The sequence below is a fragment of the Rhodoferax sp. genome, from assembly GCF_028714215.1.
Classification (GTDB): Bacteria; Pseudomonadota; Gammaproteobacteria; order Burkholderiales; family Burkholderiaceae_C; genus Rhodoferax.
Genome location: NZ_JAQTMS010000011.1, coordinates 41,743 through 96,771, shown reverse-complemented (window position 1 = coordinate 96,771; position 55,029 = coordinate 41,743). Strand labels below are relative to the sequence as shown.

General features: G+C 63.6%; 57 protein-coding genes and 1 pseudogene (1 of these 58 only partly in view). 27 read left to right on the top strand and 31 right to left on the bottom strand.

Annotation, left to right across the window (positions count from 1 at the left end; all coding sequences use genetic code 11):
• The 5 genes from PHS32_RS07680 to PHS32_RS07660 all read left to right on the top strand — a co-directional run.
• A protein-coding gene (locus tag PHS32_RS07680) for a M20 aminoacylase family protein (RefSeq protein ID WP_301078335.1) crosses the window boundary here: on the top strand, positions 1-462 show its 3' portion. 741 nt of this gene lie to the left of the window's left edge; 462 of the gene's 1,203 nt are visible here — the last part of the coding sequence; its start codon lies off the left edge, out of view; it ends in the stop codon at positions 460-462.
• Between the two features lie 151 nt (positions 463-613).
• The gene (locus tag PHS32_RS07675) at positions 614-1,183 is read left to right on the top strand and encodes a chromate resistance protein ChrB domain-containing protein (RefSeq protein WP_301078334.1); all 570 of its coding nucleotides are present in this window, start codon (positions 614-616) and stop codon (positions 1,181-1,183) included.
• A gap of 65 nt (positions 1,184-1,248) precedes the next feature.
• A complete protein-coding gene (chrA, locus tag PHS32_RS07670; RefSeq protein WP_301078349.1) occupies positions 1,249-2,595 on the top strand; it encodes a chromate efflux transporter in 1,347 nt (448 codons plus the stop codon).
• 121 nt (positions 2,596-2,716) lie between these two features.
• Positions 2,717-4,159: a DUF1254 domain-containing protein gene (locus tag PHS32_RS07665; RefSeq protein ID WP_301078333.1), complete on the top strand. Its 1,443-nt coding sequence runs from the start codon at positions 2,717-2,719 to the stop codon at positions 4,157-4,159.
• A 46-nt stretch (positions 4,160-4,205) separates the two neighbouring features.
• Positions 4,206-5,645 (top strand): wax ester/triacylglycerol synthase family O-acyltransferase, encoded by a 1,440-nt coding sequence (locus tag PHS32_RS07660; RefSeq protein WP_301078332.1) that lies wholly within the window; start codon positions 4,206-4,208, stop codon positions 5,643-5,645.
• A 36-nt stretch (positions 5,646-5,681) separates the two neighbouring features.
• On the opposite strand, the gene PHS32_RS07655 is transcribed toward PHS32_RS07660, so the two are convergent.
• Complete coding sequence (locus PHS32_RS07655) at positions 5,682-5,894, bottom strand: hypothetical protein (protein ID WP_301078331.1); 213 nt, start codon at positions 5,892-5,894, stop codon at positions 5,682-5,684.
• A gap of 87 nt (positions 5,895-5,981) precedes the next feature.
• On the opposite strand from PHS32_RS07655, the gene PHS32_RS07650 reads away from it, so the two are divergent.
• Both PHS32_RS07650 and PHS32_RS07645 read left to right on the top strand, forming a co-directional pair.
• On the top strand, positions 5,982-6,365 hold the full coding sequence (locus tag PHS32_RS07650; RefSeq protein ID WP_301078330.1) for a hypothetical protein: 384 nt from the start codon (positions 5,982-5,984) through the stop codon (positions 6,363-6,365).
• A gap of 113 nt (positions 6,366-6,478) precedes the next feature.
• Entirely contained in the window at positions 6,479-7,378 is a 900-nt protein-coding gene (locus PHS32_RS07645) for a radical SAM protein (protein WP_301078329.1), read from the top strand.
• Positions 7,379-7,396: 18 nt separating this feature from the next.
• Here PHS32_RS07645 and PHS32_RS07640 read toward each other — a convergent pair whose 3' ends face one another.
• The 8 genes from PHS32_RS07640 to PHS32_RS07605 form a co-directional block, all read right to left on the bottom strand.
• Positions 7,397-7,897, bottom strand: a complete 501-nt coding sequence (locus PHS32_RS07640; RefSeq protein WP_301078328.1) for a cupin domain-containing protein — start codon at positions 7,895-7,897, stop codon at positions 7,397-7,399.
• Positions 7,894-8,778, bottom strand: a complete 885-nt coding sequence (locus tag PHS32_RS07635) for a pirin family protein (protein WP_301078327.1) — start codon at positions 8,776-8,778, stop codon at positions 7,894-7,896. The genes PHS32_RS07640 and PHS32_RS07635 overlap by 4 nt, the downstream gene beginning before the upstream one ends.
• 88 nt (positions 8,779-8,866) lie before the next feature.
• Positions 8,867-9,436: a GNAT family N-acetyltransferase gene (locus PHS32_RS07630; protein ID WP_301078326.1), complete on the bottom strand. Its 570-nt coding sequence runs from the start codon at positions 9,434-9,436 to the stop codon at positions 8,867-8,869.
• 89 nt (positions 9,437-9,525) lie between these two features.
• A complete protein-coding gene (locus PHS32_RS07625) occupies positions 9,526-9,903 on the bottom strand; it encodes a hypothetical protein (protein ID WP_301078325.1) in 378 nt (125 codons plus the stop codon).
• Between the two features lie 20 nt (positions 9,904-9,923).
• Complete coding sequence (locus PHS32_RS07620) at positions 9,924-10,283, bottom strand: hypothetical protein (RefSeq protein WP_301078324.1); 360 nt, start codon at positions 10,281-10,283, stop codon at positions 9,924-9,926.
• 335 nt (positions 10,284-10,618) lie between these two features.
• A complete protein-coding gene (locus PHS32_RS07615; RefSeq protein WP_301078323.1) occupies positions 10,619-11,236 on the bottom strand; it encodes a TetR/AcrR family transcriptional regulator in 618 nt (205 codons plus the stop codon).
• Positions 11,237-11,308: 72 nt separating this feature from the next.
• Positions 11,309-11,929: an indolepyruvate oxidoreductase subunit beta gene (locus PHS32_RS07610; protein ID WP_301078322.1), complete on the bottom strand. Its 621-nt coding sequence runs from the start codon at positions 11,927-11,929 to the stop codon at positions 11,309-11,311.
• Positions 11,930-11,931: 2 nt separating this feature from the next.
• Positions 11,932-13,803 carry a thiamine pyrophosphate-dependent enzyme gene (locus PHS32_RS07605; protein WP_301078321.1) on the bottom strand — a complete coding sequence of 624 codons (1,872 nt, stop codon included), beginning with the start codon at positions 13,801-13,803 and terminating at the stop codon, positions 11,932-11,934.
• A 245-nt stretch (positions 13,804-14,048) separates the two neighbouring features.
• On the opposite strand from PHS32_RS07605, the gene PHS32_RS07600 reads away from it, so the two are divergent.
• The 6 genes from PHS32_RS07600 to PHS32_RS07575 all read left to right on the top strand — a co-directional run bounded on the left by PHS32_RS07600 (position 14,049) and on the right by PHS32_RS07575 (position 19,227).
• On the top strand, positions 14,049-14,591 hold the full coding sequence (locus PHS32_RS07600) for an Lrp/AsnC family transcriptional regulator (protein WP_301078320.1): 543 nt from the start codon (positions 14,049-14,051) through the stop codon (positions 14,589-14,591).
• A 243-nt stretch (positions 14,592-14,834) separates the two neighbouring features.
• Positions 14,835-14,993 (top strand): hypothetical protein, encoded by a 159-nt coding sequence (locus tag PHS32_RS07595; RefSeq protein ID WP_301078319.1) that lies wholly within the window; start codon positions 14,835-14,837, stop codon positions 14,991-14,993.
• Positions 14,994-15,019: 26 nt separating this feature from the next.
• A complete protein-coding gene (locus PHS32_RS07590; RefSeq protein ID WP_301078318.1) occupies positions 15,020-15,679 on the top strand; it encodes a nitroreductase family protein in 660 nt (219 codons plus the stop codon).
• Positions 15,680-15,717: 38 nt separating this feature from the next.
• Positions 15,718-16,269 carry an RNA 2',3'-cyclic phosphodiesterase gene (gene thpR, locus PHS32_RS07585; protein ID WP_301078317.1) on the top strand — a complete coding sequence of 184 codons (552 nt, stop codon included), beginning with the start codon at positions 15,718-15,720 and terminating at the stop codon, positions 16,267-16,269.
• Between the two features lie 171 nt (positions 16,270-16,440).
• Complete coding sequence (locus tag PHS32_RS07580; RefSeq protein ID WP_301078316.1) at positions 16,441-18,222, top strand: adenosylcobalamin-dependent ribonucleoside-diphosphate reductase; 1,782 nt, start codon at positions 16,441-16,443, stop codon at positions 18,220-18,222.
• Positions 18,223-18,306: 84 nt separating this feature from the next.
• Complete coding sequence (locus tag PHS32_RS07575) at positions 18,307-19,227, top strand: dihydrodipicolinate synthase family protein (RefSeq protein WP_301078315.1); 921 nt, start codon at positions 18,307-18,309, stop codon at positions 19,225-19,227.
• Between the two features lie 14 nt (positions 19,228-19,241).
• Here PHS32_RS07575 and PHS32_RS07570 read toward each other — a convergent pair whose 3' ends face one another.
• Entirely contained in the window at positions 19,242-19,709 is a 468-nt protein-coding gene (locus PHS32_RS07570; RefSeq protein ID WP_301078314.1) for an Lrp/AsnC ligand binding domain-containing protein, read from the bottom strand.
• Between the two features lie 154 nt (positions 19,710-19,863).
• Between PHS32_RS07570 and PHS32_RS07565 the strand changes: the two are divergent.
• Together PHS32_RS07565 and PHS32_RS07560 are read left to right on the top strand one after the other, a co-directional pair.
• Positions 19,864-20,154, top strand: a pseudogene (locus PHS32_RS07565) (type II TA system antitoxin MqsA family protein); the annotation flags it as partial.
• Positions 20,155-20,298: 144 nt separating this feature from the next.
• Entirely contained in the window at positions 20,299-20,691 is a 393-nt protein-coding gene (locus PHS32_RS07560; protein WP_301078313.1) for a GFA family protein, read from the top strand.
• Between the two features lie 27 nt (positions 20,692-20,718).
• Here PHS32_RS07560 and PHS32_RS07555 read toward each other — a convergent pair whose 3' ends face one another.
• The 3 genes from PHS32_RS07555 to PHS32_RS07545 form a co-directional block, all read right to left on the bottom strand.
• A complete protein-coding gene (locus PHS32_RS07555; RefSeq protein WP_301078312.1) occupies positions 20,719-22,017 on the bottom strand; it encodes a TRAP transporter large permease in 1,299 nt (432 codons plus the stop codon).
• Positions 22,014-22,484 (bottom strand): TRAP transporter small permease subunit, encoded by a 471-nt coding sequence (locus tag PHS32_RS07550; protein WP_301078311.1) that lies wholly within the window; start codon positions 22,482-22,484, stop codon positions 22,014-22,016. The genes PHS32_RS07555 and PHS32_RS07550 overlap by 4 nt, the downstream gene beginning before the upstream one ends.
• Before the next feature lie 117 nt (positions 22,485-22,601).
• Entirely contained in the window at positions 22,602-23,630 is a 1,029-nt protein-coding gene (locus PHS32_RS07545; protein ID WP_301078310.1) for a sialic acid TRAP transporter substrate-binding protein SiaP, read from the bottom strand.
• Positions 23,631-23,725: 95 nt separating this feature from the next.
• Between PHS32_RS07545 and PHS32_RS07540 the strand changes: the two genes are divergently transcribed.
• Complete coding sequence (locus tag PHS32_RS07540; RefSeq protein WP_301078309.1) at positions 23,726-24,568, top strand: alpha/beta hydrolase; 843 nt, start codon at positions 23,726-23,728, stop codon at positions 24,566-24,568.
• 146 nt (positions 24,569-24,714) lie between these two features.
• Here the strand turns inward: PHS32_RS07540 and PHS32_RS07535 are convergent, their stop codons facing one another.
• The 4 genes from PHS32_RS07535 to PHS32_RS07520 all read right to left on the bottom strand — a co-directional run bounded on the left by PHS32_RS07535 (position 24,715) and on the right by PHS32_RS07520 (position 28,620).
• Entirely contained in the window at positions 24,715-25,542 is an 828-nt protein-coding gene (locus PHS32_RS07535) for an ABC transporter permease (protein ID WP_301078308.1), read from the bottom strand.
• A gap of 15 nt (positions 25,543-25,557) precedes the next feature.
• Complete coding sequence (locus tag PHS32_RS07530; RefSeq protein ID WP_301078307.1) at positions 25,558-26,367, bottom strand: ABC transporter ATP-binding protein; 810 nt, start codon at positions 26,365-26,367, stop codon at positions 25,558-25,560.
• Position 26,368: 1 nt separating this feature from the next.
• Positions 26,369-27,394 (bottom strand): ABC transporter substrate-binding protein, encoded by a 1,026-nt coding sequence (locus tag PHS32_RS07525; protein ID WP_301078306.1) that lies wholly within the window; start codon positions 27,392-27,394, stop codon positions 26,369-26,371.
• 62 nt (positions 27,395-27,456) lie between these two features.
• Complete coding sequence (locus PHS32_RS07520) at positions 27,457-28,620, bottom strand: MFS transporter (RefSeq protein WP_301078305.1); 1,164 nt, start codon at positions 28,618-28,620, stop codon at positions 27,457-27,459.
• Between the two features lie 127 nt (positions 28,621-28,747).
• Between PHS32_RS07520 and PHS32_RS07515 the strand changes: the two genes are divergently transcribed.
• Genes PHS32_RS07515 through ubiD form a run of 5 tightly spaced genes read left to right on the top strand, consistent with a single transcriptional unit; the run spans position 28,748 to position 33,337 of the window.
• Positions 28,748-29,806, top strand: coding sequence for a peptidase U32 family protein (locus PHS32_RS07515; protein ID WP_301078348.1), 1,059 nt, complete (start codon positions 28,748-28,750; stop codon positions 29,804-29,806).
• Positions 29,803-30,708, top strand: coding sequence for a U32 family peptidase (locus PHS32_RS07510; protein ID WP_301078304.1), 906 nt, complete (start codon positions 29,803-29,805; stop codon positions 30,706-30,708). Before PHS32_RS07515 ends, PHS32_RS07510 begins: the two co-directional genes overlap by 4 nt.
• Before the next feature lie 16 nt (positions 30,709-30,724).
• Positions 30,725-31,201, top strand: a complete 477-nt coding sequence (locus PHS32_RS07505) for an SCP2 sterol-binding domain-containing protein (RefSeq protein ID WP_301078303.1) — start codon at positions 30,725-30,727, stop codon at positions 31,199-31,201.
• Between the two features lie 20 nt (positions 31,202-31,221).
• The gene (locus tag PHS32_RS07500; RefSeq protein ID WP_301078302.1) at positions 31,222-31,842 is read left to right on the top strand and encodes a UbiX family flavin prenyltransferase; all 621 of its coding nucleotides are present in this window, start codon (positions 31,222-31,224) and stop codon (positions 31,840-31,842) included.
• A gap of 10 nt (positions 31,843-31,852) precedes the next feature.
• Positions 31,853-33,337 (top strand): 4-hydroxy-3-polyprenylbenzoate decarboxylase, encoded by a 1,485-nt coding sequence (ubiD, locus tag PHS32_RS07495; protein ID WP_301078301.1) that lies wholly within the window; start codon positions 31,853-31,855, stop codon positions 33,335-33,337.
• A 48-nt stretch (positions 33,338-33,385) separates the two neighbouring features.
• On the opposite strand, the gene PHS32_RS07490 is transcribed toward ubiD, so the two are convergent.
• Both PHS32_RS07490 and PHS32_RS07485 read right to left on the bottom strand, forming a co-directional pair.
• Complete coding sequence (locus PHS32_RS07490; protein WP_301078300.1) at positions 33,386-35,044, bottom strand: diguanylate cyclase; 1,659 nt, start codon at positions 35,042-35,044, stop codon at positions 33,386-33,388.
• Positions 35,045-35,336: 292 nt separating this feature from the next.
• Positions 35,337-36,185, bottom strand: coding sequence for a TetR/AcrR family transcriptional regulator (locus PHS32_RS07485; protein ID WP_301078299.1), 849 nt, complete (start codon positions 36,183-36,185; stop codon positions 35,337-35,339).
• Positions 36,186-36,230: 45 nt separating this feature from the next.
• On the opposite strand from PHS32_RS07485, the gene PHS32_RS07480 reads away from it, so the two are divergent.
• Genes PHS32_RS07480 through PHS32_RS07455 form a run of 5 tightly spaced genes read left to right on the top strand, consistent with a single transcriptional unit; the run spans position 36,231 to position 42,677 of the window.
• Entirely contained in the window at positions 36,231-37,292 is a 1,062-nt protein-coding gene (locus tag PHS32_RS07480; RefSeq protein ID WP_301078298.1) for an ABC transporter substrate-binding protein, read from the top strand.
• Positions 37,292-38,377 carry an ABC transporter ATP-binding protein gene (locus PHS32_RS24210; protein ID WP_366143467.1) on the top strand — a complete coding sequence of 362 codons (1,086 nt, stop codon included), beginning with the start codon at positions 37,292-37,294 and terminating at the stop codon, positions 38,375-38,377. Before PHS32_RS07480 ends, PHS32_RS24210 begins: the two co-directional genes overlap by 1 nt.
• A complete protein-coding gene (locus PHS32_RS07465; protein ID WP_301078297.1) occupies positions 38,378-40,132 on the top strand; it encodes an ABC transporter permease subunit in 1,755 nt (584 codons plus the stop codon).
• Positions 40,133-40,148: 16 nt separating this feature from the next.
• Positions 40,149-40,964: an enoyl-CoA hydratase/isomerase family protein gene (locus PHS32_RS07460; protein ID WP_301078296.1), complete on the top strand. Its 816-nt coding sequence runs from the start codon at positions 40,149-40,151 to the stop codon at positions 40,962-40,964.
• Between the two features lie 6 nt (positions 40,965-40,970).
• Positions 40,971-42,677, top strand: a complete 1,707-nt coding sequence (locus tag PHS32_RS07455) for a class I adenylate-forming enzyme family protein (RefSeq protein ID WP_301078295.1) — start codon at positions 40,971-40,973, stop codon at positions 42,675-42,677.
• A 17-nt stretch (positions 42,678-42,694) separates the two neighbouring features.
• On the opposite strand, the gene PHS32_RS07450 is transcribed toward PHS32_RS07455, so the two are convergent.
• From PHS32_RS07450 to pssA, 3 genes are all read right to left on the bottom strand, one after another.
• Positions 42,695-43,330, bottom strand: a complete 636-nt coding sequence (locus PHS32_RS07450) for a YbhB/YbcL family Raf kinase inhibitor-like protein (protein ID WP_301078294.1) — start codon at positions 43,328-43,330, stop codon at positions 42,695-42,697.
• A gap of 23 nt (positions 43,331-43,353) precedes the next feature.
• Positions 43,354-44,607 (bottom strand): class I SAM-dependent methyltransferase, encoded by a 1,254-nt coding sequence (locus tag PHS32_RS07445; protein WP_301078293.1) that lies wholly within the window; start codon positions 44,605-44,607, stop codon positions 43,354-43,356.
• A 179-nt stretch (positions 44,608-44,786) separates the two neighbouring features.
• Complete coding sequence (gene pssA, locus PHS32_RS07440; protein WP_301078292.1) at positions 44,787-45,413, bottom strand: CDP-diacylglycerol--serine O-phosphatidyltransferase; 627 nt, start codon at positions 45,411-45,413, stop codon at positions 44,787-44,789.
• A gap of 263 nt (positions 45,414-45,676) precedes the next feature.
• Here pssA and PHS32_RS07435 point away from each other — a divergent pair, with 263 nt between their 5' ends.
• A complete protein-coding gene (locus PHS32_RS07435) occupies positions 45,677-46,015 on the top strand; it encodes a PspC domain-containing protein (RefSeq protein WP_301078291.1) in 339 nt (112 codons plus the stop codon).
• Positions 46,016-46,041: 26 nt separating this feature from the next.
• On the opposite strand, the gene PHS32_RS07430 is transcribed toward PHS32_RS07435, so the two are convergent.
• The 9 genes from PHS32_RS07430 to PHS32_RS07390 form a co-directional block, all read right to left on the bottom strand.
• Entirely contained in the window at positions 46,042-47,214 is a 1,173-nt protein-coding gene (locus tag PHS32_RS07430) for an aminotransferase class V-fold PLP-dependent enzyme (RefSeq protein ID WP_301078290.1), read from the bottom strand.
• Positions 47,215-47,266: 52 nt separating this feature from the next.
• Entirely contained in the window at positions 47,267-48,139 is an 873-nt protein-coding gene (locus tag PHS32_RS07425; RefSeq protein WP_301078289.1) for an isocitrate lyase/phosphoenolpyruvate mutase family protein, read from the bottom strand.
• A complete protein-coding gene (locus PHS32_RS07420) occupies positions 48,136-49,542 on the bottom strand; it encodes an FAD-dependent oxidoreductase (RefSeq protein WP_301078288.1) in 1,407 nt (468 codons plus the stop codon). The genes PHS32_RS07425 and PHS32_RS07420 overlap by 4 nt, the downstream gene beginning before the upstream one ends.
• 6 nt (positions 49,543-49,548) lie before the next feature.
• Complete coding sequence (locus tag PHS32_RS07415) at positions 49,549-51,021, bottom strand: dihydroorotase family protein (RefSeq protein WP_301078287.1); 1,473 nt, start codon at positions 51,019-51,021, stop codon at positions 49,549-49,551.
• Complete coding sequence (locus tag PHS32_RS07410) at positions 51,018-51,584, bottom strand: 3-isopropylmalate dehydratase (protein ID WP_301078286.1); 567 nt, start codon at positions 51,582-51,584, stop codon at positions 51,018-51,020. The genes PHS32_RS07415 and PHS32_RS07410 overlap by 4 nt, the downstream gene beginning before the upstream one ends.
• On the bottom strand, positions 51,581-52,855 hold the full coding sequence (locus tag PHS32_RS07405) for a 3-isopropylmalate dehydratase large subunit (protein ID WP_301078285.1): 1,275 nt from the start codon (positions 52,853-52,855) through the stop codon (positions 51,581-51,583). Before PHS32_RS07405 ends, PHS32_RS07410 begins: the two co-directional genes overlap by 4 nt.
• Complete coding sequence (locus PHS32_RS07400; RefSeq protein WP_301078284.1) at positions 52,855-53,565, bottom strand: ABC transporter ATP-binding protein; 711 nt, start codon at positions 53,563-53,565, stop codon at positions 52,855-52,857. Before PHS32_RS07400 ends, PHS32_RS07405 begins: the two co-directional genes overlap by 1 nt.
• Complete coding sequence (locus tag PHS32_RS07395) at positions 53,562-54,332, bottom strand: ABC transporter ATP-binding protein (RefSeq protein WP_301078283.1); 771 nt, start codon at positions 54,330-54,332, stop codon at positions 53,562-53,564. Before PHS32_RS07395 ends, PHS32_RS07400 begins: the two co-directional genes overlap by 4 nt.
• Positions 54,329-55,029: branched-chain amino acid ABC transporter permease (locus tag PHS32_RS07390; protein WP_301078282.1), on the bottom strand; the 701-nt coding region annotated here is incomplete at its 5' end. The genes PHS32_RS07395 and PHS32_RS07390, both read right to left, overlap by 4 nt.

The window sequence follows — 55,029 nt, the reverse complement described above, 5'->3', positions numbered from 1 at the left end:
AATGCCGGCATCGCGCCCAATGTCATTCCCGAGTTCGCCAGCCTGGGTCTGAGCGTGCGCTCTTTCAGTGCCGAGGTGCGCGAGCGGCTGCGTGCGCGCATCACCGAACTCGTGACGCTGCATGTACAAGGCTATGGCGGCACGGTCGAGATCGACTACCAGCAAGGCAATCCGGTGGTCATCAACAGCGCGGCCGAAACCGCTTTTGCGCTGAGCGTGGCCCAAGAGCTGGTCGGGCCGGCGCGCACCATTGCGCCCTTCGGGCCGGTCACCGGCAGCGAGGATTTTGCCTACTACCTACAGCGCAAACCGGGCTGTTTTCTGCGCCTGGGCAATGGCGAGGGCGGCGCCATGCTGCACAACGCCAAGTATGACTTCAACGACAACAATCTGACCGTGGGCGCGGCCTACTGGACGCGGCTAGTGGAGAAGTTTCTGGCGCAAGGGGCGACGGGCACTTAAGCTGCGGCGCCGGGAAATTCCTCACTGAGTGGAGTGTTTCTGGCGGCTGTGCTAAAGTTTTCGGGTCGGGGTTTCAGCGCCCCGGCGTCGGGCTCAGCAGAGCCCCAAGACGGTGTCCCGTCCAACGGCTGCAACCTTGATTGGACTTACCATGGACACCCCAAATCCCTCTCGATTTTCGACTGCCAACGCACCTGCTCATTCCCGTGCAACGGCCGAACCGGCCACCAAGGCGGCAGGCGGCGCCACCCGCTGGGTGACCCGTGAGCGTCCCAAAATTGACCGCATTGCCTGCCCCTGGCTGCTGCGCCGGTTTGTCGATGCCGATGCGCAATTCCTGTACGTGCCGACAGCGCAGGTGCGCGCAGTGGCGCGGGATCAAAACGCCACCCCTTATGACGTCAACGCCGACGTGGCCGACACGCCCTTCACCCACGATGGCGCGCTGTGCAGTTTTGACGCCTTCATCAAAATCTACCGCCTGGGCAATGACACGGCATTGGCCAAACTGGCCGACATTGTGCGCGGGGCGGATACCGACCGGTTGGACCTCGCGCCGCAGGCGGCTGGCCTGCTGGCCGTATCGCTGGGCATGTCGCGCACCTGCCCCGACGATCACGCCATGCTGGAGGCCATGATGCCGGTTTACGACGCCCTCTACGCCTGGTGCCGCGACGCGGTGGCCGGAACCGACGAACAGCACAACTGGAAGCCCGCGTGAAGGCGCAACAAGCAGCGCCGGACCTTGCGGTCGCTGCCGCAGCCAGCCGTCCAACGGCGCCGGTCGTGTCTTTTTTTGCGGCTCTGAAGTTCTGGCTCAAACTGGGCTTCATCAGCTTCGGCGGTCCGGCCGGACAGATTGCCATCATGCACCGTGAGTTGGTGGAAGAAAAACGCTGGATCTCGGAGGGCCGCTTCCTGCACGCCTTGAACTACTGCATGCTGCTGCCCGGCCCGGAGGCACAGCAACTGGCCACTTACATCGGCTGGCTGATGCACCGCAACTGGGGCGGCATCGTGGCCGGGGGCTTGTTTGTGCTGCCCTCGCTGTTTATCCTGATTGGCCTGAGTTGGGTTTATGTGGCTTTTGGCAGCGTACCCTGGGTGGCGGGTCTGTTGTATGGGATCAAGCCGGCCGTTGCCGCCATCGTCTTGCAGGCCGTGCATCGGATCGGTTCGAAGACACTGAAAAAGCCAGGCACCGCGCCCCTGCTGTGGGCGATAGCCGTTGCCAGTTTTGCCGCCATTTCATTTTTCGACATCCCTTTTCCGTGGGTGGTGTTGATGGCAGCGCTGACCGGTTGGCTCGGTCAGCGCTGGTTGCCGCGGCAGTTTGCCGCCGCCGGCGGGCATGACGCGGCCAAGGCGCGCCCGGGAACGCATCCGCGTGCCCTGATCGACGACGACACGCCCACGCCCATCCATGCACGCTTCAAAAAATCGCGTCTGGTCAGCGTGCTGGCGGTGGGTGCCCTGCTCTGGCTGCTGCCCATGGGCGGGCTCGTCATCTGGCAGGGCTGGAGCGGCGCGCTGACGCAAATGGGCTGGTTCTTCACCAAGGCGGCCTTACTGACTTTTGGCGGCGCTTACGCCGTGCTGCCTTACGTCTACCAGGGTGCCGTGGAGCACTTTGCCTGGCTGAGCGGGCCGCAGATGATGGACGGCCTGGCCCTTGGCGAAACCACGCCCGGCCCGCTGATCATGGTGGTGGCGTTCGTCGGCTTCGTCGGCGGCTGGAGCAAGCAGGTGCTGGGTCCGGAAGCGGTTTTTCTGGCTGCCGCGCTGGCCGCCACCGTTGTCACCTGGTTTACTTTCCTGCCCTCGTTCCTGTTCATTCTGGCCGGCGGTCCGCTGGTCGAAGCGACCCACGGCAGGCTTGGGTTCACCGCGCCCCTGACCGCCATCACCGCCGCCGTGGTCGGGGTCATTGCCAGCCTCGCGCTGTTTTTTGTCGCGCATATCGCCTACCGCAACGGCGCTGGCGGCAGCTTCCTGGCAAGGCTTGACTGGGCCGCGCTGGCGCTGGCACTCAGTGCCGCGGTGGCCCTGCTGCGTTACAAGCTGGGCGTCATCACAGTGATTACGGCGTGTGCACTGGCCGGCTGGGGGTTGCGGGGCATGGGCTGGACCTGAGTCGGCGCTTCGGGTATTCACCGATGGGCTGGGTTTTGCAGTATCAATACACTCATGTATTGAAGTCAGCATTCAACACCGACAGACCGCAGTCTTCGGCCGGCAGGGAGAAATCTGAAAGATGACCTTTTCATCGGCATCGCCGGCCCTCAATTTCTTGAACAAGTCAGAAACAAGCGCCTCGTCCCGCTGGCTGGTGCGCCTCAAGGGGGTCTTGCTTGCCCTGTTCGGCCTGATCCTGCTCCTTGGCGGCGTCTTGTACGTCAAAGCCGAGCACATCCTGCTGGGTGCCGAGGCCTATATCTACGGCTATCCGCTGGTCGTCATGGACGTCACCCGGACCAATGCAGTGTCGACGCAAGGCCCGGAAAACCAGTTGCACCGGGTGCGCCAGTTTCCCGAGGCCGGCTTCAAGGAAGTGGTCCGGCCCAATGCCGATACGCTCTACACCAGCGCCTTCATCGACATGGCCAAGGGGCCATGGGTGTTCGAGATGGGGGCCAACGACCAGCGCTATGAAGTGATGCCTTTCATGGACGCCTGGACCAACGTCTTCGCGGCGCCCGGCACGCGTACCCTGGGCGCGGCGGGGGGCCGCCTTCTGCTGGTGGGGCCGGGCTGGCAAGGCCAGACGCCGGCCGGGCTGACGCTGCTGCGTTCTCCGACCCAGATGGTGTGGCTGATCGGACGCACGCAAACCAACGGTGTCGCCGACTACCCCCTGGTGCACCGTCTGCAAGACGGCATCAAGCTGCGCGCCCTGACCGCTTGGCAGGCCGACCCCGGCGGCGCTGAAAAAATTTCGACTAGCTGGCAACCCGCCGCGGTCAAGCCGCCGCCACCGGTGCAGCAGATGCAGGCCATGAGCGCGCAGGCCTTCTTCAACCGTCTGGCGCGGCTGCTGGTGGCCAACCCGCCGGCTGCGGCCGATGGTCCGATGCTGGTCAAACTCTCGCGCATCGGTATCGCACCGGGGCAGCCGCCGCACTGGAGCCCGTTGGAGCGCTGGAGCGTCGGCCTGGGGCGCTGGATCGCGGACTTCACGGTCGCCAAGGAGCTGAATAAAACGCGCGACCTGGTACGCGGCTGGCAGACGCCGCCCGCCATGCTGGGCAACTACGGCACCTTCTACAACACCCGCGCCGTGGTCGCCATGGTGGGCTTGGGCGCCAACCTGCCGGCCGACGCCGTCTATCCCAACGCGCGCTTCGACGGCACGGGGCAGGCGCTGGACGGCCGTCACCGTTACCGCCTGCATTTCAAGGCCGGCGAACTGCCGCCGGTGCATGCCTTCTGGTCGATCACGGCCTATGGCGCCGACGACTTCTTTCTCGACAACGCGATCCATCGTTACGCCCTGGGCGACCGCGATCCGCTGCACTACAACGCCGACGGATCGCTCGATTTGCTGGTGCAGGCCACGCCGCCGGACGGCGACCAAAAGAACAACTGGCTGCCGGTCAAGCAGGGCCAACCCTTTCTGCTCAATGCGCGGCTCTACTGGCCCAAAACGCCGGCCCTGAACGGCCAGTGGGGCATGCCGGCGGTCGAGCGCATCGACTGATTGGTCACTACACTGGCGCTCAGGCAACGCTGAAAGAACCCAAGCCATGCAAGCCCTCAACCCGACCGACTCCGCCTTCCTGTGGATGGAAACGCGCCATCAACCGATGCATGTGGCGGGCCTCAACCTGTATACGCCGCCACCTGGGGCCGGCCCTGATTTCATCGCCGAACTGCTGGCCGAGTGGCGCCAGCATCTGGCGGCCCAGTCGCCTTTCAATCTGCGCCCCGTTCTGCGGCTGGGCCTGTGGTACTGGGAGGAGGACGAAGAATTCGAGCTGGACTACCACCTGCGGCACCTGGCTTTGCCGCGCCCCGGACGCATCCGGGAACTGCTGGCCATGGTGTCGCGCCTGCACGGCAACCTGATGGACCGCAACCGCCCGCTCTGGGAGGCTTATGTGATTGAAGGTTTGCCGGAGGGCCGCTTTGCCACTTACATCAAAATCCATCATGCCCTGGTGGACGGCGTCAGCGGCGCCAGAATCATGGCGCAAGGTTTGTCACTGACGGCAGAAGAAAACAAGCCGCCGTTGTGGACGCAGAAATATGAGCAGCAGAGCACTTCCAAACGGTCGCCGCCGGGCCTGCTGGCGCAACTGGCCAATGCCGCGCGGGCCGGGCGCGAGATCCTGCCGGGCATCGGCAGCGGGCTGTTTGACCTGCTGCACCTGGGCCAAGGCGACGACGCGGCGGCCCTGCCGTTTCAGGCGCCGCCGACCCCTTTCAACGTCGAGATATCGGGCTCCCGGCGCTTTGCCGCTCAGTCCTATTCGCTGGCGCGCTTCAAGCGCCTGGGCGAGGCCGCCGGTGCCACCGTCAACGACATCACGCTGGCGATTTGCGCCGGTGCCCTGCGCAAGTACCTGCAAGCGCAAAAAGCGCTGCCGAGGAAGCCGCTGATTGCCATGGTGCCGGTCTCGCTGCGGGGCGAGACCGATGCCGGCGGCAACCAGGTCTCGCTGCTGCTGGCGAATCTGGCCACCCATCTGAGCGATCCGCTCAAGCGTCTGGCGCGCATCGTGCAATCGACCAGCCAAGCCAAGGAGCGGCTCAGGAGCATGCCGCGCCTGCAAAAACTGGCGCACGGCATCACCTCGATCTCCCCCATGGGGGCTGCCATGCTGACCGGCAGCGCTAGGCAGCACCCGCTGTTCAACGTCATCATCTCGAACGTTCCGGGTGCGCGTGAAACGCTGTTCCTGAACGGTGCCCGGCTCGACGAGGTCTACCCGGTCTCCATCCCGACGCAATACCTGGCGCTGAACATCACGATCAGCGGTTACGCCGACAAGCTGGGCTTCGGCTACATCGCCTGCCGCCGCTCGGTGCCGGCTTTGCAGCGCATGCTGGACTACACCGACGAGTCGATTGCCGAGCTGGAACAGGCACTGCTGCCTTCGCGCGTCAAAACAAAAACCGCCCCGGTCAAAACACCTGCCCGCAGTCGCGTCAAGGGTAAGAGTACGAAGACAGACCGCGACTGACGGCTACCTCATTCCAAAGCAGTTCTTGGGCGGGAATCAGCAGGCTCCGGCATGACCGCCATGGCGCCAAAGGTCGATTGGCTGAATAGAAAATTTATTTTTCGCCAAGTTTGTGTAACGCTTTGATTTTGCTGAGGTTTTAGCTTCGCAATCGTCCCTGGTGCCTGAAAAAAATATACCCGCCATGGCGATCAGCGCGGCCGGTGTTTGCCTTTCAGCGCAAGCCATAGACGCAACTCTTTGATTCAATTGAACTTTTTCTTCTTCTGTGAGGTTGGCACGGGCTATGCGTAGAGTATTTCATCTGAATCAAATGACCTTTTAAGGAGAAATATCATGGCTGCAACACTCCACATCGCCGGTCAAATCGGCTATCCAGTTGTCAATCTCGGCTGGCTTCTTCCCAACAAGGCAGAAATCGCCACAGTTGCACGGTTCCTGAAGAACCTGGCCCTGTTCGTGGCCGCTCCCTTCATCGGTTTGGTCTACGCCGTGGCATTGCCCTTCGTCGGACTTGCCATGCTGGCCTGGATCGGTGGCAAGGCGCTGGTCAAAGCCCCGGCAACTTATCACGCCCTGATCGCTGCCAGGAAGGCTGTGCTGTTTGCAGCGGCTCCGTTCATCGGTCTGGTCTATGCGGTGCTGCTTCCCTTCGTCGGCATCGCGATGATTGCCAGAATCGGCTATCAGGCCTACCGGGCACCGAAGCTTCCCGCCTGAATTTCAAATCACCCTTCAGGCACCCCCGACCGCTTGGCCGGGGGTGTTTTTTTATGGTGCTTTCAGGTCACGGGTTGCACGATGCATCGATTTCTGTGTGCACAATCCAGCCCGTGAAGCAAGATTTCCCCATCCGCTATGTCAACCCGGTGTTTCGCCCGCCCAGCGAAGCGCAGTCCCTGATCCTGCCGGTCACCGACGGCTGTTCCTGGAACAAGTGCACTTACTGCGAGATGTACACGGCGCCGCAAAAGAAGTTTCGCGCCCGCGATGAACAGGAGACGCTGGACGCCATCCGGCGCTGCGGCGAACAGTTCGCCGACCAGGTGCAGCGGGTCTTTCTGGGCGATGGCGACGCCATGGTGTTGTCGACCCGGCGCCTGATGGGCGTGCTGGCGGCGATCAAGGAACATCTGCCCAAAGTCCGGCGCATCTCCAGCTACTGCCTGCCGCGCAACCTGCGCAATAAATCGGTGCCGGAGTTGCTGGAGTTGCACGAGGCGGGTTTATCCCTGGTCTACGTCGGCGCCGAGTCGGGCGACGACGAGGTGCTGCAGAAGGTCAACAAGGGTGAAACTTCCGAGACCACCCGGGACGCCCTGGACAAATTGGGCGCCGCCGGCATCGCGCGTTCGGTGATGTTGCTGAACGGCCTGGGTGGTCGCCTGCTGTCACAGCAGCATGCGGAAAACTCGGCCCGCCTGGTCAATTTGACCCAACCAGAATTTCTGGCAACGCTGGTGGTCAGCTTTCCCCAGGGCGAGGCCAGATTCCGCCAGGGATTTCCGCAATGGGAGCCGCTCGATCAGCAGCAGCTGTTTGCCGAGATGGAACAATTCCTGCAAGCCCTGGAACTCAAGCGCACCGTGTTTCGCAGCGACCATGCGTCCAACTGGCTGGTCCTCAAAGGTGTTTTGGGGGCCGAAAAAGAGCGCTTGTTGCAGGAGGTCAGAACTGCCATCGGCCGCCCCGACGCCGCCGGCCTGCGCCCGGCCTGGCAGCGCGGTCTTTAAGGCAAACCGATAGCTACGTTAGCGGGTCAGCTCGGCAATGAGCCGACTGTGTTGCGGAAAACTTGCCGATAAAGCCTCTCGCTGCGCCAGACAAAAATCGGCGAAATCAAAGCCCGGCGCCACCGTGCAGCCGACCAGCGCAAATGCGCTATCGGCCGCGACACGGGCGGCGAACCAGGTGTTGGCCGGCACCACGTATTGAGGAACATCGCCTCGCAAGACGTCGGGCCCCAGACGGGTGCAGCGCAGTTCGCCGGTGGCGGTCAGTTCCAGTACCTCCAGCGCCTGGCCGGCGTAGAAATGCCACATCTCATCGGATTTGATGCGGTGAAAGGCGGAGAAGTTGCCTTGCTCCAGCAGAAAGTAGATCCCGGTGCAGACGTTTCTTCGAACAATGGTTCCATCAGCCGCCGCCACCGCCATCGTTTGATCGCTGCGGTAAGTCTCCCTGAAAAAGCCACCTTCCGGATGCGCCTGCAACCCGAGCGCGGCTATGTAGGTTCGGGCCGTGGCTGTCATGGTGCGAACTCGCCCAGGCGGCCCTCACGCATGTCCCGAACGGCCTGGTGAAGTTCCTGCTGGGTGTTCATCACAAACGGGCCGTGCTGGGCAATCGGCTCCTTCAGTGGCTGGCCCGCGATCAGCAACACCCTGGCGTTGGCACCGGCTAGCATCGCCACGCCATCGGCCTGCGCCTCATTGGCCAGCAAGGCCATGCGCTGTGCCGGTACCGTTTGCCCGGCAATGCTGATCTGGCCGCGGTAGACATAAACAAAAGCGTTGTGACCCACTGGCAAGATTTGGTCGAAGGAAGTGCCGGCCGGTAAATGGAGGTCCAGGTAAAGCGGCGCCGTCGCATCGCGCGTCACGGCACCGGTGACGCCGTGGCTGCTGCCCGCAATCACCGTCACCGCCACGCCTTGCCCAGTGACGAAGCGGGGCAAATCAGCGGCCTTGAAGTCGCGGTACCAGGGCGCCATCATCTTGTCGCGCGCCGGCAGGTTGAGCCAGAGCTGAAAACCTTCCATCACGCCATCGGCCTGCTGCGGAATTTCAGAATGAATCACACCCCGGCCGGCGGTCATCCACTGCACGCCGCCGCCCTCCAGCAAGCCTTCGTGCCCGGCGCTGTCGCGGTGCCGCATGCGACCGGCGATCATGTAAGTCACAGTCTCGAAGCCACGGTGCGGATGGTCCGGAAAACCGGCGATGTAATCATCCGGGTCGTCGCTGCCAAAGGCGTCCAGCATCAGGAACGGATCCAGCCGGCGCTGCAGATCCTGCGTCAGCACCCGGGTCAGTTTGACGCCGGCACCGTCCGAGGTGGTCTGCCCGGCAATCAGCCGCTCGACGGCGCGAGATTGCTTGACGGTTTCGCTATCCGTCGTCGGTGTAGTCATTGGCACCCTTTCGTGATGGCATGGAGGACGTGATGGTAGGGTAAAAGCGCGGAGTTCGTGGGGTGCAGGGTGATACCAGACCCGACGCCTATCCCAGCGCCTTGCCTACCCAGACACTGCCGTCATCATCGGTGCGGCGCACCGTGAAACCGGCGGCAAGGTACATGCCCAGCGGCCCGAAATGATTCTCGGCTGTTCCTTTCGCGTTGGGGCGGGGGTTCGCCTCCACCGACTGGAGGCCTTGCCGCAGCAGGTATTCGCAGGCCGCCTGGAGCAAAGCAGTGGCAACGCCTTGGCCTCTGGCGCTTGGCGCCACCAGAAAACACAGGATCGTGCCGACCCGTTCCGGCTTCGCTATAGGCTCGGCGTCGAGCGCGTGAAGCAGCGCACGCGGTGCCGCATTGCACCAGCCGACCACCTGGCCTTCACGGTAGGCGAGCAGCCCCTGCATCTGACCATTGGCGATGCGCTGACTCGCGCACGCACGGTTTTCCGCAGCCGTTCGGCTGGGCCAATGAACTTTCGAATGATCTTCGTAAAAGCATTGGCAGTAGCACGACGACCACTTCGGGTTGTCGCTGAACGCTTCGCCCTCGAAGAACGCCATGAAGTCGGCCGTACGATCCGGCGACAGGGGATGGATCTCGATTGCGGTCATGCAAAACCTCGGGGTGGTGGGAATCTTGACGCCCAATGTTTGAGTTCAGTGGCTGCCGAAGGCGGTCCGCTGGAACGCTGGGCTTCGCATCACAGGCAGTCTCCAAAGCTGCACGCCGCCAAGAGCCAGACATAGAAACCGACAAAGTACATTGGAACAATGCCAACAGCCCCACCCAGGACCAGCGCCGGTACGGAGAGCTTGCTCCGCCTGCCCATGGCGGTGAGGGAGGCAGCGTACACCAACAGTGGGATGGCCACAAGTCCATTTGAACCTTGTGCAGCCGACAGAACGCGCAATGAATAGGTTGCCGAAACCGCGACAACCAGTGCTGCCAAGGCAAGCCCGAAGGAGAACGCAACGACCGTGAGAGGCGTATGTGCCAAGCGTACTTTGAAACGCCAGTAAGCCGCACCGATTAGAACGGCAGTTGGCAACAGTGCCAAGCCAAGCGCGGTCGGATTCATCGTGAAGCCCAACGGTTGAGCTATGCATCGCGCGTTTGCCGCTTGGCTAAACGCTCTTCTTGACGTGACAAGAGATACCACCACTCAGAGCCGTCATCACGAGAAGTTTTCTTGGCACCAACCTCGTGAAGGAGTTGACGTATTTCGTCATCGCTGTAGCCGCCAATTGGAGCCTTGAGCGCAGCAAGAGACCGGTCGGTGTAACTCTTGTGGCTGAGCATCTCCGTGAGGAAACTCTTGACGATTTCGGTGCTCTTGTTTTGGAGGAAGAACATATCCTTGTTGTTACGAAATTGATTCTGTTGGAGAAGCAGGTTGAACAACCCCGTTCCGAGAGAACCAACTACAACCCCAGCGAGAGCCCAAGCGGCGTCAGTCATTCGATAGTCTCCGTATTAGATGCATAAAGTGATGTAGATCGTCCGATATTCTGGTGAGCCCATCCTGTCCGACCGGACATGTTCCAAAGGCGCCACCGGATGCGAGCGAATGCAGTGCACTGCAAGTCGCTTTTTGTCTCGGCTTGCCATGTTGCTTTCGGAAAAATTCTTGTCATTGGCGTCCCCTTATATCGTGTCACCTAAATTGGCAAAGTGGCGCGATTGCAGGTTCAACTATAGCGCCGGTGTCGGCAGTTGGTCATTCGGTCACAATGATCGATGTGCTGGGGGAATTTTGCGCACACCGTGAAGGCAAACGTCGCGATCCTGGAGCGTTAAGCTGGGGCCGGCGCTTGGCCGTGAATCAGAAACTTGGCGATGATGCCTTTCAGGTAGTCCTTCGCCTGCGGCGGGCTGGACGGTCGGCTCAGCGCCTGATGACTGCCGACAATGGCCAGGTAGAACAGGGCAGCCAATTCGGCCGCCATCTTTTTGTCGCCGGTCAGGCGCATGAATTTTTGCTCGAACAGGTCGAAGCGCATCTGGTCCACCTCCAGCAGCAACTTGGCCACCTCCGGGTCGCGTCGGCCGCGGCCGCGCAAGGCCAGCTCGAAACGCATGAATTCCAGATCGGCACCGGCGTAGGCCAGGGCGGCGTCCAGCAGCCGCTCCAGATCGGCTTGCGGGTCGGCTGTGAGTTCTGATCGCAAAGCGTGGTCGATGCCGATCTCGCGCTTGCGCCAGCGTGCCAGCAGCGCCGCGATCAGGTCGGCGTGGTCGGTGAAATGCCAGTAAAAACTTCCCCGCGTTACCCCCAGGGCGTTGGCGATTACCAGCACACGCGCGTTGTCGAAGCCGCCTTCCACCACGGCCTGGAAGGCCGCATCCAGCCAATCCTCGCGTGACAGCCGGGGCGCCACAGAGCGCTTTCTGGCCTTGGTCGCTGCCTTCATCTGCTTCTTGATCGTTCAGACATCGACCTATTCTCACCCAACTTGTGCCCCCCAGCGCCAGGGGGCGCTTCGTTACGCCAGCGCTTCGGCCCGCTCCAAATTGGCGATGGCGTCGCGGCCGGCGCTGAAGGCGCGGCGATTGAGTTCCACCATCTCCGGTTTTCGTGCCCGGAAGCGATTGAGTATGGATTCGAGCAGCACCTCGGCGCGGAACGGCAGGTGGTCCGCAATGGCGCCCAGCATGACGCTGTTGCCCAGGCGCAGGTCGCCCAGTTGCTTGGCGATGGCCAGGGCGTCGAACGCATGCACCTCGATGCCGAGAGCGCGAATCTGGGCCACCGGGTCAGCCGGGTAGGCATACAGACCGCTGCTCACCACCGGTGGCACCAGGCGTGCCGTGTTCATCAGAACCAGTCCGCCTGGCTTCAGGTAATGGCTCCAGCGCAAGGCCTCGGCCGACTCGAAGCCGACCAGGATGTCGGCCGCGCCGGGGGCGATCTTGGGCGACAGTACCTTGGCTCCGAAGCGCAGGTGCGAGCTGACCACACCGCCGCGCTGCGACATGCCGGCAACCTCGGTCTTCTTGACGTCGTGGCCCAGCGAAATGGCGGCTTCGGCCAGAATTTCGGTGGCCGTCATGACGCCCTGGCCGCCCACGCCGACGACCAGGATATTGGTGACATCATTTTTCATTTTCAGCTCTTCACGAAGTTGATCGTCTGTAGCGACGCCGCCGGCACGATGGCTTTCGGTGCGCACAGTTGCAGGCAGATGTCGCAGCCGGTGCAGGCTGCGCTTTCGATGCTGGCGTATTGCAGCGTCACTTCCTTGCCGGAGGGTCGCAGCAGCACCTCGCGGCGCTGTTCGTTGATGGCCGGACAGCCGACGTCCAGGCACAGGCCGCAGCCGGTGCATTGGTCGGATACCACGCGCAAGGCCGGCTGTTTCCTGAATTCGTCAATCAGGACGCAAGGGCGGTCGGTGATGATCACCGAGGGTTCGGGGATTTTGGTTTCCTCGCGCAGCGCCCTGGCCAGTTCCGGCAACTGGTAGGGGTCGACCTTGCGGATGCGTTCCGGCTTGACGCCCAGCGCCTCGCACAGCTTGACAAAATCGATCTTCGGCGCCGGCGCACCGTGGACGTCACGGCCGGTGCCCGGATTGTCCTGGCCGCCGGTCATGCCGACCGTCCGGTTGTCGAGCAGCAGCACGGTCACATTGCCGCCGTTGTAGGTGATGTCCAGCAGCCCTTGCATGCCCATGTGCATGAAGGTCGAGTCGCCGATCACGGCCAGGATCCTGCGGTCCTTGTCAACTGCGGCGCGACCCTTGTCCAGGCCCAGGGCCACGCCCATCGAGGCGCCCATGGAGATCACCGAGTCCAGGGCATTCCAGGGATGGCCGGCACCCAGCGAGTAGCAACCGATGTCACCGGCAATGGTGATGTTTTTCAGTTTTGCCAGGGTGTAATAAACGCCCAGATGCGGACACGCGGCGCACAAGGTCGGCGGCCGCGGGAACACCGGCGCTGGTCGAATCGAACAGTCGGCGTCGTCATTGGCCGGCGCTTCACCCAGCAAGCGCGCGACCGCCGGCCTGAGCACTTCCGGCGGAAGTTCGCCGCTGCGCGGCAGAAAGTCCTTGCCGTGGCAGGCGATGCCAGCGGCCTTGAGCTCCATTTCCAGCAGAGGTTCGAGTTCCTCCACCACCAGCAGTTGCTCCACCGTCTGGCTGAAAGCGCGAATTCTTTCGATCGGTGCCGGGTAGGAAAAGCCGAGCTTGAGCGCCGGCGCATCCGGAAACGCTTCCTGCACATGCATCCAGGCCGGCCCTGAGGCGATAAAGCCGACGCGCCGGTCCTTTCCGGCGACAACGAAGTTGAGTGGCGAAATCTCGGCGCAGGCACGCAGCTTTTCTTCGCGCTCGAACATCAGCGGAAGGCGCGCTTTGGCATGGCCCGGCACCATCACCCAGCGCTGCGGGTCCTTGACAAAGCCAGGCGATTCATGGGGCACGCGCTGGCCGACGCTGACCATCGCCTTGACATGGCAGATACGAGTGGTCAGGCGCAGGATCACCGGCACCTGGAACAGTTCCGACAAGGCGTAGCCGGCAAGCACCATGTCGTAGGCTTCCTGCGAATCGGCTGGCTCCAGCAGCGGCAGGTGCGCAAAGCGCCCCCAATAGCGCGAGTCCTGCTCGTTCTGCGAGGAGGACAGGCCCACGTCGTCGGCCACGGCGATCACCATGCCGCCGGCGGCACCGGTCAGGGTCAGCGTCATCAGCGGGTCCGAGGCGACGTTCAGGCCGACGTGCTTCATGGCGCAAAAAGAGCGCGAGCCGGCAATCGAGGCGCCAATGGCAACCTCCAGCGCCACTTTCTCGTTGACCGACCATTCGGTGTAGATGTCGGGGTAGTTGGCCAGGTTCTCCAGCATTTCGGTGGCCGGCGTTCCGGGGTAGGCAGAGGCGACGCGAACGCCGGCTTCCCAGGCCGCGCGGGCCACCGCCTCGTTGCCGGAAAAGAGCATGCGCGCTGGCGCCGCTAAGACCTGGATTCCTGCCATGTTGGCCTCATCAATAGGTTTGATAAACGCAAAGCCGGCGGTACCCGCCGATCCGTGCTGGACCCGGCCTGTCACCGCTTTCGAATTGTCCGACCTCGTTGTTTTTCTTCGTCCCGCAAGCACTCCGGCGGGACGATTTGTGAAGAAATGTTAGCCCGCTGAAGGCGCATCTTTTGATTGTTATGTGTACACAAATTAGGTATTAATGCACAATGGTTGCATCAAAATACCAATGAGGAGATATTGTGGCCGGCATCACTGTGGATCGGCATGACCTGGCCCTGCTGACCGAGCTTCAGCGCGACGGCCACGCCACCAACGCCGCCCTGGGCGAGATCATTCACCTGTCGACGTCGCAAGTCAGCCGTCGTGTGCAGCGACTGGAGGAAGCCGGCGTGATCGACCACTACACCGCCGTGATCGACCCGGCCGTCGTCGGCCTGGGCGTCATGGCCTTTACCCACGTGGTGCTGGAGCGTCATGCCGGCACACCGGCGGACAAGGGCGAGACGCACGGTGCCAGGTTCGAGCGCGAGATTGCCCGTTTGCCGGAAGTCCTTGAATGCTTTTCGGTGGCAGGCGAAGCCGATTACATGTTGCGCATCGTTGCCTACGACCTTGCCGCGCTGTCGGAATTCATGAACCGGCATCTGTTGCACCTGCCCGGTGTTTCGACCGTCAAATCGACCATCTCGCTGCATAAGATCAAGCAGACCAGTGTCCTGCCCCTGGACCACATTATTCAGCCGCGCCAAACGAAACAACGCATCCGATTCTCTTCGGAATAGTGCCGGCGCACACCACCGAGCCCCTGGTCGAACCGCGAACCGACGCAAGGCGCCGGCCGACGCGCCGCGCACGATGCTCGAAGCTGCAATCGTGCCGGGCTTGATTAATCTCAAATCGCCAAGAGGTCAATGGCGAAGAATCGACCAGGGAAGCCAAGGCCGGCACCTGTTGTCCCGCAAAAGTGAGTTGCTTGGCGCCGTGACCGATGCTGGAAACGCGCACAACCCGAGGTGCAAATTTGATTGCCTTTCGTAGAGATTCTGGAACTGTGCCGGCACTACCTCGGCAACCTGGTGGGCGTCTACACCGATTGGACTCCGCTCACCGGTCGTGGCCGCTTGTTCGCCGAAGACCTGGACCGCAGTCAGCCGTGGCAGTTCAAGAACTTCCGTGTCACATGAATTCAACCCCTATCAGGAGCGCATGTATGAACCTATTGACAAAGATGGCACAGGGCCTGATTGGCCAAAACAAGGCGCAACCGGCGATCGTGGACGCCATCAGCAGCACCCACCTGCCGCCGGCCAACACCACGGGCGGCATGCCGCTGATGCAGGCCCTGGCACAGCGCCAGTCGGCGCGGGAATTCGACCCGGCCCCGCTGCCCGAGCAAACGCTTTCGGACCTGCTGTGGGCAGCGGCCGGCCTCAACCGCCCGATGCTGGGGGGGCGTACCGTCCCGAGCGCCATGAACTCGCAGGAAGTCGACGTTTACGCCGCCCTTCCCAACGGCTTGTTCCGCTACGCCGCGGCGACCCACGTGCTGCGCATGGTGAGCGCCGTCGATGTACGCCGCGTCACCGGCTACCAGGACTTTGTCGATACCGCGCCGATGGACCTGGTGTATGTGGTCGACCATTCCCGCATGAAGCTGGTGCCGGTGACGAAACGGGAGTCGTACGCTTTTGCGGCCGCCGGCGCGATGGCGCAAAACGTCTCCCTCTATTGCGCCAGCGCCGGTCTGGCCTGCGTGATCCGGGCCTGGCTGGACCGCACCGCCCTGTCGCAGGCGATGGGATTGAAAAACGACCAGCAGATTCTGCTGGCGCAAACCGTTGGACGGCCCAGGACCGTGGTTGTGCCCTGACCGCCATTTCAGGCCGGACGTGACCGGGAGCCGTGGCGATGGCTGATTTGTCCGCAGGCGCAGCAGGACAGGGGAAAAGCGCTGTCGACGTGGCGCGCCTGTTCATCGCCCTGTGGCCAGGCCCCGCGCTGGCGCGGTCCCTGAGTGCCTTGTGCGGCAGTGACACCGTCGGCGCCGATGCCCGGCCGGTCGCCAGGCACAGTATTCACCTGACTCTGAATTTTCTGGGTAATGTGCCGCGCCAGCGGCTAGCGGAACTGGTGCCGGCCCTGCATGTGCCGTTCCAGCCCTTCGAGCTCGACTTCAGCCGTTGCGAACAGTGGCGGCACGGCTTGGTGGTGGCCATTCCGGATGCCGTTCCGGCGCCAATGGTTCATCTGCACACTGCGTTGAACGAGGTGCTGCGCCGCCTGGGCCTGCCGCTGGAACAGCGCGCCTTTCGGCCGCATCTCACATTGGCGCGGCGTCACTTCCAGCCAGCGCCCACACGGATCGGGCCGCCCTTGCGATGGCTGGTTGATGGCTATGTCCTGGCGCGGTCAGGGGCCACGCCTGGCGGGGACTATCTGGTACTGCAGCGCTACGGATGAACCGGCTGCGGACCCACTACTGGATCGCTATCCGCTTCGAGGCGGTGCTTGTCATGCGCCCGATCTGTCTGTCAGCATAGGCCGGACGGTCGGGGCGGTTTTGCGAATTCTCAAGCCGAAGAGGCGCTTTCTGGCTAGGCTGAATCGGGTCGCGATTTTGGAGTGCTCGCCATGAAGAATGCCCTGTTCACCGAAGCTGTTGCGGACCACGTCTGGCGCACCCGATACCAGTGGCGCGAGGACGGTCACATGCAGGAACCTTCAATCGCCGCCACCTGGGATCGGGTGGCGTTGGCGGTGGCGCTGGCCGAGCCGTACCACCGCGACCAGTGGCGCGAGCGCTTCCGTTCCATCCTGCAGGACTTTCGCTTTTTGCCGGGCGGGCGCATTCTGGCCGGCGCCGGCACGACACGCGGCGCCACGCTGTTCAACTGCTTCGTCATGGGTTCCATCGAGGACTCGATCCAGGGCATCTTCAATGCCTTGCGCGAAGCCATGGTCACGCTGCAGGCCGGCGGCGGCATCGGCCTTGACTTCTCCACGCTGCGGCCGGCCGGCTCGGCGGCGGTCGCCAGTGCTGGCGTGGCCTCGGGCCCGGTTTCGTTCATGACGGTGTGGGAGGCCGCCAATGCCGTGCTGGAAGCCGGCAACGTGCGCCGCGGTGCCATGATGGCGACCTTGCGCTGCGACCACCCGGACGTCGAAGCCTTCGTCCAGGCCAAGGGCACGGCCGGCGCCTTGTCGCACTTCAACCTGTCGCTGCTGATCAGCGACGAATTCATGCGGGCGGTCGAGCAAGACCAGGCCTGGCCGCTGCTGTTTCCGCTGGGCACGCATCCCATTGCGGCCGGCGCCGAGGTCTGCGAACGAATTTGGTCGGGGTCCGCGGCGCCGCAACTGTGCCGGGTCCACAAGCGGATTCCGGCGCGCGGCTTGTGGGACCAGATCGTGCAGGCGCAACATGCCAACGCGGAACCGGGCGTCCTGTTCATCGACCGGATCAACCGCGCCAACAACCTTTGGTACCGCGAGCAGATCTCGGCCACCAACCCCTGCGGCGAGGTGCCGCTGCCGGCCTACGGCGGCTGCAACCTGGGTTCCATCAACCTGAGCCGCTTCGTGCGCCAGCCGTTTGCCGCGCATCCCGACCTGGACTTCGACGCGCTGCGCGCCACCGCCTGCATCGCCACCCGTTTTCTCGACAACGTGCACGACATCTCGCTGTTTCCGCTCAAGAGCCAGGAAAAAGCGGTGCATGCCAGCCGCCGCATTGGCCTGGGGATCACCGGGCTGGCCGACATGTTCCTGATGCTGGGGCTGCGTTACGGCGCGCCGGCCAGCTTGGAGCTGAGTCGCCAGATCATGGCCACCATCCGCGACTGCGCCTACCGCACCTCGATCGAGATCGCGCGTGAGAAAGGGGCGTTCCCGGCGTTCGACAAAGTCAGCTACGGCGCCAGCCCGTTTGTGCTGGAGCTGTCGCATGAACTGCAGGATGCCATTGCCCAGCTGGGCATTCGCAACAGCCATCTGCTGGCGCTGGCGCCGGCCGGCTCGGTCAGCCTGCTGGCCAACAATGTCTCCAGCGGCATTGAGCCGGTGTTCGGCTTTGAGGCAACGCGGCGCGTGCGCGGGGCCGATGGGCAAGCGGTGATGTTCGCGCCGCAGGACAACGCGTGGCGCCACTTCAAGGAACTCCACGGTGCCAACGCCCAGCGGCCGGCCCATTTTGTGCAGGCGGTGGACGTGCCGGCGGAAGATCAGCTGAATCTGATGGCGGCGCTGCAACCGTTCGTCGACAACGCCATCGCCAAGACCGTGCGCCTGCCGCCAAGCGCCACCGTGCAGGACCTGGAGATGGTTTTGCTGCGCGCCTGGGAGCTTGGACTCAAGGGCTGCACGGTGTACCGCGAGGGCAGCCTGGGCGGTGCCGCCGTCGTTGCCAGCCAGTGAGCGTACCGGCCGTTGCGGTGAAATGGCGCTGTTCCTCCAAGGGGTGAGGCAGCCTTTATCATTGGACTTTCAGGAATTTGCAGCATGAGCACTCGACTACGCGGCGTCTTCGCCCCGGTACTGACACCTTTCAACCAGCGCCTTGAGCCCGATGTCAAACGTTTCATAGCGCACTGCCGCTGGCTGATAGCCCAGCAGGTCGGGCTGGCCATTTTCGGCACCAATTCGGAAGCTGCATCGTTGTCGGTGGACGAACGCATTGCGTTGACCGACGCGCTGCTGGCAGCGGGCATTCCGGCCGACAGGCTGATGCCCGGCACCGGTGGCTGCTCGCTCACGGACGCTACCCGGCTGACGGCGCATGCGGTCAGCAACGGCGCTGGCGGAGCGCTGATGCTGCCGCCTTTTTTCTTCAAAGGCGTGTCGGACGCGGGGCTTTTTGCCTACTACGCCGAAGTGATAGAGCGGGTTGGCAGCGAGCGTCTGAAGGTTTATCTTTATCACATCCCTCAATTCACGCAGGTGCCTATCACCCTGAACCTGATCGAGATGCTGCGCAAGCGCTATCCCGACACGGTGGTGGGGGCCAAGGATTCGTCCGGCAACTGGGACAACACCCAGGCCATGATCGACAACTTTGCGAAAGACGGCTTTGACGTTTTTCCGGCCAGCGAATCCCTGCTCTCCAAGGCCTTGCCGATCGGCGGCGTCGGCTGCATCAGTGCCACCGTCAACATGAACCCGATCGGCATCCATGCCTTGTACCGGGGCTGGAACACGCCGCAGGGCGCGGCGCTGCAGGCCAGCGCCGACGTGATCCGCAAGATTTTTCAGGCCGCGCCCATGATCCCGGCGATGAAACGGGTGCTGGCTGAATTCTCCGGAGACCCCGATTGGCAAATAGTGCGCCCGCCGCTGGTGGCGCTGGACGACGCCGCCAGCCAAAGCGTACTGGCCGCCTTGCGCGAGGCCCAATTCAGCATGCCGGGCTATCCGGGCTTGTAGCCTGCGTCGCGGCCCTATAGCAGGGCCAGCGCCTGGGTGTTCTTGACTTCTTCCATCACCGCATAGGTGCGCGTCTCGCGCACGCCGGGCAGTTGCCACAGTACCGTGCCGGCAAATTCGCGGTAGGCGTTCATGTCGGCGCAACGGGTCTTGAGCAGGTAGTCGAAGCCGCCGGCCACCATGTAGCACTCCATGATTTCGGGGCGCACCTGAACGGCGGCCTTGAACTGGTCGAACACATTGTGGCTGGTGCGGTCCAGCAGTACTTCGACAAACACCATCATGCCGGCCCCCAGCTTGAGCGGGTTGAGCCGCGCCTCGTAACCCAGGATGTAGCCGTCGCGGGTCAGGCGCTGCACCCGCGCCAGCACCGCGGTGGGCGAGAGCGCCACCGCCTCCGCCAGCTTCAGATTGGAAATGCGGCCGTCTTGCTGCAAAGCAGTCAGAATTTTGCGGTCAATGCGGTCGATTTCAGCTTCCATGGCCTGTTCATTTTTAACTATCGGATCGCCAAATTCTAGATTTTTATTTTGCAGTCAGATCGTCGCATTGGCTGTTTATTGAAATGCAGTAAGAAAATCGACGTAATTTGGTTTTAGGTATGACTGCTCTTGGCACCGGGATTCGCGCGGCAGGGATGGCGTCAAAACCATTGTGCAGAAATACAAGGGACAGGTCTTTCAATCGGAAGCCCGCGGGTCATTCTGTGATCATTGCGCGGACGGTTTTGTGGAATTCGATGCCGCGGAAGAAGCCAGTTGGCTGACCTTTCGTGATCAGGTGGATGCCGCAGAGGTCGCCGAACTGGCCCGTATTCGCAAAAAACTGAAGCTCACCCAAGTGCAAGCCGCACAACTGGCGGGCGGCGGTAAAAACGCCTTTCCCCGCTATGAACGCGGGCAAGCCAAGCCGTTGCCACGGCAGTAAACGTTGTCGCACCGCATGCGGCGGTGCGTTATCGTTTTGGCACAGGCCTCAATGTCCCCCATCCCCCGTCCGCCGTGGGCAATTGCGGTGACAGTGCGGTTCGTGGTAAACATTCCACTCGCTTGATTCTTGAGGAGACGCAGCATGAACTCATTCACGGGCGGTTGCCTGTGCGGCAACGTCCGATTCGTGGCATCGGGACGCCCCTACCGGGTCGGCCTTTGTCACTGTCTCGACTGCCGCAAGCATCATGGGGCTCTTTTTCACGCTTCCGCAGTGTTCCCTCAGGAGGCGGTGACGATCGATGGCGAAACACGCGACTACGCCGGGCGGTTTTTCTGTCCGCGCTGCGGCTCGTCCATCTTTGCACGCACCGCGGACGAAATCGAGGTGAACCTGGGGTCCCTGGATGCCCCTGACCAACTCATGCCCACCTACGAAAGCTGGATCATTCGGCGCGAGTCCTGGTTGCCGGCGTTTGCGCTCACGCGACGCTACGACCGTGATCGTGACGCCGAGAGTCGCTTTGAGGATTAGGTTGATGAGCGCGCGGTGCGCCGCGGTTCAGTGCGTCACATAGCCCATCGATTGCGGCAGCCACAGCACAATTTGCGGGAACAGCGTCATCAGCAGCAGCGCCAGCACCAGCAGCGCCGTGAACGGCCAGCCTTCGCGCACCATGTCCTTGAGCGGGATGCCGGTCAGCGCATTGGTCACAAACAGCAGCATGCCGAACGGCGGAGTCACCAGGCCTATCATCATGTTGACCACCACCACCACGCCGAAGTGAACCAGGTCAATGCCCAGCAGGGTGGCGGTCGGGATCAGCATCGGCACGAACACCAGCAGCATCACCGAGACATCCAGAAAACAGCCCAGCAGCAGAAACACGCCGTTCACCAGCAACAGGAATTGCAGTTGGCTCAGGTGCAGGCCGCTGACCCACAGCGCCAGCTGGTTCGGGATGCCCTCGGCGGCAAACGCGTAGTTGAGCAGATAGGCCGCGGCGATGATCATGGTGATGACGGCGCTGGCCCGCAGCGACTCCAGCGTCACCGCAAACAAGGCCCGGGGTGAAAACGCGCGGTAGACGCCACCGGCCAGCACCAGGGCGTGCAGCGCGGCCACGGCGGCCGCCTCCGTGGGCGTGAAGGCGCCGGTGTAAATACCGGTCAACAACACCAGCGGCAAGGTCAGGGGCAGCAAGCCGCGCAGCACGATGCCGGGCAGTTCGCCGGCTTTGACCGGGTCGTCCCTGGGCATGTCGCGCCGCTTGGCGATGATGTGCACGCCCAGCATCAGCAGCGCCGCCATCAGCAGACCGGGCAGCACACCGCCCAGGAACAGGGCGCCGACCGAGGTCCCCGACACCAGGGCGTAAAGCACCATCGGAATCGACGGCGGAATGATCGGGCCTATGGTGGCCCCGGCCACCACCACCGCGCCGGCAAAGCCGGGCGAGTATTGCGGCTTTTTCAGCATCTGCTTGATCGAGACCAGCCCCGGTCCGGCGGCGTCCGCGATGGCGCTGCCGCTCATGCCGGAAAAAATCACGCTGACCACGATGTTGACTTGCGCCAGCCCGCCGCGCATGCGCCCGACCATGACGCGCGAGAGTTGGAACAGCCGTTCGCTGATGCTGCCGGCGTTCATCAGATTGGCGGCAAAAATGAACAGGGGCACGGCCAGCAGCACATAACCGTTGTACAAGCCGTTGAGTATCTGTTCCGCGGCCAGCCCCAGGTCTTGCCCCTTGACCACCAGGTAGGCAATGCCGCTGGCCAGCATGGCAAAGGCGATCGGTGCGCGCAGCAGCATGCCCACTGCCAGCACCGCCAGCAGGGTGACCAGGGCGGCGCTCACAGATGGCTCCGCCAGTTGCGGCCCAGCAGACGGTAGATGCGCCAGGCGTAACGCACGGCCAGGGCGATCAGCAACAGGGCAAACGGGGCAAAGACCCAATTGAAGGGCAGGCCCAGGACCGGTGTTGTCTCGCGCCGCATGAAGTGAATGTAGTCCAGCGCGCCCGGCAAACCCCAGGCCGCCAGCACGCCAATCAGGGCGCAGGCGGCGAGCGCCATGATGCGCTGCACCTGCGGGCTGGCTTTTTGGTAGAGCAGGTCAAAGGCCACGTTTTCGCGGTCAGTGCAGACCAGCGCGGCAGCCCACAAAATGGCCCACAAATAGAGGATGACGGCGGCCTCGTCGGTCCAGGCCAGGGGCGTGTTGAACACGAAGCGCGCCACCACCTGCACCACAAACACCAGGAACAACAGGGCGAACAGCAGGACGCCGAAGGCATTGGACGCGCTGCGCAGGAGTTTCAACATTTTTATTCGGTTGGGGACAGAGCTGGTTCGCTTCGCGTAACTGCGGACTGTCCCGCAAGGATATTAGCTGGTTGGGGACAGAGCTCCGCTTCGCTTCGGTCAGTCCCGCAAGGTTATTTATTTGCCCGTTGCGTTGATACGCTCCAGCAGGCCTTTGGGCCAGGCCTTGGCGTAATCGGACTGGAGGTAGGCGGCTTGCACTGTCTTGCGGAACGCATCGAGGTCCGGTGTGGTCACGCTCAGGCCCTGGCTCTTGAAGTAATCGACCAGCTGCTTTTCATCGGCCAGGCGCTTCTCGTTGTTGTAGGCGGCGGCGCTCTGGGCCGCGCTTTTGAGCTTGCCTTTTTGTTCCGGGCTCAGGCCGTTCCACAGTTTGTTGGAGACGCCGATGAAAAGCACGTCCACCAGATGGCCGGTAAGCGTGATCTGTTTCGTCACCTCATAGAACTTGGCGCTTTTGAGCGTCGGCAGCGGGTTGTCCTGCGCGTCTATGGTGCCGGTCCGCAGGCCCATGTAAACCTCGCCAAAGGCCAGCGGTGTCGGCGTGGCGCCCAGCGCCTGGCCCAGAAACAGCCACTCGCGGCTGCCCGGCATGCGCAGTTTGACGCCTTTCAGGTCGGCCGGCGTATTCACCTTGCGCAGCTCGCGCAGGCTGAGCTGGCGGGTGCCGTAATAGAGCGGCGCCAGCACCGTGATGTCCAGTTTTTCGCTGACCCGCTGGAACAACTCCGCGCCAATGGGGCCGTTGAACACTTGCAGCAAATGAGCCGGGTCGCGGATCACGTAACCGGCGGTGAAGAGGGAGAACTCGGGGACCAGTTTGGCAATGTCGAAAGCCGACAGCGTGGTCATTTCCAGATTGCCGCGCGCCATCGCCACTGGCTCGGCGCCCTGCTTGAAGAGGGCGGCATTCAGGCTGATCTGGACCTCAAATTGGCCCGGCGCTGTCCGCTCCAGTTGTTCCTTCAGGACCGTCCACATCCTGGCGTGCCAGTCGTCCGGAACCGCCGGCGTCGAAATGCGCAGCAAGCGCCGACTCTGCGCCAACGCCTGCCCCGCCGTCAGGCATAAAGCGGCGGCCAGGCTCAAGCAGCTGCGACGCCGGACCCTGATGGGGTGGTCTTGCGGGGAGAGCAACGGGGTCATAAGCGCGCCTTTGTGCTGAAGTGGGGGGTGTCCGGAGAATCGGCAATCGTATCTCGATACGTGGCATGATATGCGCCAGCATTTTCAATTTTCCAATGGATACCGAAAGCACGCTCTCCACTTTTGTTGCCAGTGATGGCGACAATGTTGCCATCCAGGACTGGCCGCTGGGACGGGGGCGCCCCTTGCGCGGCGTGGTCCTGCTGGTGCATGGACTGGGCGAGCATGCCGGCCGTTACGACCATGTGGCGCGCCGGCTCAATAGCTGGGGTTTTGCGGTGCGCGGACACGACCAGTTCGGCCATGGCGAGTCGGGTGGGGCGCGTGGCGGCTTGCCCACGGACACGCGCCTGCTGGACGATCTGGCGGATATTGTGGACAGCACCCGGGCCCGCATGGACCCCAAGACGCCGCTGATACTGCTGGGCCACAGCCTGGGCGGGCTGGTGGCGGCGCGCTTTGTGGCACTGGCCATGCGTCCGGTGGAAGCGCTGGTGTTGTCTTCCCCGGCGCTGGACCCGGGGCTCAATGCGCTGCAGAAATTGTTGCTGGCGATACTGCCCAAAATTGCGCCCGATTTGCGGGTCGGCAACGGGCTCGATCCCAACCTCATTTCACACGACCCGGCGGTGGTTGCGGCTTACCGCGCCGACAAACTGGTGCATGACCGCATCTCGGGCCGGCTGGCACGCTTTATTGCCGATGGCGGCCCGGCCACCGTGGCGCTGGCCGCCAGCTGGAACGTGCCGACCCTGCTGCTGTACGCCGGGGCCGACAAATTGGTCAATCCGGCCGGCAGCCGGGCTTTTGCCGCCGCCGCGCCCAAAGAGGTGGTGAGTGCCCACTGTTTCGAGACCCTGTACCACGAGATCTTCAACGAGCTCGACGCCGAACCGGTTTTTGCCGAGTTGAAGAAATGGCTTGACGCCCATTTCTAAACATTGCGGGACAGACCGCAGCTACAGGTCGGATATCTTGCGGGACAGACCGCAGTTACGCGAAGCGAACCAGCTCTGTCCTCAACAGATACCGGGATGTCGGCAGTTTGCCAGCTCTGTCCTCAACTGGAAACGGGATGTCGGACTTAAAGTTTCTCCGTCTCACCGGAGCGCGGCTGCCACTTCATCAAGTGTTTTTCAATCCGCCCGACCAGTTGGTCCAGCACCAGGGCAAAGGCGGTCAGCACCAGAATGCCGGCCATCACGGTGTTGATGTCGAAACTGCCCTCGGCTTGCAGAATCAGGTAGCCCACGCCCTGGCTGGAGCCCAGGTACTCGCCCACCACGGCACCGACGAAGGCCAGGCCGACCGAGGTGTGCAGCGAGCTGAAGACCCAACTGGTGGCGCTGGGCAGGTAAACATGGCGCAGCAACTGGCGCTGGCTGGCGCCCAGCATGCGGGCGTTGGCCAGCACCACCGGGCTGACTTCCTTGACGCCCTGGTAGACATTGAAAAAGACGATGAAAAAGACCAGCGTCACACCCAAGGCAACCTTGGAGCCCATGCCTAGGCCAAACCAGACCGAAAAAATCGGCGCCAGGATGATGCGCGGCATGGCGTTGAAGGCCTTGATGTAAGGCTCCAGCAGGGCCGAGGCCAGCGGCGCCAGCGCCAGCCACAAGCCGCCCGCCAGGCCCAGCGCGGCGCCGACGGCAAAAGCCAGCAGCGTCTCCGCCAGCGTCACGCCCAGGTGTTGGTAAATGTCGGCGTCCCGCACGAACCAGGACCAGACGCGGGCAAATATCTTGACCGGTTCGCCAAAGAAGAAAGCCGCTTGGCGTTCGTCGGCAAACATCATGGGCGGGATCAGCCCGGGCGTGGTCATCAGGTGCCAAAACGCAAACAGCGCCAGCAACAGGCCCAATTGCCACAGCCACAGGGTTTGGCTGCGCGGTTTGATCAATTTCCACATAAGCGTCTCGTGCTCTCAGGCCGCCTGCAGTTGCTGTTGGTAGCCCTTCAGAACCTCTTCCCGCAGCACCGACCAGATGGCCTGGTGCAGCTCGATGAAGCGCGGCGTGATCTTGACTTCCGCGACGTCGCGCGGGCGCGGGATGTCGATCGAAAACTCGCCAATCGGGTGGCTGCCGGGACCGGCGCTGAGCACCACCACCCGGTCGCTCATGGCAATCGCCTCGTCCAGATCGTGCGTGATGAAAAGCACCGCTTTCTTCTTGGCCGCCCACAGCGACAGCAACTCGTTTTCCATCAACTGGCGGGTCTGGATGTCGAGCGCCGAAAAAGGCTCGTCCATCAGCATGATGTCGGGGTCCAGCACCAGCGTTTGCGCCAGGCTGACGCGCTTGCGCATGCCGCCCGACATTTGATGCGGGTAGCGGTCGCCGAAGCCGCCCAGTCCGACCCGGCGCAGCCAGTCTTGCGCCAGCGCCCTGGCCTCTGCCGGCGGCCGGCCCTGAAATTCCAGCCCGGCCAGCACGTTGTCCAGCGCGGTGCGCCAGGGCATTAGGCTCTCGGCTTGAAACATGTAACCGGCGCGCCGGTTGATGCCCACCAGGGGTTGCCCAAAGACCGACACCGATCCGGTACTGGGTTCCAGCAAACCGGCACCGACGTTGAGCAGCGTGCTCTTGCCGCAGCCGGTCGGCCCGACCACGCTGACAAACTCGCCGGCGCCTATGGTCAGGCAGACGTCCCGCACCGCGGTGTAGCGCTGATGGGGGTCGTTCCTGCTGACAAAAGTGCAGGCGACGCCTTGCAGATCGAGCGCTGCCGTCATCTCAACCCTTGGGGTATTTGGCGTTGGCGCGTTTGGCGAAGTCGTTGCTGTAGACGGCCGTCAGGTCAAGTTTGGCGGCGGCCAGTTTGTCGTCCACGCTGGCCAGTGCCCGGAACGCTGTTTGCGCGCCTTTTTCCGGGATCATGCCGTCCGGCGAGAGCGCTCCCTTGGCCGCCAGGAAGGCGTCGATGTAGACCGCCCGGTCGCCCAGCAGAAAACTTTCCGGCACGGCCTTGATGATGTCGGCGGCGCCGGCGTTGCGTATCCATTTGTCGGCCCGCACGATGGCGTTGGCCAGCGCCTGGGTGGTGTTGGGGTGCTTGTCGATAAAGGCTTGCATGGCGTACAGGCAGCCGGCCGGCATCGGGCCGCCGAACACCTTGTCGGACTCGGCCAGGATGCGCGTGTCGGAGATGATCTTGAGGTCGCCGGAGCGTTGCAGCAGCGTGATGACCGGGTCCAGATTGCTGATCGCGTCGATCTGGCCGGCGCGCATGGCGGCTACCGCACCGTTGCCGGCACCGACCCCGATGACGCTGACATCGCTGGGCTTGAGCCCGGCTTTGGCCAGCACGAAGTTGAGCATCACATTGGTCGAGCTGCCGGGGGCCGTGACGCCGACCTTCTTGCCTTTCAGGTCGGCGATGGTCTTGAAGTTGGCCATGGTTTTGGGATTGATGCCCAGCACAATTTGCGGCGCCGCGCCTTGCAGCACAAAGGCGCGCATGCGCTGGCCCTTGAACTGCATGTTGACCGTGTGTTCAAAGGCGCCGGACACCACGTCGGCGCTGCCGCCCACCACCGCCTGCAAGGCGCGCGAGCCGCCGGCAAAGTCGACGATGGTCACGTCCAGCCCCTCGGCCTTGAAGTAGCCCAACTGCTCGGCCACCGTCAGTGGCAGGTAATAGAGCAGGTTCTTGCCGCCCACGGCGATCGTGAGCTTGGGCTTTTCCAGTCCCTGGGCCAGGGTCCATTGGGGCAGCGCGGCAGCCAGCAGGCCGCTGGCCAACAAATGTCGTCTTTGCATGATTTGTCTCCTGAAGACGGTTCAAAATGCGGGGCGTGCATGGCGCTCCGTCGGAGCCAGCATCATACTGCGCGACGCTTGGCCGACCTGAGCCACAGCAGCGCCGCGGCGGTCAATGTCACCAGCACCAGCGAGCCGTAATTGAGCAGCGTCCAGCCGCTGGTGGTGACCAGCACACCGGACGAGAATGAACTCAGCGCCAGGGTCGCGAAAACAAAGAAATTCAAGGCCCCCTGCGCCCGGTCCTTCTCTTCCGGCGTATAGGTTTGCAGCGACAGCGTGGTGCTGCCGGTAAACAGGAAATTCCAGCCGACGCCGAGTAAGAACAAAGCCACCAGAAACTGTTGCAACTCAACGCCCGACAAGGCCACCGCGATACAGGCCGCGTTGAGCGCGACACCCAGGCTCATGATGTTCAGCGTGCCGAAGCGCTTGATCAAGTGGCCGGTGAAAAAGCCGGGCGCGAACATGCCGATCACATGCCATTCCAGCACCAGCGCCACATCGGAAAACGGCAGGCTGCACTGCTGCATGGCCAGGGGCGTTGCCGCCATCAGCAGGTTCATCACGCCGTAGCCCAGGGCGCCGGTGGCGGCGGCGACGATGAAAACCGGCTGCTTCATGATCTGGCCCAGTGGCCGGCCGCCGCTGCTGGATTGCCGCACCGGTGGCGCCGGAAAGTCAATGAACGAGAGCGTGGCCATGGACAGCAGGGCGACCAGGCTCAAGGCCAGGTAGGCGCCGACAAACGGCACGTTCACCAAGCCGCGCGTGTATTGCGCCAGATTCGGCCCCAGCACCGCGCCCAGCAGTCCGCCCGCCATCACCAGCGAGACGGCTTTTTCGCGCCAGATGGGCATGGCCAGTTCGGCGGCGGCAAAGCGGTACAAATTGGCGTTGGCGTTGTAGTAGCCGGCCACCAGGGTGGCCGTGCACAACAGCCAGAAATTCCGGTTGACGGCGGCGTAGGCGCACAGCAGGCTGGACCCCAGCGCCACCAGCAGGCCCAGTTGAAACGAGCTCTTGCGCCCGAGGCGGGTTTGCGTTCTGGCCACCAGTCCGGTCGACAAGGCGCCGCCCACCACGTAGGCCATGACCGGCAGGGTCGCCATCCAGCCCAGCGGCGCCAGGCTCAAGCCGACCAGGCCGTTGATGGCGATGAAAGTGACGTTGTTGGTCAGGAAAAGTCCCTGGCATATGGCCAGCAGCCAGAGGTGTCGGTTCATGGGAGTCGTTGATGTTGCGCAGAAAGTGAGCAGCATTTTCGCTGTAAACTCAATCGCATGAAATTCTGTCTGCGTGTGACGGCAGGCGGTGATGCACCCGTCCAGGGTGGTTCAATCCCAAATCATGATGAATTCCAATTCTGACGACTCCCCGGTAGCTACACAGGCGGCGCCTGTGGCTGCGCCCCTGGAGTTGGTTTGCCCGGCCGGCAGTCTGCCGGCGCTGAAAGCCGCCGTCGACAACGGCGCCGACTGCGTTTACCTGGGCTTTCGGGACGCCACCAACGCGCGCAACTTTGCCGGGCTCAACTTCGACGAAGCGGCCATCAATACCGGCATCCGTTACGCGCATGAGCGCGGGCGCAAGGTTTTTGTCGCGCTCAACACCTATCCGCAAGCCGCCAGCCCGGAGGTTTGGCGCAGTGCCGTGGACCGAACCGCCCAGAGCGGAGTCGACGCCGTGATCCTGGCCGACCCGGGTTTGATGGACTATGCGGTCAAGCACCACCCCAGTTTGAGGCTGCATCTGTCGGTGCAGGGTTCGGCGACCAACTACGAGGCGCTCAACTTTTACCATCAGCACTTCGGCATATCGCGCGCCGTCTTGCCGCGCGTGCTGTCGCTGACCCAGGTCGAGCAGGTGCTGGAAAAGACACCCGTTGAAATCGAGGTGTTTGGCTTTGGCAGCCTGTGCGTCATGGTGGAGGGGCGTTGCGCGCTCTCAAGCTATGTGACCGGCGAGGCACCCAACACCAACGGCGTCTGCTCGCCACCGAAAGCGGTGCGCTGGGTGGAAACGCCGCAGGGGCGCGAGTCGCGTTTGAACGGGGTCCTGATCGACCGCTACGCCGCCGGTGAAAACGCCGGCTATCCGACCCTGTGCAAGGGGCGCTTCGACGTCGGCGACGAGAAGAACTACTACGCCATCGAGGAGCCGACCAGCCTCAACACACTGGCACTGCTGCCCCAGTTGATGAAGATGGGGGTGCGTGCCATCAAGATCGAGGGGCGTCAGCGCAGCCCGGCTTATGTGGCGCAAGTCACCAAGGTCTGGCGCGAAGCGATTGACAGCTGTCGCGACAACCCGCACCGTTACTCCGCCAAGCCGACCTGGATGAGCGATCTGGACAAGGTGGCCGAGGGGCAACAGCACACACTGGGGGCTTACCACAGGCCATGGAAATGAAACTCTCTCTTGGCCCCGTGCTGTACTACTGGCCGCGCGATGCGGTGTTCAGCTTTTACGAGGCGATCGCAAAAACACCGGTGGACATTGTTTATCTGGGCGAGACGGTTTGCTCGCGCCGGCGCGAGCTGCGGCTGGCCGACTGGCTGGGCATTGCCGCCAATTTGACCGAGGCCGGCAAGCAAGTGGTGCTGTCAACCCAGGTTCTGATTGAGTCCGGCTCGGATGTAACGCTGCTGCACAAGATGGCCGAGATGTCTGTCAACGGCGACTTCATGGTCGAGGCCAATGACATGGGGGCGGTGCACTGCCTGGAGGGCAAGGTTCCTTTTGTCGGTGGTCCGCATCTCAATATCTACAACCTGCCGACGCTGCAATGGATGACCGCACTGGGCCTCAAGCGCTGGGTGGCGCCGCTGGAGATGGGGCGCGACGACCTCAAGTTGCTGCAACAGGGTCGCGCACCTAGCCTGCAAACCGAAGTCTTCTCCTATGGCCGCATGCCGCTGGCCTTTTCGGCGCGCTGCTTTACCGCGCGGCACTACAACTTGCCCAAGGACGACTGCCAGTTCAGCTGTCTCAAGCACGCCGATGGCTTGTTGATGCGCACGCGCGAAAACGAGAATTTTCTGGTCCTCAATGGCACCCAGACCCAGTCGGCAAAAGTCTACAACCTGCTGCCGGAGCTTGACGATATGCGCGAGCTGGGCGTCGATGTCGTGCGCATCAGTCCGCAATCCCGGCACACGCCTGAAATCATCGATTTGTTCCAGGGCGTGCTGACGCACAGAACTCCCGTGTCCGATGCCCAGCAGGCGTTGCTGGCGCTGATGCCGGACCAGTCGTGCAACGGGTATTGGTACGGCAAGCCGGGGCTGGAACAGTTGGTGGCGCACGCCTGATGAAGAGGATTTGAATATGCAAGCAAGCCCCTATCTGCTGCCCAAACCGCTTGGGAACCTGTTGTCCTACCTGCCTGCCTACCCGGGCTCGCTGATGTTCGTGACGGCTTTGAATCTGGCCCTGGCGAAAAACCTGGCGCCCGATGTGAAGCAGATGTTGCTGGGCAAAAAGCTGCGCCTGCGCGTCACCGACGCACAGCTGGCCTTTGACTTCGAGTGGTTGAAGGATCGTTTCTCGGCCTGTCAAAACAAGGCCGAAGCCGACCTGACGATCAGCGCCAGTGCCTATGATTTCGTCTTGCTGGCGCGGCGCCAGGAAGACCCCGACACCCTGTTTTTCAGCCGCCGGCTGGCGATGGAAGGCGATACCGAACTGGGCTTGTTGGTCAAGAACACCATAGACGCCATCGAACTGCCGGTTTTCAATCTTGAGCAGTTCAAGCCGGCGCAAGTGCTGGCGCGCCTGAAGGCCAAGCTGGCGCACCACCACTGAGCCGGCCACGCCGAGCGCCCGTGCACCTCGCTCACTCATCGCCACAGCAGCGGATCATTGTCGCCATCTCCGGCGCCAGCGGTGCCGTCTACGCGGTTCGCCTGCTGCAGGTGCTGCGGGAACTGAGCAATGTGCAAACGCATCTGACCGTCTCCGACGCCGGGCTGCTGAATTTGCAGCAGGAACTCGACATGGGTCGCGCCCAGGTCGAGGCCCTGGCCGATGTGGTGTACCCGGTGCTGGAGGTCGGCGCTGCCATTGCCAGCGGCTCCTTCCAGTGCGACGCCATGGTGGTGGCGCCCTGTTCCATGCGCACGCTGGCAGCGGTGGCGCATGGCTTGTCGGATAACCTGATCACGCGCGCCGCCGATGTGATGCTGAAGGAGCGCCGGCGCCTGATCCTGCTGGTGCGTGAGACGCCCCTGAACCTGGCCCATTTGCGCAACATGACCAGCGTCACCGAAATGGGCGGCATCATTTTTCCGCCGCTGCCGAGTTTCTACCACCGGCCGCAGACGCTGGCCGAGATGGTGGACCAGACCGTCAGCCGGGTGGTGGACCTGCTGGGCCTGCCGCAGCCCAGCGCGCCGCGCTGGACCGGTCTGAAAGCCGCGGCCCCGCTGGACGCTGGCACCGAATAAGGAGCAGGCCATGGCTTACCGTGACTTGAGGGATTTCATCGCCCAACTGGAACAACTGGGCGAGCTCAGAAGAGTCACGGCGGCGGTATCGCCGTACCTGGAAATGACCGCCTTGTGCGACCGCACCCTGCGCGCTGGCGGCCCGGCCCTGTTGTTTGAAAACCCCACCGGCCACAGCATGCCGGTGCTGGGCAATCTGTTCGGCACGACGCGCCGTGTTGCCTTGGGCATGGGGATCGACGACGTCAGCCAGATGCGCCAATTTGGCCAGGTGCTGGCGATGCTCAAGGAGCCCGAGGCGCCCAAGGGTTTCAAGGAATTGGTGGGTCTCAGCAGCATGGTGAAAACCCTCTGGAACATGGCGCCCAAGGAGCAGCGCAGTGCCGCCTGCCAGGATGTGGTGTGGGAAGGCGCCGATGTTGATCTGGCGCGCCTGCCCGTTCAGCATTGCTGGCCCGGCGACGTGGCGCCGCTGATCACCTGGGGCCTGGTGATCACCAAGGGGCCCAACAAGGCGCGGCAGAATCTGGGCATCTACCGGCAACAGGTGCTGGCTCGCAACAAGGTCATCATGCGCTGGCTGGCGCAGCGCGGCGGCGCGCTGGATTTCCGGGAGCATTGCGCGGCCAACCCCGGCCAGCCGTATCCGGTCTGCGTCGCCCTGGGCGCCGACCCGGCCACCATTCTGGGCGCCGTCACACCGGTGCCCGACAGCTTGTCGGAATACCAGTTTGCTGGCTTGCTGCGCGGCAGCCGCACTGAACTGGTCAAAGCCCTGGGCAGCGAACTGCGGGTGCCGGCCTCGGCCGAGATCGTGCTGGAAGGGCATATCAACCCGGATCCATCGCACGCCAGCGGCTTCGAGCATGCGCTGGAGGGGCCTTATGGCGACCACACCGGTTACTACAACGAGCAGGACTGGTTTCCGGTCTTCACCATTGACCGGATCACGATGCGACGCGATCCGATTTACCACTCCACCTACACCGGCAAACCGCCCGACGAGCCGGCCATGCTGGCGCTGGCGCTGAACGAATTGTTTGTGCCGCTGCTGCAGCGCCAATACCCCGAGATCACCGACTTCTACCTGCCGCCCGAAGGCTGCAGCTACCGGCTGGCGGTGGTGAGCATCAAGAAGTCCTACCCCGGCCACGCCCGCCGCGTGATGTTCGGCATCTGGAGTTTTCTGCGCCAGTTCATGTACACCAAGTTCATCGTGGTGGTCGATGATGACGTCAACATCCGCGACTGGAAAGACGTGATCTGGGCCATCACCACGCGGGTCGATCCGACGCGCGACACCTTGCTGGTCGACAGCACGCCGATCGACTACCTGGACTTTGCCTCCCCGGTCAGCGGCCTGGGCAGCAAGATGGGGCTGGACGCGACCAACAAGTGGCCCGGCGAAACCAGCCGCGAGTGGGGCAAGCCGCTCACCATGAGCGCCGCAGTGACGGCCCGGGTGGACGAGGTCTGGCAGACGCTGGGTTTATAAGCCCAATCAGGCGCTGCCGCTTGGCCGCCAAGAGCCCATCGTGGCTCCTCAGCCCCCCGCACCTTGATCAGCCTGCTGCGGCGCCCGTTCCACCCGGTTGCGTCCCTTTTCTTTGGCCCGGTACATGGCTCGGTCTGCGCCTGCGGTCAGCTCAGTGGCTGAGGCACAGTGCTCCGAGGAAGTTGCCACGCCGATGCTGACCGTGATATGAATATCCGGCTGGTCTTCGAACGCAAAGACCTGGGTCTCGATGATTTTTCGCAGGCGCTCGGCCGCAAGCATGGCGGCATCGGCAGCGGTTTCCGGCAGAATCACCGTGATTTCCTCGCCGCCGTAGCGGCAGGCCAGATCCATCTGACGACAGGTACTCGTCACCAGAGCACTGATGGTTTTAAGCACCTGATCGCCGCCCAGGTGACCGTAACGATCGTTGACCTGCTTGAAGTGGTCAAGATCGAGCAGCAGCAGGGAAATCGGTTTGCCGGTGCGAGCGCCGCGGGAAAACTCCTCCTTGAGCCGCAGGTAATGCATGCGATGATTGAACAGTCCGGTCAAGCCGTCGTGGTCGGCGAGTTCGCGCAGGCGTTGCTGATCCTCGTCCAGCCGCTGCCCGACCCTGCCCACCAGCCAGTAGAAAAATACCAGCAGGATCACGCAACTGATGCCACCCACCCAGGCGCTTTCACGGATCAGCACCGCCAGCGTTTTGGCCTGGAGCGTCTCGACCTCGGGCGACACGTCAACCAGCAACACCTTGTTCCCCACGCTGCGCCCGGCCGCATCCTTGAGCGGGTGCACCACCGCCCGATAGGCGGAACTCCCGTCCACCACGGGCATGGCCACCATCTTCTTCCCGCCAGCAGGACTGGAGTGACAGCCGGCGCGCTGACAGGTGGCCGCAGGCGGTATCACCACCTGCGGCTCGCCGGCAGGACCGGCCTGCAGGCCGCGCACAAGATCCGGCGGCAGATGCTCGTTCGCCTGGAGATTGAGCACCACATCGGCAAACCGGTTCCAGTCCGGCTCACGCCCCAGCATGCGCATGCCCGATTCCCATGTCTGACGGTCGATGAATTTTTTGTCGATCAGGATGAACGCCTTGACGCCCGCCTGCTGCTGCACCGCCTGCAGCACATGGTCAATTTCCGTCCCCAACTCGACCAGGCCCAGCAATTTGCCGTCGCTGTCGAACCACGGCGTCACCAGCCGCAGGGTAAATGTGCCCAGCGGCCCCAGTTCGACGCCGTGAACGGTTTGACTCTTTTGCTGCGCTTGCACCGTGGTGCTGCGGTTCAGGGTGTCGCCAAAGCGCTCCGGTTCGTGCACGCGCAGGATATTGACCCGGTTCGGATCGGAAAAATACAAATGGGTGATACCGTGTTTTTTCTTCAGTTCGGCAAACAGTGTGGCGGAGCCCCGCAGCAATTGCTCGCGGTCATGTCGCGCCAGCGCCTGACGCAAGGATCTGTCGTTGGCCAGAACCAACATGGCGGCCCCCAGCATTTCGGCCTCGAGCTCGACCTGATCCTGGTAGACATGCTCGGCGCGCGCAACAGTCTCCAGCGTAAAGCGGTCGATATCCGTGATCGCCTTGAGATGGATCAGCGTTACCAGAATCAGCGTAGCCAATACCAGTACGCTGGCGAGCGGCAGCAGGAACCAGACGCGCAGCCGCAATGTTTCGCGCCCCACGCTTTTCATGAACATGGCATTCACTTCGCCCGTAAATCAGACGAATCAGTCAGTCTGACCCGTGAAGACTTGCTCCCAAGCGAGCGATTAAGCGCGCGGACCGGTGTTCGCAAATTGAGAAAACGCAAAGTCGGATAAGTCGGGGCAAACAGACCCTGAAATCAGCCAGCATGCCTGGCGTCAAGACTCCGGCCACCGGCGCCAAATGCGCTCAGCATGAGCTTGGACGTGACGGCCCGGGTGGACGAGGTCTGGCAGACGCTGGGGTTGTGAGCCAATGGCAAATTTGAAAGTCTTCTAGCCACGGCTAGCCCTTCGCAGCGCGGCCCGCCATCGGTTTCTTTCGCACCGTGCTCGCTGCTGTTGACGAGCGCACGGCCACCGCACCGGGAGTGCCCTGCCCGGTGGCGCTGTTCCAGATATCGGACAGCAGCTGGGCGACTTCCGTTTCACTCAATTCCAGCGCCAGCAGATTCGGATTCTTGCGCACATACAGCTCGGTCAGGAAACCATCCACCATGGTCTCCAGTGCGTAGGCGGTGGCCAGCGCCAGGCGCGAGTGTTTCTGGGTGTCGGTGCGGCCGTTTTGCAGGATCGCCTGCGCCACCTTGCGCGCCCACCAGTCGTTCAGGTCGAAGTGTTGCCGCTCGGCGCCCGACAGGGCTCGGCGCACGTGCTGGATTGACAGGATCACGCGCGCATTGACCGCGAAGAAGCGCACATACGCCAGGTTGGTTTGCAGCACCGCCTGTGCCGGGTCCGCCAGCCGCTGCTGCGGCCGCAAGGCGAGCCGCAGAAATGTCAGGAAGTCTTCCAGCAGTTCCAGCACCAGCGCTTGTTTGCTGGGGAAGTAGTTGTAGAAGGCGGTCCGTGTGACCACGGCGTAGTCCGACACATCGCCGGTCGAAAAGCGGTCGTAGCCTTTTTCTTCCAGCAAGCGCGCGGCGGCCGACTTCAGGGCAAAACGCGTGCGTTCGCCTTTGCGCAGCAAGTCGACCTCGGCGCCGCGCTCGACCAGCCAGTCGACGAAGCGGCTGGGCAAGGCCGGCGCACGGGTGTATTCATCCAGGGTATTTTCAGGACTGGGTTTCATGGCCGACAGTATGGCGTGAAGCCGGGAGTTTTCCCGCTTGACAAAAAATGACAGTACTGTCATATTCTATCCACCGTTCGATTCCTCATCACTATTTAGGAGCCATTCATGCGTATCGATCCCTCGCGTCGCCAATTTGTCAAATCGTCTGTTGGCACCGGTCTGGGCCTGATGATCTGGGTTAAAAACACCGAAGTGCTGGCGCAGGACAAGCGCCTCGTGATCCGCGACCCGGGCGGCCCCTACGCCGAGGGTTTCGGCGAGGCTTTTTACAAGCCTTTTCGCGCTGCCACCGGCATCGAGATCGTGCCGGCCACCGGCCAGGCGCAACCGACCGCTTTCATCCGCTCGATGGTCGAATCCAAGTCCTACACCTGGGACATGGCGCACGTCAGCAAAGATGTGCATGAGGCGCTTGCGGGCCTGGGGCACCTTGAGCCGCTGAACCTGGATGATGCGCTGAAAGACCTGCCGCCCCAGTTCAAGGCGCCGCACTACGCCGGCGTCGACGTGGTCGGCAGCATCCTGGCTTACCGTACCGACAAATTCCCCGCCGGCAAGGCGCCCCGTACCTGGAAAGACTACTGGGACACCAAAGCATTTCCCGGTCGCCGCGCGCTGCGCCGCAACCCGATGGAGACCATGGAATACGCCCTGCTGGCCGATGGTGTCCCGCCGGCCTCGCTCTATCCGCTGGACATCGAGCGTGCCTTCAAGGCGCTGGAGCGCATCAAGAAGGAAGTGGGTGTCTGGTGGACCAGCGGCGCGCAAACCTCGCAGTTGCTCAAGTCCGGCGAAGTCGACATGTGCCCGACCTGGAACGCGCGAGCCCAGGTGGTGGCCGACGAAGGCGCTCCGGTGGCCATCATGTGGAGCCAGTTCTTCTACACCACCGAAGGCTGGATCATTCCCAAGGGTTCGCCGAAAGCCGATCTGTGCCGCGAATTCATCAAGTTTGCCAACTCGCCCGAGCGCCAGGCGGTGTTCACCAAATACCTGAGCTACGGCCCGACGCTGCCCAAGGCCTACAACTTCATCGATGCCAAGCGCGCCCGCGTCTTCCCGACGCATCCCGAGAACATCAAGGGCGGCATCGAATGGAACGTCGCCTACTGGGCGAAAAACCGTGATGCGGTGACCGAACGCTTCAATGGCTGGGTGACCGCCTGATGCAGGAACTGCGTATCGAAGGCGTCAGCAAGCGCTACGACCAGGTCACCGCGCTGGCCGCCACCACGCTGACCGTGGCGGCCGGCGAGTTCCTGACCTTGCTGGGGCCGTCGGGCTCCGGCAAGACCACTTTGCTGTCGCTGATTGCCGGACTGATAGCCTCCGACAGCGGTCGTATCCTGATCGACGGGCAGGACATCTCGGGCCTGCCGCCCTATCGGCGCGGCCTGGGCATGGTGTTTCAGAACTACGCCTTGTTTCCGCATTTGACGGTGATGGAGAATGTCGCCTTCGGGTTGCAGGCGCGGCGTTTACCGTCCAGCGAGGTGCAGCAGAAAACGCAGCACGCGCTGGCCATGGTGCGGCTCGAATCCTTTGCCCAGCGCCTGCCCAAGGAACTGTCCGGTGGCCAGCAACAGCGTGTCGCGCTGGCCCGTGCACTGGCCTACCAGCCGGCCATCGTTTTGATGGATGAGCCGCTGGGCGCGCTGGACCGCAACCTGCGCGAGGAAATGAAATTCGAGATCGCCCGCCTGCACCGCGAACTGGGCACCAGCGTGGTCTATGTGACGCATGACCAGGAAGAAGCGCTGGTGCTGTCGGACCGCATCTGTTTGATGAACCAGGCCCGGGTCGAGCAGATCGCCGCGCCGCAAGCGCTTTACTTCAGGCCGCGGACCCGTTTTGCCGCGGAGTTTTTGGGTGAATCGAATCTGTTCGCCTGCGAGGTCCAGAAAGGCGATGACGGGACGGCCTTCGCCGTGACGGTGGCGGCACTGGGAATCCGCCTGCCATGCCCGGCAGCGGCGGCGCAATATGGCAATAGCTTGTTGCTGCTGCGCCCCGAATCGATAGAGGTAGCCGGCACCGCGCAGAGCGCGCCGGCGGGCCTGTTGGCGCTGGCGGCGCGCATCGAGAGCTGTCAATTCCTGGGTGCCACGACGCGGCTGATGCTGCGTGTCGGCGAGACCGAGGTCAGGGTCCTGCAACGCACCACGTCCTTGGTCGATCTACAGAAGTTCAAACCCGGCGAGATGGTGCAACTCTGGGTCGATCCGGCACGTTGCCATGTGGTCGAGGGCTGAATGAAAGCCGTGTTCGCCATTCTTCGCAAAAACGCTGGCGTTGCGCCCTTGCTGGTGTTTCTGGCGATTGCGTTTTTCGTTCCGGTGGCGACGGTGCTTTCGCTGGCGCTGTGGTCGCCCGCCGAGGGTTTCAGCCTGCTGGCGCTGAAGCGCATCCTGCTGACGCCGGTCTACAGCACCACCTTGCTGCGCACGCTGGAGATCTCCCTGTGGACCACCGTGATGTGTCTGCTGGGCGGCTTCCCGATTGCCTTGCTGATCAACCGCTTGCGCGGCGCCGCCAAAACCAGCCTCTATTTGCTGGTGCTGCTGCCTTTGTGGACCAGCTTTCTGGTCAAGTCATTTGCCTGGTTGGTGTTGCTGGGCAAGAACGGTGCCGTCAATGCCTTGATCATCGCGCTCACCGGCGCGCCGGCCAGCGGCTCGCTGTTGTTCAACCTGAATGCCGTTTTGATCGGCATGGTGCACGGCCTGATGCCGTTTGCGGTGTTGACCATTCTGCCGGTGCTGGACGCCATCGATCCGCGCTTGACGCCGGCGGCAGCATCGCTGGGTGCGCGTCCGGCGGAAGGCTTTATCAAGGTGTTGCTGCCGCTGGCGCTGCCGGGCATTGCCGCCGCCGGATTGATTGTTTTTGTCACCTCGGTCGGCTTCTTCATTGTGCCGGCCTTGTTGGGCGGGCCGCGCCAGACCATGGTCGCCAACGTCATCATCGAGATGGTGCTGGACCTGCTGAACTGGCCGCTGGCAACAGCCGCCGCCCTGCTGATGTTTGTCGTCGTCGCGGCCTTGTTCGCGCTCTACATCCGCAGCTTCGGCATCGAGTCGCTGGTCGGCCGCGCGCGGGCACAACGCCAGGGTGGTGCCGCGCGCCAGCTCAGTCGGCAGCGGCTGGAATTTCAGCGCCGCTGCTGGCTGGCTTGGGACAGCGGGGTGCTGCCCTTGGGTCGCCTGCCGCTATTGCCTTATCTGCTGCGCCACAGCCTGTGGCTGGGACCGGTTCTGCTGGTGCTGTTCCTGGCCCTGCCGGCGCTGTTCCTGGTGCCGGTGTCGTTCACGGTATCGGGCATCATCGACTGGCCGCCCGAGTTCTTTTCCTGGCGCTGGTACGCCGCGCTGGACACGCCGACCTGGCGCAGCGCCGCCTGGCGATCCCTCACGGTGGCCACTGCCACCGGCGCCTTGTCGCTGGCCATGGCCTATCCGGCCGCAGTCTGGCTGGTGCGCCAGGCACGGCGCAGCCGTTTGCCGGTGCTGGTGTTGATGATTGCACCCATGATCGTGCCGCGCATCATCATCGCCATCGGCTTGTTCTACCTGTTTGCGCGCATCGGCCTGATCGGCTCCTGGCTCGGGCTGGTGCTGGGGCACACGGTGATTGCCTTGCCCTTTGTGCTGGTCACCATGATCGCCGTGGTGCAGGCCTACGACGAACGCCTCGACCAGGCCGCCGCGGTCTGCGGTGCCAATACCGCCATGCGGCTGCGCCGGGTCACTTTGCCGCTGCTGGCACCGGGCGCGCTGTCGGCTTTTCTGTTTGCCTTCGTGACCTCGCTGGACGAGCTGACGATTGCCTTGTTTGTCACCGGCGGTCTGAGTTCCACCCTGCCCAAGCAGATGTGGGACGAAGCGCTGTTGCGCGTCTCGCCGACGCTGGCCGCAGCGTCGACCATCATCTTCCTGTTTATGAGCGCCGCGGTATTGCTGGCGCAAGCCGTGCGCCAGCGGCGCAGCCCCGCCCAGCGCGCGACCTGACTCCCAAGGACTCTGCATGACCATCCACTACGAAAAAACAAACCACATCGGTATCTTCACCATCGACAACGGCGATCTGAACGTCCTGACGCCGGCCATGCACAAGACCTTGTACCAGAGACTGGTCGAATTCCTGGCCGACCCGGATGTCCACGTGGGCATTTTGAAGGGGCGCGACGGCGGCTCGTTCTGCGCCGGCGACGACATCAAGAACCCGCTGCCCGAGCGCTCGCGCCAGCAGGAGCTGGAAGGCTACCTGTTCCTGCACCATGCCGAGCGGGACGGCTCGCCGCCGCATAGACCGGCCTGGGACATCGACATCATGAAGCTGGAGCGCTACAAGCCCATCATCGGCGCGGTGGACCGCTATTGCCTGGGTCAGGGCATGATCTACCTGCTGCATCTGACCGATCTGCGCATTGCCAGCGAACGCGCCCAGTTCGGTCTGCCCGAGGTGGCTTACGGCATGGGCGGCGGCGGCGGCATCACGCGGCTGGGCCGGCAGATTCCGCACGTGGTGGCGATGCGCTTCCTGCTGACCGGCGAGTTCATGTCGGCCGCCGAGGCGCTGCACTACAACCTGGTCAACGAGGTGGTGCCGGACGACCAGTTGCTGGAGCGTGCGCTGGCGCTGGCCGGCAAGATCGCCGCGCAGCCGCCGATCGCGGTGCGGGTCGAGATGGAAGCCTACTACCAGTCGCTCGATCTGGGGCGCGACGATAACCTGCGCTACAGCATGAACCTGTACCGGCTGCAACGGCTGGGCTATCAGGGTTTCGGTGCCGGCAGCGGCTTCTTGAAGCGGCAAAAAGCCGAAGTCAAGGCCGGCTGAGAACGTATGCCTGAAAACCTGACCCCCAGCACCAACAGCGCCGCCGACCCGATCGTGGCGCAATGGCAATCGCGCCTGCGCGCGGCCGCGCAGCAGCCGCTGCCGACCAGCATTCCGGCCCTGTTCGCGCAATTGACCCGGGCCAGGCCGGAGCAGCTGCTGATCGATCTGTTCGAGGACGGCCAGCAAATTACCTACGCCCAGTTCGATGCCCTGAGCACGCGGCTGGCGATCGGCTTGCGCACCGCCGGTGTCGGGGCCGGCATGCGGGTGGCCGTCATGCTGCCCAACTGCCTGCAATGGCATGTGACCTGGCTGGCGGTGCTCAAGCTGGGGGCCGCCGTGGTCCCGGTCAATCCAAGCTACACGGCGCGTGAACTTGAATACGTGCTGGCCGATGCCCAGGTCGGTGCCTGGGTGCTGGGCAGCGAGCGCATGGCGGTGCTGGACCAACTGGCGCAGTGGCCGGCGCAGTTGCCGCGCGACCGGGTCTGGGCCGCCGCGCCGCGCCTGGGCGACCCTTGCTCCTGGCAGGCGCTGATGGAGCGTGCCGGCGCCGGCAGCGAGGCACTGTTTCAGGCTGCCGAGTCGGGGCTGGAGACGCTGGCCAATATCCAGTACACCTCGGGCACCACCGGTTTTCCCAAGGGCTGCCTGTTGACGCATGGCTACTGGCTCAACCTGGCGCAAGGCGCCTGCCTGATGTGTCCCGCGCCCAAGGCCGGGCAGGCAGCGATGCGGCGCTTTTTCACGGCCCAACCCTTCTTTTACATGGACCCGTTCTGGCAGTTGCTGATGGCGGCCATGTCGGGTGGAACGCTGATTGCGGCCTACAAGATCAGCGCCAGCAAATTTCTGGGCTGGCTGGCCGATCACCGTGTCGAGTGGGCGCAACTGCCCGAACTGGCGCTGAAGTTCCTCTCCAGCGTGGACGGACGCCAGCTTGACTTGCGCCAGGTCTTCACCTTCGGTTGGAGCGCTGAATCCAGGCAGCTGTTCGAGCAGCGCTTCAAGGTTCCGGCCATCGAGTCCTTCGGCATGACCGAGATCGGCCTGGGCCTGACCATGCCGCAAGGCTACCCGTCAGCCGCCAAGCCGGTCTCGGTGGGCCTGGCGGCACTGCGGCGCGAAGCGCGGATCGTGGACGGCGCGGGCCAGCCGGTGGGCCCCGGCGTGGCCGGCGAGTTGCAGATTCGTGGCGAACATTTATTCAAGGGCTATTTCAACAAACCTGAAGCCAACCAGGCCGCGTTCGATGGGCCCTGGTTTCGCACTGGCGACGCCTTTGTGTGCGATGCAGACGGCTTTTACCGCATCGTGGGGCGTTTCAAGGACATGATTCGCCGCTCCAACGAGAACATTGCGGCGCGCGAGGTGGAGGCCGTGGTGCGGGAACTGGCAGAGGTTTTCGACTGCGCGGCGGTGGCAGTGCCCGATCCGGTGCGCCAGGAAGAGGTCAAGATCATGATTCAACTGCAAGCCGATCTGCTGGCCGGTGGCCGCTCCGCCGCCGACATCCTGCCGCCTGAGCGCTTGTTCGCGCATTGCCGCAACGGCTTGGCGCCCTTCAAGGTGCCGCGCTACCTGCAGTTTGTCAGGGAGTTCCCCCGCACCTCGTCCAACAAGATCGCCAAGCACCTGATAGTGCAGGCAGCCGATGGCGCCCCGACCGACGTCTTCGACCGGGTCAGTGGCCAATGGCTCGCCTTGTGAACCGGCCGTAGCCGGGGTCAGCCCATCAGGCGTTTGTTCAAGGTGTAGGTGCCGCTGTGCGTGGCCTCGGCCAGGACGTGCGGGCGGATCGCGGCGCGCACTTGCGCGCCGGTGAACGCACCGTCGACCGGCGCGCGCGCCACCGCCAGCGCGAACAGCGTGAACACGTAGTGGTGGATCAGCGAATCGTTGAACGGCGGGAACGGCCCGTCGTAGCCGAAGTACTGGCCGGCCATCTGGGCATCGCCGGCGAACCAGCCGGTGTAGTCGTTCAGGCCGTGGCGCGCGCCCGCCAGCGCCGCCACCGCCGGCCCCGGCTTGCCGCGCGCGGTGAAGCCGCGGCTGAACTGGCCCTCGGCGATCTCGCTCAGCGTGGCCGGCAGATCGACCATCACCCAATGGAAGAAGTCGACCCGCGGCAGGTCGGCCGGCACCTCGCGGTCGGGCTGGTTTACATCGTCACCACGGCTGGGCACATTGAAGTCGTGGCAGATCAGCGCCAACGACCGGGTGCCCGGCGGCAGCTCGCTCCAGGCCAGATGCGGGTTGACGTTATCGGAGAAGGTGACGCCGCTCTGCACGTCCAGTTTGCCGGCAGCAAAGCGCGCCGGAATACGTGCCCCATCGGACCAGTTGTTGCTCCACAGTTTCATGACTGTTTGCTCCTTATGCCGGATCAAGCGTAGATGTACCGGCGGTTGAACGGATATTGCGATTGTGCGCCAGGCATGGCGTGCAACGCCAGCTGGCCGTCGGGGCGTGCCGCCAGCATCTGGAACAGGCTCATCCAGCCCTGCTCGAAACCCATGGCACTGCCGGCCAGGTAGACGCGGTAGGCGCGCACCACGTTCTCGCGCGTCAGCTCGCGCGCCTGCGCCAGGCGCGCTTCCAGCGCATCGCTCCAGGCCCATAGGGTGCGCGCGTAGTGCGGCCTGAGGTTCTCCAGGTCGAGCGGCTCGAACTGCGCGTCGCTCATCACCTCGGTCACCTTGGACACATGGATCAGCTCGCCGCCCGGGAAAATGTAGCGTTCGATGAAATCGCCCATGCCGGCGCCGAGCTGGTGGGTGTCGCTGCGGGCGGCGGTGATGCCGTGGTTGAGCAGCAGACCGGCCGGCTTGAGCAGGCGGTAAATCTTCGCAAAATAAGTCGACAGCTGGGCTCGGCCGACATGCTCGAACATGCCCACCGAGGCGATCTTGTCGTAGGGCTCGCCCTCCGGCAGGTCGCGGTAGTCGCGCAACGCCATCGTCACGCGCCCCTGCAGGCCACGCGCCTCGATCAGCCGGTTCACGTGCTCATGCTGGTTGCGGCTCAGCGTGATGCCGTGCGCCTGCACGCCGTAATGCTCGGCCGCCCACAGCAGCAGGCCGCCCCAGCCGGCGCCGATGTCGAGAAAGCGCTCGCCCGAGCGCAGCATCAGCTTGCGGCAGATGTGGTCCAGCTTGGCCTGCTGGGCCTGCGCCAGCGTCATGTCGGCATCGCCGAAGTAGGCGCAGGAGTACAGGCGCGCGGGGTCCAGCCAGAGCGCGTAGAAGGCATCCGACACGTCGTAATGGAATTGAATCTGCTGCGCATCCAGGTGCACCAGGTGGCGCGCGCGCGAGCGGGCATTGAGCCGGATCTCGCGCCACCAGGCCAGCGTGGCATTGCCGTTCGTTTCGCGGGTCGGGTCGGAACCTATCATCTGCGAGGCGATCACCATCAGGTCGCGCACGCTGCCGTCGAAATCGAGCTTGTCCTCGACGTAGTCCTGCGCCACCTTGCCGACGTCGCCGGAAGCGATGTGGGCCAGCGCCGAGAGCTGTTTCAGCCGGATCGTGACCGCCGCGTCGGCCGCTCCGATGCGACGGCCGTCCGGCAGCAGTAGCGCAAGCGGGAGTGTCAAGCCCTCGAGCTTGCGCTCCAACAACGAATCGATCACAGGCATCGCAGGTCCTCCCCGATCAGGCTGTACAAAAGGCAGGCGCTCTTTGGTGGCGACCGGTTCACTCGGCATGTTTCCGGTCCCTAGGCCCCTGGCGCCGGGGGCTGGTGCGACTGTGTCGCAGGCAGTCAAATATATAGCAAAAAATCGGCCGGGCAACGCTTGCCCGTCGCTCCCGGGGCTTACAGCTTGGGAATGCGGATGCGGCTGATCATGAGCGAGCCCGACAGTGCAAACAACAGGACCAGCGGGTGCAGCGTGAAGCCACCCAGCAGCAGCCGGCCCAGCCACAGGTCTTCACCGACGGCCCCGAACCAGGCGGCAACAGCCAGCAGGCAGACCAGAACGAACGAGGTCGGTATCGGCGTGCCCTCGAAGTACTGCACCTTGCCGGTGCCACCGGACAGCTCCTCGGCAGTCACGTTGTAACGCGCCAGACGGGAGACACCGCAGGCGACAAAATAGCCCAGCACGATGCGGTCGTAAAAGCCTTGCATGCCGCATCCGTAGGCTATCAGGGCCGGTGCCACGCCAAAGGAAATGACGTCGGCCAGGGAATCGAGCTCGCGCCCCAGGGCCGATGATTTTTGCCGCCAACGCGCAATGCGCCCGTCCAGCACGTCAAAAATCAAAGCCGCCAGGATCAGGGCGCAGGCCAGGTAGATGTGCAGGACGTCGGCGGTCTGCAGATAGCTCATGATGGAAAACAAGGCCCCGGTGCCGGACACCGCGTTGCCCAGCGTGAACCAGTCGGCCAGGTGGAATTCCCGAATCATGGCAAAGGGTTTGCGGGTGGGGGGCGTGGGCATGACATGGGTCTCCTGGTAGCGCCTGGCGGGGTCCGCCAGGCAATCGAAGCGTGCTGGCTCTCGGGTGGCACTGTAAACCATGGCGCGCCAACGGCGCTTGACCCGCCAAACCCTGCAGTGGGCCGGATGCATCTGGCGCAATGGCGCGCGGGCGCGTATTCTTCGCCCATCAAGACCGGTCCACGCGGCACCGTCTTGGGCGCTCGCTGTGACGGCAGGCGGGATTCGGAGGGTGCCGCATTTTTCACTGCACGGAGCACGTCATGAATTTGTCTGAAGAACTGGCCCAACTGGAACAAATGCACCAGCGCGGCACCCTGAGCGAGGCCGAGTTCGCGCAGGCCAAAAACCGGCTGCTGCAATCCTCGGCGACGCCGGCGCCCCGGATCAGCGCCATCAACAACCTGCGGCGCTCCGCCACCGACCGCTGGCTGGGCGGCGTTTGCGGCGGACTGGCCACCTTCACCGGCATGGAGAGCTGGCTCTGGCGTCTGTTGCTGGCGCTGACCTTCCTGGCCGGCGGCATTGGCGTCGTGCTGTACCTGCTGCTGTGGATCTTCGTTCCGCTGGAGACCAACAGCCCGCAGCCACCAGCCTGCTAACCACGAAGGCGCTTTGCGAGGATCGTTCAGTCCGGCCGGACCGCCCGGGCCAGGGCTTCGTAGTCGGGCAGTTCGTTGTAGATCTGCGCCGAAATACGCACCCACAGTCGTTGCTTGAAGGCCAGCACCGGCACCTCGATCCGGTGTTGCTGCCATAAGCGGTCATGCCAACGGCGGGCCATTTCGTCGCTCGCCTCCGGGTCGCCGGGCAGCGCCAGGGTCACCATCGCGGAAAACAGTTCCATCGGCGCCGGCAGGGCGGTTTGCCAGTGTTCGCTCAGCAGCCGGGCGGCGGCGCTGGCTTGCTGGCACAAGACGCTTCGATAACGTTCGATACCGAAGGCGCCCAGAAAATCCAGCGCGGCCGGGATCGCCAGCCAGCCGCTGTAGTCGCGCGTGCCCTGCCAGTCAAATTCCCGCGGGAACCCTTGTTCATGAAAGTTCGAAATCACCGTGGGATGCAAGCTGGCGGCGGCGGTTGGCGAAGCATATAAAAAAGCACAACCCTTGGGCGCCAGCAGCCACTTGTGGCAGTTGCCGGTGTACCAGTCAGCGCCCAGGGCATCGAGCTGCAAAGGCAGCAGCCCCGGGGCATGCGCGCCATCGACCAGCACCCGGACGCCCAGGGGCTGGCAAAAAGCCACGATGTCGGCCACCGGCGTTTGCAGCGCCAGCGTGGAAAAAATGTGGTCCACGATGACCAGCCGGGTGCGCGCCGTGATGGCCTCGCAGTAGGCGTCGGTGATGGCTTGTCCGCCGGACAGTGGAAACGGAATTTGCGCCAGCTTCACCACCAGGCCGTGGCGCTGGGCCAGAAAGCTGACCGTATGGCGAACCGCCAGATAAGCGTGGTCGGCCAGCACAATTTCGTCGCCGCTGCGCCACGCAAAGGAGCGCAACACCGCATTGACGGCGTCGGTGGCATTCTCCACCAGCGCCAGACGCTCGGCCGAAGTTGCCAGAAACGCCGCCAGCCGCTCACGGGTGGCGCGCAGTGCATCGGGCAGTTCGCTGCTCATGAACCTTACCGGTTGACGCTCCAGCCTGGCGCGCCATGCGTCCTGCGCCGTCAGCACGTATTTGGGCGTCGCGCCGAACGATCCGTGATTCAAGAAATGCATGGACGGCTCCAGCGTCCAGTGGTGGCGCAGGGCGTGCCCGGGCTGGGCGCCGGCGAGATCAACAAGTTCTTGGGGCATGGCGCATTGTTCCGCATTTCGCAGCCACGCCGTCACCGGCAAGCAGCCGGCGTCACGGTGCCTGGTAGCGCTTGCCGGTGGCGAACAGTTCGCTGGTGCCAATGACTTTGTTGAGGCCGTCGAAGTCCAGCATCTTGTCCCTCCAGCCGCTGGTGGTCTGATGCAGGTGCAGATTGGCGTAGTAGGCTTGCAGGGTATGCGCCACGGCGCGCGCCGTGCCGCCCGGAAAGATGGCGATGCGAAAGCCTCTGGCTTGCAGCTCCGGGGCACTTTGCAGCGGCGTCTTGCCACCTTCCACCATATTGGCCAACAGAGGAACGCGGCCGGCGAAGCGCTGGCAAGCGGCGTCCATTTGCGCCGGCGTTTGCAAGGCTTCGATGAACAAGGCATCGACGCCACATTCCAGATAGGCTTGCGCACGCTCAAAGGCGGCCTCCAGCCCCTCCACGGCAACGGCATCGGTGCGGGCCAGGATCAAGGTGTTGGCGTTGCCGCGGGCGTCCAGCGCGGCCTTGAGTTTGCCCACCATCTCCGCTGTCGGCACCAGCGTCTTGCCATCGAGATGACCACAGCGCTTGGGAAAGGTTTGATCCTCCAGCTGAATCATGGCGGCGCCGGCGCGTTCAAGCCCCCTGACCGTGCGCATCACGTTCAGGGCGTTGCCAAAACCGGTGTCGGCATCGACGATCACCGGCAGACTGACCCGCTCGGTAATGTGGGCCAGGGTGTCGACCAGCTCCGAATAAGTGGTCAGGCCGACGTCCGAGCGACCCAGTCGCGTGTAGGCGATGGACGCACCCGACAGGTAAAGCGCCTCGAAGCCGGCCTGCTCCGCCAGCAGTGCGCTCAGGGCATCGTAAACACCGGGCGCCAGCACAATGCCAGCTTGCGCCAGTCGGCGGCGAAAGGTCAGCGGTTCAGTCATGGGGGTAAAGTTGCTTTGAGAATGAGGGACGCGGTTTGCGCCGCGATATAGCCGCCGGCGACGGCGCTCAACAAGCCGTTGCCGGACAGGTAGCCCCAGACCGCATTGCCCGAGACGCCGCGCGCCGCGCCGCCTGCGGCCAGCAGGTTGGGCAGCGCCGAGCCATCGTCGCGCAAGACGCGGCACCGGGCATCAATGGCCAGCCCGCCCTGGGTGTGAAACAAGGCGCCGGTGACCTTGACGGCGTAATACGGCGCTTGCAGCGCGCGCCTGAAAGTGCGGCCGTCGGCACTGACCGCGCCGGCGCTGATGGATGCCAGTGTTTTGCCAAGCACTTCCAAATCGCAGCCCAACAGACGGGCCAGTGCCGCTGCGTCGGCACAGGTTCTGACGGCACCGGCGGCTTGCGCTTCGCAGAAGTCCGGAAAGCTGTGCGCCAGTTCCAGCAGCGGCGCGTCAAAGACATTCCAGGCCAGCTTGCCGGGCTGTGCCAGCACTTTGACCGAGGCTTCCGAGTAGCCCTGGGTTTCGTCATGAAAGCGCTGACCGGCAGCGTTGATCTGCACCCCGCCTTCCATCATCAAAGCCCAGGAAATAAGGGCACCCTGCGGCACGGCCCAGGAGCCGTGGCCCTGGTAGCCGCCCAGATCGGCCAGTTGGGCGCCAAGGGCCTTGCCCCAGGCGATGGCGCTGCCATCGTTGCCGCTGTGGCCGGCAAAGGTGGCGTCGCGCATTTCGGGCAAAAGCTCGCGCACCATTTCAGCGTTGCCGCCAAAGCCGTTGCAGGCCAGCAGCAGGACATCGCAGGACAGATGCTCCAGCGTGCCATCCGGGCGCTGGTAGCTGACGCCGCGTACCTTGTGTACTGGATCGCCGCCATCGAACCAAAGCTGGCGTACCAGCGCATCGGTGATGACCGGCAGATCGGCGCGGGTCGCCGCCATTTGCAGCCGCGTCATCAGGCCGACGCCGGTTTTCTCCGGCACGGCGTGCATTCTGAGTCTGCTGTGACCGGGGTAGAGAAATCCGTCCAGCACGACAAAATCGATGCCGTGCCTTGATTGCAGCGCATCGACGGCGGGTACTATCGCCTCGGTATACGCAGCGACCAGATGGGTTGCCGCTGTGTCATGCGCCTTGCCCTGGATGTCGGCGGCGAAGCGCGCCGGGCTGTCCTCAATGCCTTGCGCTTGCTGCACTTGGGTGCCGGCCGCCGGAATGAAGCCGGATGACAGGGCGGTGGAGCCACTGGGTGCGGCGTCGCGCTCCAGCAGCACGCAATCCACACCCGCATCCGACAGCATCAGCGCCGCCGTCAGGCCGCAGGCGCCGGCGCCGACGACGGCCACAGGAACGTGCGGCGTGTCTGGCGGCAAGGACCCGCTAACGAGGGTGGGTGTCATCGGCGGTCAGGCGGTCGGGCGGAACAGGTATTCGCCGCGCGCCTTGCCAAGCACCTGCCCGTCCTGGCAGATGAGTTGGCCGCGCAGGAAGGTGGCTTCCACGCGGGCCGACATCTCCAGCCCTTCGAATGGCGTGTAGCCCTGGGTTGAAGGCGAATTCTTCGCCGCTATGGTCCAGCTCTTCGCCGGGTCCACCAGCGCAATGTCGGCGTCGAAGCCTTCGGCAATATCGCCTTTGCGATTCAGGCCGTAGCGCTGCGCCGGGTTCCAGCTGGTCACGCGCGCCATGTGGTTGTAGCCCATGCCGCGGCGCGTGCCTTCGCTGATCAGTGCCGGCAGCAGGTATTCGGTGCCGCCGAAGCCGCTCTTGGCCATCCAGATGTTGCCGAAATAATGCTTCGGGATTTTCATCTCGTGGCGGCAGCAGGCGTGGTCGCTGACAACCCAGTCCAGTTCACCGGCCAGCAGTGCTTCCCACAAAAATTCAACATCTTCGCGCGGACGGATGGGTGGATTCACCTTGGCCAGTTCGGCCGCCTTGGAGTTGATGTCCAGCATCAAATGGCCAATCGTCACCTCGCGCTTGAAGTCGATGTGCGGGAAGACATCGGCCATCATCAGCGCTGCCTGCACCGCCTTGCGCGAGGACAGGTGCAGCAGGTTGATGTTGGGCAGCGCGGTTTCGTTGGCCAGATAGCTGGCAATGAAGACCGCCAGACCTTCCGAGTGCTGGGGCCGCGAGGCACTGTAGGCGGCCAGACCCCTGAGCGATTTATCTTTCTCGACAATCTTGGTATAGGCCGTCATCACCTCGGCGGTCTCGCAGTGCAGCGAGAGGGAGATCTGCCGGGCCTGCTCCGGAAATTGTTCGCGCGCCGCTTGCACGCCGCGCATGATGAACTCGAAGTGCGCGTAGTCGTAGCGCTCGTCCTTGCCTATCATCAGGAAGTCGCGCTGCGCGTCCGACGCCCCATGCAAGCCGTGCGAGCCATAAAACATGAAGATCTTGAAGCTCGAAACACCGTACTTCTCGATCAGTTCCGGAATCTCCTTGATGTGCGTGCCGTCCATCGGTGCCAGGTGAAAACCATAGTCCACATGAAAGCGTCCTTTGGCGGTTTTCAGCACCTCGGGGTAGAACTTCCGGTAGGGGCCGCCCTTGTTCAGGTAGTACTGCCCGGTGCGAAAGTAGTTCAGACTGGAGGTGACGCCGCCGATGGCCGCCGCCTTGCTCTCGGACACGGCGTCTTCGGCCAGCGGCGAGTAGATGCCGCTGTGCATGTGCGCATCGACCACGCCCGGAAAGGCCAGCCGGCCCTTGCCCTCGTGCAGCGCCTTGGCGCGGCCAACGTCGATGCCGGGGGCGACCCTGGCCACCTTGCCGTCCTTGATGGCAATGTCGGCCTCATGCACCACATTGCCATGCGGACGCACGACACGCACGTTCTTGATGATCAGGTCAAATTCGGGTTTGCTCATGTTTTCTCCTTGACAAAAGTTTCAGATTCACTCAGCTTGATGCTGCTGCTTGGAAGGCCGGGCCTGAGTCCTTGCTTCAGGCTGGCCATCAAACCGCCGGCGCGCGCCATCCGCAGCAGGAATTCGGGTACCGGCTCGCATGCCACTTGCTTGCCGGAGGGGCCTAGCAGAGACATGGCAGGCGCCTCAATGCAAAGTTGCTCTTCATCTTTCAGCAGATCAAGCTGCGGACAGGTCAGCAAGAGCAAACCGAGGTTGAAAGCATTGCGGAAGAACAAGCCGCCATAACTGGGCGCGATCACGGCCGCCACACCCAGCTGCACCAACACCGCGGCAGCCTGCTCGCGCGAGGAGCCAATGCCGAAATTGGCGCCGGCCACGATCACGTCACCGGAGCGCACCTCAGCTGCAAATGTCGGCAGCAGATGCTCCAGACAGTGCTGGGCGATCACCTCAATGCCGTGCTGCATGTAGGCGCCGGGTGCCAGCGCGTCGGTGTCCACATCGTCACCCAGACGCCAGATTTTGTGCCACACCGTGGCAGGCGTTGTGGCTGAGTTCATGGCAACACCGTCCGCGGGTCCGTGATGCGGCCGCGCAAGGCAGATGCCGCCACGGTATAAGCCGAGCCCAGAAAGACCTGGGTGCTGGCCGGTCCCATGCGGCCCTTGAAGTTGCGCGCCGTGCTGGAGATCACGGTCTGGCCGTCGGCAAAGCTGTCGCCATAGCCGGCACAGGCCCCGCAGGCACTGGGCAACAGGCTGGCGCCGGCGTCGGTCAGCGCCCGCAGCGTGCCCTCCCTCTCGGCCTGCGCACGATCCTTCAGGCTGGCCGGTGCCACCAGCAGCCGAACGCCGCTGGCCACTTTGCGGCCGCGCAGCACCTGGGCGGCAAAACGCAGGTCTTCAAGTTTGGCGCCGGTGCAGGCGCCGATGTAAGCCACGTCTATGCGTGTCTCGGCATGCTCCGTAATCGGCACGCCCAGCGCCGGGCTGTGCGGCGCGGCCAGTTGCGGGCTGAGCGTGCTGGCATCGAAGTCGTGTTGGACGTCAAAACTGCCGGGGTAGGATGTCCACGCCGCCCAATCCGGTCCGGCGGGGGATGGCGCCACACCGGTTTGTTCAAGCCATTGCCGCGTCACCTCGTCAGGCGCCACCAGGGCGGTTTGCGCGCCCAGTTCGGCGCTCATGTTGCAAAGCGTCATGCGATCCTGCATCGACAAGGCCCGGACTGTGCTGCCCGTGAATTCCACGGCCTGGTAGTTGGCGCCGTTCATGCCAAAGCGGGCCACCAGCGACAGCATCATGTCTTTCGCGCAGACGCCGCTGGCAAGCCGCCCGGACCAGTGCATGGCGATGGTTTGCGGCACCCGCAGCCAGATCTCGCCCGTCACCACCACACCCAGCATCTCGGTGCTGCCGATGCCGAACATGTAGGCGCCGAAGGCTCCTCCGGTGGGCGAGTGCGAGTCGCCGCCGACGCAAAACATGCCGGGCTGAAGGTGGCCGTGCTGCGGCACCACCACATGGCAGATGCCCTGGCTGTCATAGACGTGGGGCAGCTGTTGCTCCTGTGCCCAGTCGCGTGCGATGCGCACGATGCGCCGCGCCGCGTCGTCGCGCTCTGGCACGTAGTGGTCCAGCACCAGCACCACCTTGGACTTGTCCCAGATTTGCGCGCCCAATTCTTCCAGCATGGGTTTCAGGCGGCGCGGCCCGGACGAGTCGTGGAACATGGCCAGATCGACCTGGCAGGTGACGATCTCGCCGACCCGCACCGACGCCTGTCCGGCGGCGCGGGCAATGATCTTCTGGGCCAGTGATTGCGGTTTCATCAAACACCCAGGTAGCTGCGACGCAACGCGTCGCTGGCCAGCAAGTCCGCACTGGAGCCGGAGAAACGCAGCGCCCCGTTCTCCAGCACATAAGCGCGCTGCGCCACTTCCAGCGACTGGCCCACGTTCTGCTCGACCAGCAACACCGCCAGCCCTTGCGCGTTGAGTTGGGCGATCAGGGCAAACAACTCCTCCACCAGCAAAGGCGACAGACCCAGGGAGGGTTCATCGAGGATCAGCAAACGCGGCTCGGCCATCAAGCCGCGCCCGATCGCCAGCATCTGCTGTTCGCCGCCGCTCATGGTGCCGGCCAATTGTGTGCGGCGCTCCTTGAGGCGCGGGAAATGGGCGAACACGCGTTCCAGATTTTGCGCACGGCGTTGGCGCGCACGCGTGAAAGAACCGAGCTCCAGGTTTTCCAGCGCTGACAGGTTGGGAAATATCTTGCGCCCCTCGGGCACCTGGATCAGTCCGGCCTTGACCACCTCACGGTAATGCGCGCCAGTCAAATTGTGCCCGTCAAACTGCACGCTTCCGCCCCAGGCTGGATAAATGCCGCACAGCACATTGTTGAGAGTCGATTTACCCGCGCCATTGCTGCCCAGCAAGGCCACAATCTCGCCCTCGTTCACATGCAGGTCCACGCCGCGCAGCACTTCCACCGCGCCGTAACCGCCGCGCAAACCCTGGATGTCAAGCAGTGCCGTCATGCTGTTGCCTGCGTTGCCGGGATGGCCATCTTGCGCAGCTTGGCCGCCGTGCCGTGGCCCAGATAAGCCTCGATGACGGCTGCGTCAGAGGTCACCTCGGCGGGCGAGCCCTGGGCGATCAGTTGCCCCTGCGCCAGCACCCAGACGTGTTGGGCCAGGTTCATCACAGCCTGCATCACGTGCTCGATCATCAGCACTGTCACGCCCGACAACGCGATGTCGCGCACGACGGGAATCATGTCGCTGATTTCCTGTGGGTTCAGGCCCGCCAGCACCTCGTCGAGCAGCAGCAGTTTGGGCCGCGTGGCCAAGGCGCGTGCCAGTTCGAGTCGCTTGCGCCCGGCCACGGTCAGCTGGGACGCCGGTTTGTCGAGTTGGGCCGTCAGGCCGACCCTCTGCGCCACGTATTCCGCCGCTGCCAGTGCCGCCAGGCGGCGTGGCTGGTGCAGATGCGCGCCAACGGCGATGTTTTCGCGCACCGTCTGCGCGGCAAAAGGCTGCACGATCTGGAATGTGCGTGCCAGGCCGGCACGCGCATTGGCATCGGGTGCCTGGCCGGTGATGTCGCGACCGTCAAACTCGACGCGTCCCGAGTCCGGCACATAAAAACCCGAGAGCAGGGCAAAGAGCGTGGTCTTGCCGGCACCGTTGGGGCCAATCAGTGCCGTCAGACTGCCTTGCGCCAGCTCCAGGCTGACGTCTTGCACGGCCCTGAGACCGCCGAAACTTTTCGACACATGGCTGACCCGCAGCATGGGCGCGCTCATTTCGCCTTGCCCTTCCAGAGGGCGCGGATGCTCTGGCCGGCGCCGCTCAGACCGCGCGGCGCGAACATGATCATCAGCACCAGCACGCTGCCGTAGATCACCATGTTGATGCCGGGCAGCTGGCCAAACAGGTTGCGCGTGAGGTCGGCCAGTGCATGCAGGGCCAGCGCCCCCAGGACCGGTCCCCACAAGGTGCCCATGCCACCCACAATGGCGCCTACCAGGGCTTCCACCGAGGTCTGCGCGCCATAGGCGATGCCGGGGTCCAGGTACTGGAAGACCTGAACATAGAAGGCACCACCGGCGGCCATGAATGCGCCCGAGAGCGCGATGGCACCGAGCTTGGTGCGAAATGGATTGACCCCGCTGGCGCGGGCCGCGTCCTCGTTGTCGCGCACGGCCTGCAAATAGGCGCCAAAGCGCGAATGCTGGAGCCAGCAGGTGACCGACAAAGCCAGCACCACCAGGGCCAGAATCAACAGCGCATAGCCGCGGCGGGAATCGAACTGCATATTGGCAAAACCCTCGCGCAAAGGCACCATCAGTCCGACGCCGGCGCCAGTGAAGGGGACCGACAGCGCCAGAATGCGAAAGACCTCGGCAAAGGCCAGCGTCACCAGGGCAAAGTAAGAACCTTTGAGCCCGTAGCGAAAGCTCAAGGCGCCGCCCAGCAGACAGATCACGGCGCCGGCCAGCG

Bases quoted from the DNA above. Each gene is read 5' to 3' on its own strand.
- PHS32_RS07675 (WP_301078334.1), top strand. From the start codon at position 614: ATGGACACCCCAAATCCCTCTCGATTTTCGACTGCCAACGCACCTGCT.
- PHS32_RS07665 (WP_301078333.1), top strand. From the start codon at position 2,717: ATGACCTTTTCATCGGCATCGCCGGCCCTCAATTTCTTGAACAAGTCA.
- PHS32_RS07660 (WP_301078332.1), top strand. From the start codon at position 4,206: ATGCAAGCCCTCAACCCGACCGACTCCGCCTTCCTGTGGATGGAAACG.
- PHS32_RS07650 (WP_301078330.1), top strand. From the start codon at position 5,982: ATGGCTGCAACACTCCACATCGCCGGTCAAATCGGCTATCCAGTTGTC.
- PHS32_RS07640 (WP_301078328.1), bottom strand. From the start codon at position 7,897: ATGACAGCCACGGCCCGAACCTACATAGCCGCGCTCGGGTTGCAGGCG.
- PHS32_RS07635 (WP_301078327.1), bottom strand. From the start codon at position 8,778: ATGACTACACCGACGACGGATAGCGAAACCGTCAAGCAATCTCGCGCC.
- PHS32_RS07630 (WP_301078326.1), bottom strand. From the start codon at position 9,436: ATGACCGCAATCGAGATCCATCCCCTGTCGCCGGATCGTACGGCCGAC.
- PHS32_RS07625 (WP_301078325.1), bottom strand. From the start codon at position 9,903: ATGAATCCGACCGCGCTTGGCTTGGCACTGTTGCCAACTGCCGTTCTA.
- PHS32_RS07620 (WP_301078324.1), bottom strand. From the start codon at position 10,283: ATGACTGACGCCGCTTGGGCTCTCGCTGGGGTTGTAGTTGGTTCTCTC.
- PHS32_RS07615 (WP_301078323.1), bottom strand. From the start codon at position 11,236: ATGAAGGCAGCGACCAAGGCCAGAAAGCGCTCTGTGGCGCCCCGGCTG.
- PHS32_RS07610 (WP_301078322.1), bottom strand. From the start codon at position 11,929: ATGAAAAATGATGTCACCAATATCCTGGTCGTCGGCGTGGGCGGCCAG.
- PHS32_RS07605 (WP_301078321.1), bottom strand. From the start codon at position 13,803: ATGGCAGGAATCCAGGTCTTAGCGGCGCCAGCGCGCATGCTCTTTTCC.
- PHS32_RS07590 (WP_301078318.1), top strand. From the start codon at position 15,020: ATGAACCTATTGACAAAGATGGCACAGGGCCTGATTGGCCAAAACAAG.
- thpR (WP_301078317.1), top strand. From the start codon at position 15,718: ATGGCTGATTTGTCCGCAGGCGCAGCAGGACAGGGGAAAAGCGCTGTC.
- PHS32_RS07580 (WP_301078316.1), top strand. From the start codon at position 16,441: ATGAAGAATGCCCTGTTCACCGAAGCTGTTGCGGACCACGTCTGGCGC.
- PHS32_RS07575 (WP_301078315.1), top strand. From the start codon at position 18,307: ATGAGCACTCGACTACGCGGCGTCTTCGCCCCGGTACTGACACCTTTC.
- PHS32_RS07570 (WP_301078314.1), bottom strand. From the start codon at position 19,709: ATGGAAGCTGAAATCGACCGCATTGACCGCAAAATTCTGACTGCTTTG.
- PHS32_RS07560 (WP_301078313.1), top strand. From the start codon at position 20,299: ATGAACTCATTCACGGGCGGTTGCCTGTGCGGCAACGTCCGATTCGTG.
- PHS32_RS07550 (WP_301078311.1), bottom strand. From the start codon at position 22,484: ATGTTGAAACTCCTGCGCAGCGCGTCCAATGCCTTCGGCGTCCTGCTG.
- PHS32_RS07545 (WP_301078310.1), bottom strand. From the start codon at position 23,630: ATGACCCCGTTGCTCTCCCCGCAAGACCACCCCATCAGGGTCCGGCGT.
- PHS32_RS07540 (WP_301078309.1), top strand. From the start codon at position 23,726: ATGGATACCGAAAGCACGCTCTCCACTTTTGTTGCCAGTGATGGCGAC.
- PHS32_RS07535 (WP_301078308.1), bottom strand. From the start codon at position 25,542: ATGTGGAAATTGATCAAACCGCGCAGCCAAACCCTGTGGCTGTGGCAA.
- PHS32_RS07530 (WP_301078307.1), bottom strand. From the start codon at position 26,367: ATGACGGCAGCGCTCGATCTGCAAGGCGTCGCCTGCACTTTTGTCAGC.
- PHS32_RS07525 (WP_301078306.1), bottom strand. From the start codon at position 27,394: ATGCAAAGACGACATTTGTTGGCCAGCGGCCTGCTGGCTGCCGCGCTG.
- PHS32_RS07520 (WP_301078305.1), bottom strand. From the start codon at position 28,620: ATGAACCGACACCTCTGGCTGCTGGCCATATGCCAGGGACTTTTCCTG.
- PHS32_RS07515 (WP_301078348.1), top strand. From the start codon at position 28,748: ATGAATTCCAATTCTGACGACTCCCCGGTAGCTACACAGGCGGCGCCT.
- PHS32_RS07510 (WP_301078304.1), top strand. From the start codon at position 29,803: ATGAAACTCTCTCTTGGCCCCGTGCTGTACTACTGGCCGCGCGATGCG.
- PHS32_RS07505 (WP_301078303.1), top strand. From the start codon at position 30,725: ATGCAAGCAAGCCCCTATCTGCTGCCCAAACCGCTTGGGAACCTGTTG.
- ubiD (WP_301078301.1), top strand. From the start codon at position 31,853: ATGGCTTACCGTGACTTGAGGGATTTCATCGCCCAACTGGAACAACTG.
- PHS32_RS07490 (WP_301078300.1), bottom strand. From the start codon at position 35,044: ATGTTCATGAAAAGCGTGGGGCGCGAAACATTGCGGCTGCGCGTCTGG.
- PHS32_RS07485 (WP_301078299.1), bottom strand. From the start codon at position 36,185: ATGACAGTACTGTCATTTTTTGTCAAGCGGGAAAACTCCCGGCTTCAC.
- PHS32_RS07480 (WP_301078298.1), top strand. From the start codon at position 36,231: ATGCGTATCGATCCCTCGCGTCGCCAATTTGTCAAATCGTCTGTTGGC.
- PHS32_RS24210 (WP_366143467.1), top strand. From the start codon at position 37,292: ATGCAGGAACTGCGTATCGAAGGCGTCAGCAAGCGCTACGACCAGGTC.
- PHS32_RS07465 (WP_301078297.1), top strand. From the start codon at position 38,378: ATGAAAGCCGTGTTCGCCATTCTTCGCAAAAACGCTGGCGTTGCGCCC.
- PHS32_RS07460 (WP_301078296.1), top strand. From the start codon at position 40,149: ATGACCATCCACTACGAAAAAACAAACCACATCGGTATCTTCACCATC.
- PHS32_RS07455 (WP_301078295.1), top strand. From the start codon at position 40,971: ATGCCTGAAAACCTGACCCCCAGCACCAACAGCGCCGCCGACCCGATC.
- PHS32_RS07450 (WP_301078294.1), bottom strand. From the start codon at position 43,330: ATGAAACTGTGGAGCAACAACTGGTCCGATGGGGCACGTATTCCGGCG.
- PHS32_RS07445 (WP_301078293.1), bottom strand. From the start codon at position 44,607: ATGCCTGTGATCGATTCGTTGTTGGAGCGCAAGCTCGAGGGCTTGACA.
- pssA (WP_301078292.1), bottom strand. From the start codon at position 45,413: ATGCCCACGCCCCCCACCCGCAAACCCTTTGCCATGATTCGGGAATTC.
- PHS32_RS07435 (WP_301078291.1), top strand. From the start codon at position 45,677: ATGAATTTGTCTGAAGAACTGGCCCAACTGGAACAAATGCACCAGCGC.
- PHS32_RS07430 (WP_301078290.1), bottom strand. From the start codon at position 47,214: ATGCCCCAAGAACTTGTTGATCTCGCCGGCGCCCAGCCCGGGCACGCC.
- PHS32_RS07425 (WP_301078289.1), bottom strand. From the start codon at position 48,139: ATGACTGAACCGCTGACCTTTCGCCGCCGACTGGCGCAAGCTGGCATT.
- PHS32_RS07420 (WP_301078288.1), bottom strand. From the start codon at position 49,542: ATGACACCCACCCTCGTTAGCGGGTCCTTGCCGCCAGACACGCCGCAC.
- PHS32_RS07415 (WP_301078287.1), bottom strand. From the start codon at position 51,021: ATGAGCAAACCCGAATTTGACCTGATCATCAAGAACGTGCGTGTCGTG.
- PHS32_RS07410 (WP_301078286.1), bottom strand. From the start codon at position 51,584: ATGAACTCAGCCACAACGCCTGCCACGGTGTGGCACAAAATCTGGCGT.
- PHS32_RS07405 (WP_301078285.1), bottom strand. From the start codon at position 52,855: ATGAAACCGCAATCACTGGCCCAGAAGATCATTGCCCGCGCCGCCGGA.
- PHS32_RS07400 (WP_301078284.1), bottom strand. From the start codon at position 53,565: ATGACGGCACTGCTTGACATCCAGGGTTTGCGCGGCGGTTACGGCGCG.
- PHS32_RS07395 (WP_301078283.1), bottom strand. From the start codon at position 54,332: ATGAGCGCGCCCATGCTGCGGGTCAGCCATGTGTCGAAAAGTTTCGGC.